We start from the raw sequence: 40613 nt of genomic DNA on the forward strand, positions 1-40613 counted from the left end.
CTCCCGTAGGAGTCTGGGCCGTGTCTCAGTCCCAGTGTGGCCGATCACCCTCTCAGGTCGGCTACGCATCGTGGCCTTGGTGAGCTCTTACCTCACCAACTAACTAATGCGCCGCGGGCCCATCTGTAAGTGCGCAGCTTATGCCGCCTTTCAACTCCCGGCCATGCAGCCGGAAGTGTTATCCGGTATTAGCTCGCGTTTCCACGAGTTATCCCAGTCTTACAGGCAGGTTGCCCACGTGTTACTCACCCGTCCGCCGCTCGCTCCACAGGCGCACGCCCCGAAGAGCGTTTGTCTGCTTCCCGCGCTCGACTTGCATGTATTAGGCACGCCGCCAGCGTTCGTCCTGAGCCAAGATCAAACTCTCCAAAAAGAAGTTTGTCAAGAGATTGACACCGATCAATCTCTTGTATGGCTTAGCTAAAAATTGATTCAGGGTTTTATTGGTCTTCCATCAAAATCAAATTTTGACTTCCGACCTCTTACCTCTGACATCTGTTTGTCATACTGGTTGTTTTGTTCAGTTTTCAAGGAGCAAAATGGGCCTGGGTGGACTCGAACCACCGACCTCACGCTTATCAGGCGTGCGCTCTGACCAACTGAGCTACAGGCCCTTAATTGGAGCGGGTGATGGGAATCGAACCCACGACATCAGCTTGGAAGGCTGAGGTTTTACCACTAAACTACACCCGCAACAACATAAGATAGATAGTTTATTGAAATTTTCGATGGTCGGGAAGACAGGATTTGAACCTGCGACCCCCTGGTCCCAAACCAGGTGCTCTACCAAGCTGAGCTACTTCCCGTTAATATGGTGCGCCCGAGAGGAGTCGAACCCCTAGCCTTCTGATCCGTAGTCAGACGCTCTATCCAATTGAGCTACGGGCGCTTTGAAGCAACATTCTTCATTGTAACAAGAAAACAAAGCTTTGTCAACAGTTTCAAATGCGGCCGAGAGGACTTGAACCTCCACGGGATTAACTCCCACTAGGCCCTCAACCTAGCGCGTCTGCCATTCCGCCACGACCGCGTATTTAAACAAAAATAAAATGCCGTGAAATCCACAGCAATATAAAACAAATAAAAGTGCGGATGAAGGGACTCGAACCCCCACGTCATAAAGACACTAGATCCTGGGTCTAGCGCGTCTGCCAATTCCGCCACATCCGCGAGTAGTGGTGAGCCATGGAGGATTCGAACCTCCGACCCTCTGATTAAAAGTCAGATGCTCTGCCAACTGAGCTAATGGCTCATGCTATATTATAAAAACATTTGAATTTACAGTGATACGTTGTTCCATCTTATTGCATTGATGATCGTCTGCTAAAAGCAACCGACGCATTTCTGTAAATGGCAGACTGTTAGATACCTTGAGTAACTTGCAGCCCATCTTACAATGAAAAAACTGCACTCGCTTGTCCTTTATGAATAAAGTGTTTCTCTGATAAAATCATTCAGAATCATACGTTTTGACATTAAAAGAAAGTGGCTGGGCTAGCTGGATTCGAACCAGCGAATCACGGGATCAAAACCCGATGCCTTACCGCTTGGCTATAGCCCAAAGAATGGCGGTCCGGACGGGACTCGAACCCGCGACCTCCTGCGTGACAGGCAGGCATTCTAACCAGCTGAACTACCGGACCCAACCGCTTTAGCTTAAAAAACATATAGTGACCCGTACGGGACTCGAACCCGTGTTACCGCCGTGAAAGGGCGGTGTCTTAACCGCTTGACCAACGGGCCATAACATGGCGGAGAAGGAGGGATTTGAACCCTCGCGCCGTTTACACGACCTACACCCTTAGCAGGGGCGCCTCTTCAGCCACTTGAGTACTTCTCCATATAATGGCTCCACAGGCAGGATTCGAACCTGCGACCGATCGGTTAACAGCCGATTGCTCTACCACTGAGCTACTGTGGAATAATCTAAAACTGTTTATCAAAGTAATCAAAAGCAGCATGTTGCGCTCATTGTACTATACGTTACATCAACAACATCAGACTTCGCCACAGAAATAAACATAAATGTTGATTCAGTCATCAACACCGTCAGATACTCTGAAATATGTAAAAAACATTCCATTCACCTAACGACGCGACGAAAAATATCTTACAATACATGAAACTAAATGTCAATATCTTTTCCGAAGGTTTTTTTAACCGGCAAATCTACTTATGAATAAATGGGATTTTAAGGCTTGTTTAATTTAACATGCATAACGGATTTCGTCAACAATACAATAGAACAATTTGTCGTTTTGACGAGCATGGATTCACTCCCCCCGGGCGGTTCAGAGTGGAATGGAGCGCTTGTCCAAGTACCGGGCGCTCCTATTAAATGGACCACATCGTCGTTAACCTCCCCACTTCAAGCTGAGATGAGTGAAGGTTATCCAATTGTCCAAACTCCTTTCATTCCCCGTTGTTCGCCAGAGCCAGTTTTCCTCCGCATTTTCCACATCTATATTTATTAAGGTTAATCCGCTGCAATCGTTTATAAATATGATGACATTTCTGGCATTTATACATATACTTCGGGCGTTTCTCGGCTGATGGCAAAGGCGAGCAATGTCTTGGCGAGCCTGTCTGCTTTAAAAGGTTCTTAAAATCCTGATCACCATGTTTATAGCCCTTCCCTTCTATATGAAGATGATAATGGCAAAGTTCATGTTTAAGGATTCCGGCAACCTCTTTTTCATCACACTCAAAAACGTATTTGGGATTCAATTCGATCGTTCGTTTTGCCGGAAGATATCTCCCGCCGGTTGTTCTGAGCCGATCGTTGAATCTTACACCATCCATAAAAGGTTTATGGAAATATTGACGGGAAAGACGATCAACCCATTCATATAAATTATTCTCATTTAGAATAGTCACTTGCAAAAACCTTCCTTATCATCAGCCACGATACAGGGCTTACTCTCGTTTAGCTTCCGACGGGATTACAGCCACTCGGAATTGCTAATCCATACTATTTACAGAAGACATTATGACAAGTGAAATTTATTATCAACACGTTGCCTGAATGTCGTACTGAAAAATACTATTTAAAATTATTATGATTAAATATTGATTTTTAATCAATTTATATTATAATAGGACACAGGTGTTGAGAATGATTATTCAAAGTTGCGAAGTCAGAATTCCAAGGTGCCACTAACATACTAAATGGGCCTCACATTTATCAATATTTCCATCCGAATAGATATCGGTAAGAAAACCATTATAGGATTTTATAATGTTCGTTTATCACCCTGCTGGTTCAATAGTAACTACACCATAGCAAACGGTTCTTTTTTCCGCAATTTTGTGATTCTGATCACCTAATCTATCAGTCTATTTCATAGTATTATTATAATCACTATGTTATTATAATAATTGTAAAAAATACAGGAGGGAATATATTCATGAGTGAACATGAAAATAAGAAGAAACTGACAACGGCATTTGGTGCTCCAGTTCCTAACGATGACGATTCCAAAACTGCCGGCAAACGCGGGCCACTGTTAATGGAAGATTACTGGTTCCTGGAAAAAATGGCGCATTTCGACAGAGAAGTCATTCCTGAACGCCGCATGCACGCAAGAGGAGCCGGTGCATATGGTACATTTACCGTAACACATGATATTACAAAATATACAAAAGCAGCTATATTCTCTGAAATTGGCAAGAAGACGGATATGTTCATCCGTTTCTCAACTGTTGCCGGTGAACGCGGAGCTCCGGAAGCAGAACGTGACATCCGCGGGACAGCCATGAAATACTACACAGAAGAAGGCAACTGGGATCTTGTTGGTAATAACACACCTGTATTCTTCATGCGGGATCCTAAAAGATTCACAGATTTAAACCACGTTGTAAAGCGTAATCCTAAAACAAACTTAAAAGATGCAAATGCTAAATACGACTTCTGGTCTTTACTGCCCGAATCCCTTCACCAGGTTACCGTTGTGAATAGTAACCGGGGCATTCCAGCAAGCTTCAGGAACATGCATTTATTCAGCAGTCATGCGTATAGTATGATTAATGCTGAGAATGAACGTGTATGGGTCAAATTCCATTTCCGCACACAGCAGGGCATTAAAAACCTGAAAGATGATGAAGCGGGAACACTAAGAGGAAGTGAACCTGACAGCCATACAAAAGATCTGTATAATGCTATCGCAAACGGCTACTATCCAAAATGGACATTATATATTCAGGTCATGACCGAAGAGGAAGCCGAAAACATGCCATACAACCCATTTGACTTGACGAAAGTCTGGTATAAAGAGGACTTCCCGCTAATTGAAGTCGGCGAGCTGGAGCTTAACCGCAATCCGGAAAACTACTTTACTGAAGTAGAACAGGCTGCATTTGCACCGACAAACATTGTGCCTGGCATTGGCTTCTCGCCGGACAAAATGTTGCAGGGCCGTATCTTCTCTTATAGCGATACACAGCGTTATCGTTTAGGGGTCAATCATTGGCAAATCCCGGTTAACTACCCTAAAAATGCGAAGAATTTCCATCCATACCATCGTGATGGTGCGATGCGCGTTTTGAATGGAGATGAAGGTGGACAGGTTTCTTACTCACCTAACAGTTATGGTGAGTGGGAAGACCAAAAAGACCTTACAGAACCGGCTCTTGAAATAAACGGTCCGGCCGATTATCACAACTTCCGTGAAGATGATGATAATTATTACGAGCAGCCAGGAAAACTGTTCCGTCTCCTGAGTCCGGAAGAACAAGAAGATTTGTTCTACAATACGGCGAATGACATGGAAGGTGCAACCAAAGAAGTTAAACTGCGGCATATCACAAACTGCTACAAAGCTGACCCTGCCTATGGTGAAGGTGTAGCCAAAGCTGCCGGTATCTCACTGAGCGAAGTGGAAGCAGCTGTCAGTAAAGAAGACTGAAGTTAAATAAAAAGACTGTCCTAACGGGGCAGTCTTTTTTTATACATATTTCAAATCCTTCAAGCGCAGACTACTTGTCATGTCCGACCATCGACAAAGCGATACGACCTTTATCGATATCGACATTTTCGACCCACACCGTCACGACATCGCCTACTGATGCAATGTCCATCGGGTGCTTAACAAATTGCCTGGCCATTTTGGAGATATGGACTAATCCATCCTGTTTAACCCCAATATCAACAAACACACCAAAGTCTACAACATTGCGGACGGTACCCTGCATTTCCATGCCTGGCTGCAGATCATCCATCGAAAGGACATTCTGTTTCAATAATGGTTTCGGCAAGTCATCGCGCGGGTCACGTTCCGGCCGGCCGAGTGCATTGATGATATCCTGTAAGGTCGGTACACCAACTTCTAACTCATCCGCTACCGCTTTGACATCAATCGTGTTCAATTGATCACGCAATGTCCTGGTTCCGATATCGTCCATCTCGCAGTCAACCATTTTTAAAAGTCGTTCGGCCTGGTCGTAGCTCTCAGGATGAATCGGTGTCCGGTCGAGTGCGTTTTCACCCTCCAGCACGCGCAGAAAACCGATTCCCTGCTCATATGTTTTCGCCCCAAGGCGCGGAATCTTTTTAAGCTGGCTTCGGTTAATGAACTTCCCATCCTCATCACGTTTTTTCACAATATTATTGGCGACTGTTTTGCTTAAACCTGCGACATATTGCAACAACGAGGATGAAGCCGTATTAACATTGACACCAACCTGGTTGACCGCTGTTTCGACCACAAATGTCAGGGATTCATTCAGCGCTTTTTGGCTGACATCATGCTGGTACTGCCCAACACCGATTGATTTCGGGTCAATTTTTACAAGCTCAGCCAGCGGATCCTGGACTCTTCTGGCAATCGATGCAGCACTGCGCTCTTCTACCTGCAGATCCGGAAACTCCTCCCGTGCCAGTTTAGATGCAGAATACACACTAGCTCCTGCTTCATTGGCGATGATATACGGAATATCCAGTGAATGCTTGCCAATCACATCGGAAATAAACTGCTCTGTCTCTCTGGAGGCTGTCCCATTTCCGATGGCAATCAATTCAACGTTAAACTGATGGATATAATCCATAACAACCCGCTCTGCACCAGCTGTGTCATGCTTTGGTGCCGTTGGGTAGATCACATCCACTTGATGAACCTTGCCTGTTTCATTAACGACAGCCAGTTTGCAGCCTGTCCGATATGCCGGGTCAACACCGAGCACCATTTTCCCTTTTAAAGGCGGCTGAAGCAAGAGATTTTTCAAGTTTTTGGAAAATACATCAATCGCCTGTTCTTCTGCCTTTTCCGTCAGGCTATTTCGGACTTCCCGTTCAACAGCAGGATGAATCAGACGTTTGAAACTGTCTTCAATCGCCTCCTGGAGTATGCCGTCTGTCTCCTGATTGGCTTTATTGGTAATCACTTTGCGATGCAAATAGTCCAGTATACGTTCTGTCGGCGGTTCAACCGATACTTTCAGCACACCCTCTTTTTCACCGCGGTTTAACGCTAAACTGCGATGTGGGACCATAGAACGAACCGTCTCATCATACGCGTAGTACATTTCGTAGACGCCTTTTTCATCCTTTGCGGTATCTTTGGATTCCGCATGAATGGCACCGCGCTTGAATGTTTCACTGCGGATGTATTCACGGTATTCTGGCTCATCTGAAATCCATTCAGCTATGATATCATTAACACCTTTTAGTACATCTTCAATCGTCTGCAATTCATGTTCATCTGATAAGAATTCCGCTGCCTCACTGGCGACATCATTTAATTCCTGTTCCCAAACACGTATTGCAAGTGGCTCAAGTCCTTTTTCCTTTGCCTTTGCGGCCCTTGTACGGCGTTTTTGCTTGTATGGCCGGTACAGGTCCTCCACCCGCTGTAGTTGTGTAGCCTGTGTGATGTCACGCTTTAATTCTTCGGTCAGCTTTCCCTGTTCATCAATCAGCCGAATGACTTCCTCTTTCCGTTCAGACAGATTCACGGCGTATTGCCACTTATCCTGAATCAGTTTAATCTGAACCTCATCCAACCCATCCGTTGCCTCTTTTCGGTAACGCGCAATAAAGGGTACCGTGTTCCCTTCATTCATTAAATCAATGACTTTTTTGACAGTAGCCGTCTTGACGTCTACTTCGTTTGCTACCCATTGTTCCAATTCCATAGACACTTATGTTCCTCCTCGTTCGGTCCTCCACGATACAGGTCACAACCGCAATAGGGATAGTCTCCTCTGCACTTTAGTCGTTGGCCCACTTGATCAATCGAGAGACACGCTACACCTTATTCTATCAAAAAAATCTCCAAATGAAAAAAGACCGACCCATTGAAGCCGATCCTAGGAGCCTTGGACAAAAGTAGCTTTATTAAGGAAAGATCCGAACTAGTTGGAGCATATAACCCGCTCCGGAAATATACTTCGCTTTCCGCGGGCGGCTGGTGAGCCTCCTTGTGCTTCGCACTGCGGGGTCTCACCGAGGCCTTTCCTCCCGCAGGAGTCTACGTATATTTCCTCCGCTATAGCAATGTATTGTTCGTTTTTAGTTTTATACATCTTAGTTCTGTCCAAGATTCCTATCTCTCGTATCGTATGGCAATTAACGTGGTATCATCCGCTCTAACGTCCTCATCCACATAACCGGCAAACGATTGAACAACCTGGTGGACATCCTTGTTCAACAAAAAACGCTGCGATAAATCCTTATCTGTAACGCCATCCGAAAATAAAATGAACCGTGTTTGTTGATCAAGCTTATCTGTTACCACTTTAAACGACCTGTGATATCCAGCCAGATAACCGGCATTGGGAATACTCCGCTTCCTCTTACCGTCCTCAGTCATCGTCACAACGCCAATATTCCCAATGGATGAAAAGGAATATTGGTGTATCCGGAAATCGATCCGCAAAATCCCGATAACCGCCCCGCGTTTTCCTGACAGCTGTTGATTACACTTTTTAATCAGTTGTTCAACCGTTACATTAGTGTTTTCCCTTATGATGCTAATCACAATTTCAGAGGACTCCTTGGCAAACTCGCCGCTCCCTAAACCATCTGCCAATGCACAGACATATTCATCATCTGTTTCTATATAAAAATAGCTGTCACCGCAATAATATTGGTTCTTTTTTGCTTTTTGAAAGACAGCTGTTTCCACTCTGTTGAATCTACTGCTCAATCCCGAATCTCCACACTTTCACTCTGCAGTGCTTCGCGGAGTTTTCGTAATGAGCGGCGTTGCAGTCGTGATACATGCATCTGGGATATCCCAAGTCTTTCACCAGTTTCTTTCTGACTCATATGCTCAAAATAGGTACAGCGCAAAATCTCCTGTTCACGTTCAGACAGGACGGGCAGTATTTTTTCCAGCAGCATGCGCTGGTCAACGTTGTCAAAGCCGCTGTCACGATTCCCGATCAAATCCAATATGGCAACGGTACTGCCTTCAGAATCGGCTTCGATTTTCCTGTCAACGGAAAGGGCCTTATAGCTTTTACCCATCTCCATCGTTTCCAGCACTTCTTCTTCCGAGACATTTAAATAATCCGCAATTTCCGGAACAGTCGGCGAGTTCTGGTTCTCGGTCGTTAATTCATCCGCAGCCTTTCGAATTTTTGGACCCAATTCCTTAATTCGGCGGGGAACATGTACACTCCACGTCTTATCACGAATAAACCGTTTAATCTCACCGATAATCGTCGGAATGGCGAAAGACTCAAACGATTTGCCGAACGAAGCATCATACCGTCTGACCGCCGCGATCAAACCGATCATGCCTACTTGTGTCAGGTCTTCATGGATACTACTGTTTTTGGAATACTTTCTGGCAATGGATTCAACCAGATCCGTGTAAGTCAGGACAATCGTTTCTTGCAATGGCTCATTTTCCGGGTCTTTCTGGAGGTCTTCGATACATTGATAAATGTCGTCTCGATTTTTATTGGGTTGTTGAGATTTGGTCGTCATCAAGACCCACCTCTGCTTCATGAAGGTACTTTGTCATTAAAACAATAACACCATAGTTGTTATTGATCTCCACTTTATCCATCAATGCATCAATCAGGAAAAGACCAAAGCCGCCTTCACGCAAATTTTCGACAGATTCCGAAGCCTGTTGCGGACCAATCCCCCCTCTAATTTCGCTCAAGTCAAAGCTGACACCATGATCAGCTACCATAACCTCCAGACGGTCATCGTGCACACCAAATCCGATTGTTACTTCGCAGTCACCCTCTTCATAATAGGCATGATCGATGACATTTGTAATCGCCTCGGAAACAGCCACCTTCAGATCCTCAATAGCCTCATATGCAAAACCCTGCCGACTCGCAATCCCGGAGACACTCAGGCGTACAACTCCCACATATTCTGCTCTGGCAGGAACCTTCATTTCAATAAAATCAAACTTTTCCATTAGTCATTTCCACCTCGAATCGGCGTATCAATTGTTATAATGTCATCAAGACCTGTAATCTGAAACAGTCTTAACACGCGATCCTGCAAATCAACCAGTCTCATGTCACTGTTGTTTTCGTTCGTTGATTTCAACGCGCTAACAAAAACTCCCAAGCCTGTACTGTCCATATAATGAACATCTTCCAAATTAACTTCTGTCTGATGCCCTTCTTTTTTCGTCAGCGGTAGTAATTTTTCTTTCAGTTGAGGCGCAGTGTAGGCGTCAATTTCGCCTGAAAGCCTTATAACAGATTTCTCATTTCCCTCTGCAATATCAATTTGCAAATTCATCAGTTACCTCCTATACGAAAATGTTACCCATCAACCGTAACATGTATCATGGTTCTATTCCCTACACATATACACGCTAAACTTCTTTTCGCAAAACAATCAGCGTGAAATCATCCCGCAATTGAAAGTCTTGCATCCGTTCAAAATGTTTGTAGGCTTTGTTCACCATTTCCTGGGCAGGCAAATCGGCATATTGTGCAATAACTTCCAATACTTCTTCTGTTTCAATAAACCGATCGCCCTGCCGGCATTCCGTGACCCCATCCGTCAGCAGAATAACCATATCGCCTTTCTGAATTGTGCGCTCATACTCCCAGTAGTCCACGTCAGGAGACACCCCAAGAACAAGCCCTTTTGTTTTCATTTCCTCAAATGTTTCTGTTTCGGCATGATAATGAAAACCAGGTTCATGCCCGGCGGATGCGTAACAGATCTTGCTTTCGGATGGGAGATATTGTGCATAAAACATCGTGATAAACATGCTTGCATCAACATTTCTTTCGACAACCCGGTTCAAATTTTTCAATATGGTTTTGGGACTCACATTAGCTTTCGGCAGGCTGTCCATGGAGTATTTAATCATTGACATGCATAATGCTGCAGGGATACCTTTTCCAATCACATCGGCGACAGCAATTCCGAATGAATCATCCTCACCCGTAAGGAAATGGTAATAGTCACCACTCATTTGATGGGCCGGTACACTGACAACACCAATGTCCAAACCGGCTACATCAGGTTTCGTCGTCGTCAGCAGCGTATCCTGCATATTCGACGCAACCGCGATTTCCGACATCAGTTCCGATTGCTGCTCTCTCAATGAATGGTTCTCCTGGTGGGCCACGCCATATGAGATCATGATTTCCAATAAAAAATTCATGGAATGCTGAAAATGTTCCGGTATATCCGGGTATAACTCTGACAATGACTGAATATGCAGGTTTATAATCTCTTCCGGCGGGACATTATTTTTAATGAATGCTTTACTGATTTGCTCGGCACCATAAAGGGACTCTTCATCTCGTATTTCAATGTAGTGCTTTAATAATTGCCGATAGTGACGGATATCTGTATCAATGGTCGCCATACTTCTTGCCTCCCTATGGGTGAATGAAATTGATGAAGCAGAATGTTTTGACCGCTGTTATGAAAAAAATTGGTCATGAGGCTCTTACATGCATGGTAAAAAAACAGCAAAAGGGGCCAGTGCCAACCCGCGTCCCCCTTTTGCTGCTCATGGTTTAACCCGCCTTAACGGGCAGTGAAATCCCTACTAAATGTTATTTTACTTTATCTTATCTTAGTTTTCTCAGCCATTTCATCACTCTGATTTCGGTGCCTTGACCTTCTTCAGATTGAATGTCGAACTGGTCAACTAAGCGTTTCACGCCAGGAAGCCCTGCCCCCAGGCCACCGGATGTGGAATAACCGTCTTCCATCACCTGACTGATATTTTTTATCCCGGGGCCTGTATCAAGTGATCGAACACCCAGCCCGTTCTGCCCCATCTCCTCAACCACTTCAAAACATATCTTTCCGCTGCCGGCATATAAATAGATATTTCGGGCTAGCTCCGATATTGCCGTTGCGATACGGGCTTGATCGACGGTGCCAAACCCGATGTCGCGTGCCCTGTCCCTCCCAAGCTGACGCGCTTTAACGATATCCCACTCTTGTTCAATCGTCACACAGAAAGTAGGGTCCATGCTCATTCCCCCAATTCCTGATACAGTTTAATCAATCCCCGTTCTAAGTCCAATGCAGTCGGAACATCTTTCAAATGTACACCTAAGTCAATTAAGGTGACCGCAACTGCAGGCTGAATTCCGGTCAATACCAACTTGGCCCCCATAAGATCTGACATAGTGACGACATCGCCGAGGACCTTTGCTATAAAAGAATCAATGATTTCCACTGATGTCAGATCAATGACAACCCCGGATGCGCCGGTTTGATGAATTTTGTCCAATAAATCTTCCTGAAACTGTATAGCCGTATTATCATCGATTTCTGTCTGAATCGAAATCAACAGATAATCGTGTAATTTTAAAATTGGTATCCGCATTCTATCACTCTCCACCAAGCGAGTCGATCATTTGCTCAACCGCATTGTTCGGCGGCTTCGTATCAACAATTTTGCGATTCGTCATCTCAAGTGCTTTAATAAACCCTTTTCGCAGTGAACTTTTGGTAGGGAATTTACTCAAGTCAATTCCCAGGTTCACGATCGTCTGAGCAATTTCAGGGCGTATACCGACAAGGATACATGTTGCTCCGACCAGACGGACGGCTTCCGCTGCTTGGATAATGTGATGTGCTACCATGGTATCCACAACCGGTACACCGGTGATATCAATTAATACGACCTCTGAATTGTGCTTCATGACTCCTTCAAGCAGGTTTTCCATGATTAATTTGGCCCGCTCGGTATCAATCGTGCCAACCAGCGGCATAACTGTAATATTATCCATCACCGGGATGAGCGGGGCTGATAATTCTTGAAGCGCGACACGCTGCAGGGATAAAATATTTTCCCAGTTCCCTGAATACTCATTGACCAGCTGTCTAATCAGCGGCTCAACCCATTCATCAACACTCTGCTGCAAGTCGGAAATATAGCTTGTGTCAATTTTATCAGATTGCTGCAGAATAAAATTAATCGTCACCCGTCTGAAAACCTGCAGGCCATCTGTTATGTAACTGACTTTCCAACCAAGGTTGATCAACTTTTCGGAAAATTCCTTCAGCTGCTTTGTATCACCCTCATGTTTAATACTGCTGAAAATAATATTGACAAATTCCCGATTGGTGCTTTCCAATAATTCATCTGAAACACTATCCGTATAATTAAAGCCTTTCAGTATATCAATTTCATCGATCCATTTCTGGACAATAACATCACTGTTGTCCAATACAATCTTTCTAAACTCCCTGTCCATAGTTTCCTCCCACTATTTACCCCTGATAATAAAGTGAAACCTCATTCAGTTGGGGTCCCCTCCCCCGCTTAGCTTTTGTGTCTCACCTCCAATTCGGAAGTGGGGGTCTTACTGCCCGTTAAGGAGGGGATGAATAGTTTTTTATAAATTATTTTTATCTTGTTAGTTCTACATTTTATCATAAAATACGCTAAAGTTCTCACTTTGAACATAAAAATACCCCTGTTCTTAGGTTAGAAAAGGGGCACCATCTACTGATCATACATTTCTTTCAATCCAAGACTGATTTCCAAAGCTTTATCAATTCTGTCCATCATCTGTTTATCCAGCTTTGTAATCTTATCGGTCAACCGCTGCTTATCCAACGTTCTGATTTGTTCCAGCAATATAACCGAGTTACGGTCAAAACCGTACCGTTTCGCGTTTATCTCCACATGTGTCGGGAGTTTGGCCTTCTGAATCTGAGCAGTTATTGCAGCAACAATAACCGTTGGGCTGAACCGGTTACCGATATCATTTTGCAGGATCAGTACCGGGCGAATACCCCCTTGTTCCGATCCCACGACAGGGGATAAGTCGGCGAAATAAACTTCGCCTCTTTGAACGATCACGTGTCCTACACCCCGATCACGGTTCGCTGTAAATTGTTTTTCTCAGCTTCTTCTTCGGCCTGAAAAGCTTCTGAAGCGATTGTCAGATTAATATTAGCCATTTCCATATAACCTTGCTGCATCGATTCACGATACTGCTGGACATGCTCTTCTTTTTTGTGTTCCAGATAATTTCTCGTTGCCTGACAAATGAAATCGCTCAAATCACTATTTTCATACTCCATGAGTCCATCCACCTCGTTTAACAGGTTTTTAGGTAATCGTACTGAAATTTCCTGTAAGCTCTCTGACAACACCATGCACCTCCGACAACTTGTAAAACGATCGATAGTAGAGCGAGTTCAAAAAGGAGGATCAAAAGGACTTTTTGAACAAGCGCTATTAAATTCTTTTTCAATGATACCATTGTATCGGACGGTTTGCAAAGGCTTATCAGGATAATTAAAAAAAACCTGCCTGAAAGATTGTCTTTTAGTGCGTGTTCAAAAAGGCCCTCTGTCGACGTGTCATTTTTACCGAACTTTTTGATCAACCTTTTCTAAACATAATTCACATAATCGGACGCTATTATTCACCACACTCCATCATGTTTCACCCTGGAAATAGGCTCCTGATATTAGTTTATTGCCTGTATGCTTTATTATGCCAACAAATTTCGGGAATGCCCGCGACTTATTTTATCAGCTGCCCTGTTTATAAAGCCTTGGGACACGATCGGAGATCATGCATGGTATTTCATAATTGATGGTTTCAAGTTTTGCCGCGATTTCATCTGCTTCAATTTGGTCAGTTCCCTGCCTGCCAATTAAGGTTACCATTGTTCCTACGGGATATTCTTTATCAAGCCTGATCATCGTCTGATCCATCGTTATCCGGCCGACAATCGGCATTCTTTTTCCATCGACGAGAACGTCCATCCCCTGCAGTTTGCGGATCCAGCCATCAGCGTAGCCAATCGGAATTGTGCCGATATATTCCTGCTCTCTTGTTGTATAGGTGGCACCATAGCTGATAGATTCTCCTTGATCGACTTTCTTCACATGAATTAGTCTGCTGTGCAATGAAAAGGCCGGTTGCAGGTTAATCATACCTTCATCTTTTAAAACATCTGACGGATACAGCCCATACATGGCTATCCCGAACCGCATATAATTATACATTCGTTCAGGAAAGCGGATGGATGCGGCGCTGTTGCCGATATGAACAGCGACAGGGTCATGCGTTATCGACTCAAAAGTATGAAGCAAATCCTCAAAACGGTGTTGCTGCAAGTCAAAATAAGTCAAATCCGCTTCATCGGCCGTTGCAAAATGTGTATAAACACCAGTTAATTGAATGGTCGGACTGTTTGCCATCCACGCTGTCGTCTCTCTCAATTCATTTTCAGTCCGCAGCCCGACACGTCCCATGCCAGTATCCCACTTCATATGCACCTTCACAGGAGACGGAAGCGAAAGCCTGTTCACTTCACGGATCCAATCCGTTTGAAAGCATGTCAGCGTAATGTCGTGTTCTACAGCTGTCGGGACATCTTCCGGGTTCACCCGTCCGAATACGAGAATTGGCGCTGCCATATGAGCTTCCCTTAGTATCAGCGCTTCTTCCAGCAGGGCCACGGCAAGCATTTTTGCACCTGAGTCCAGTGCTTTTTCAGCAACTTCCACCGCTCCATGACCATATGCATCGGCTTTGACCACTGCCATAACAGCACAATGATCAGGAAGTCGGTTACGCATTTCTTTGATATTGTGACCGATTGCTCCAAGATCCACTTCCGCCCACGTACTCCGATACAGGTTGTTGTGCACAGAACCCCCTCCTTTGCCATCTGCCTTATATTTTATCGAAAAAAAGCAAAAATAAAAAGCAGACCCCCTCTCTGATGAGTCTGCTTGCTACGATTCATTTACTTCACTTCTTTGCCTTTTACAGATTGTGCCACTTCAATTAATTCTTCCTTGGTTAATTCCTCACTTGCGAGGACAAAATTATTTCCATTACTGGTCCACTCAATGGTATTTTCGGATAGGGCGCCGATTGCGTGGCCTATGTTCACAATTTGGCCGTTCACCATTTGGGGAGCGGACATAGTTGGTACCACGTCCTGAGTCTCCTGAACCAGCGTGAAATTCTTTTCACCGGAGAATGTCATAATCACCCGTTCGCCATTTTCCGTTTCAACTTCTGATTCCTCAACCAGTTCAGAGCCTAACATATTCTGCGGATAAACAACGGTAAATGCATCCGCCTCACCTTCACCTGAGACTGACGCGTCAGCCGTTCCGCTAGTCATATTCTTCTCCATCGCAAAATCGTCATCTTCAAACTTGGGATCTTGTTTAAAATCAGAAAAATTGACTTGTACCAAAGCATTCCGGTCTTTATCAAGTACTTTTACCATCTCCGGTGTATACGATTTTTTATCAAAGTAAACCTCCTGGAATGGTAAATTGTTGTTGCTTTGATAGTTTGTTTTAGTCTCAAAAACGTAATGGTCCTCGGTTGTATTGAATTCAGCTTCCTTATCTTTCAGGATATCGTTGACAAGTGATTGATACAGATATGGCTGGCTGCCGTTTTCCGGCCACTCTTCCTGAAATTTGAAGCTTTTATTCAACGCAGGAGAAAGAACAAACACCCCGTCCTCATTTTTCAAAATGATTTGGCTGCCTTCTTTATCCTGTTCATTGTTGAGTGCAACACGGTACAGATCTTTTTTCTTATGCCAAATATCAATATTGTACTTCTGGTCTTCCTGGCCGGTGTTCATCGTCATTTCGGCCTTTGCTTTATAGCCATCCATGGATTCGAGATTCGACTCCAATTTCTCCACTACATCTTCCTGAGACTGTTCACCGCAGGCGGAAAGCAAAAAGATGGAACCGACAATAACTACAACCCACATACTTAACTTTTTTTTCATGGACATGTCTCCCTTGTCGCATTCAAACATTTTGCGGGCTTTTCGAACTGACAAAGGGAGGGAAGTCATTGTCACCGTGTTGCCAGAAGCGTACGATATACATTCGTAATGCCGGCACTGATATCAGAAGCTATTAAGTCATAAACGGAATGGACTTCTTCAGTGAGCCATTCAGCAGCCTTTCCATGCACGAAACAGGCATTGCCTAGCGCTTCAGTAACAGTCTGCCGCTGCATAATCATGGCCAAAATGATCCCGGATAATACATCCCCGCTGCCGCCTTTCGCAAGCCCCTGATTCCCGGCGGTGCTGACGGTCTGTGCGCCTTCCGGGGTCGTAATGATTGTAAACGTCCCTTTAAGAATGACATATACCTGATATTTTTCCGCAAACATTTTGGTATAGGCAAAAGGAGACTGTAACAGCTCAGGAACTGACACATCCAACAGCATCGCCATCTCCCCCGGGTGTGGTGTCAGGACAACTGGACCTGTCCGATGGTTAAGACGGTTCAAAAGCGAACGCACATGATACAGGCCATCCGCATCCACAATCAGCGGTCCCTCCGCTTCTACTGCCTGTTGCACCAGTCCGGCTGCTTCTTGATGACGACCCAGTCCCATACCAATTACAGCTGCATCATATTGGTCAAAAGGTACGGCAGTCCTGGCGTTCAAAAAACCGTTCGTGTCATCCAACGTCAGATAGGTTGCTTCCATACAGTTTGACGCAATTGTCGGGATCACACTTTTTGCTGTGGCAACTGTCATCAGACCGGCGCCTGTTCGCAAGGCAGCGACTGCGGACATCGCGATGGAACCCGGCATTTCCGCACTGCCGCCGATAATCAGCCCACGGCCGTGGTTGCCTTTATGCGCGTTCGCTTTCCGTTCCGGCATCGTCTCTTTAAAATCTGCTTCCGTCCAGACCTTCCTCTGCGCCCGATTCTTCGTAACAGGCTTCGGGAGCCCGAATGAAACCGTCGTCCACTCGCCGTAATAAGGAAATGTCGATTCCAGAAACGCGCTCATTTTCGGGAACCCAGCGATAATTGTTTCGTTGGCTTGTACCGCTTGAAAGTCCCGCGCCCCCTCATTAGCAGGCAATCCTGATGGAATGTCTGCCGAAATCACATGAGCTTCTGACTCATTAATGGTTGCGACAACCGTGCTGATCGGTTTACGGAGCATCCCTTTTGTCCCGATCCCCAACATGGCATCGACAACGATATCCGCTTCCTTTACGATCCCCCCGATTTCGGAAGGTTGACACGTTACACGCACCTCCCCGCCGCATCGGATAAACAAATTTTTGTGAAAAAGGGCGTCACCGGCTATTTTATGATCCGGTACAACCTGAACAACGACTATATCGTACCCGTTGTTCAGCAATGTTCTGGCAATCACAAACCCATCGCCGCCGTTGTTTCCGCTCCCAGCCAAAAGCAGGATTTGGTCTGTATCATCAACGCTCGCTTCAATGCGTGCTGACATCGCCCTCCCTGCGTTTTCCATTAACAGTCTGCCATCAATGCCTATTTGATGAATGGCCTCATGATCCATATCGTACATTTCTTCTGCGGTGACAATATGCACACTATTCCCTCCTGCCCGCACTAGAATATATGAGACAACCTTTCCGATTATGCAAAAGTACCCGTCAGTTCTTTTCCTCGATGACAACCTGTGCCACTGCGTACTCCCTGCTATGTGTGATGGATATAAAAATGTTCCAGTCTTCATATCCGCAAACGTCCATCACAGGGGCGCCATACGTATCGGTTGTCACCTCGATATTTTTAAAGCTCAGTTTCCCAATACCGCGGCCGGCAGCCTTCGAAAATGCCTCTTTGGCAGCAAATCGCCCTGCAAGATATTCGGCCTGCCTCTGACTCGTTGTTAAAGCAGCAAACATTTTTTTCTCCGTATCGGTCAAAATCCGGTCAGCAAACCGGCTGTTTTGTTGTACATTATGTTGTATTCGATCCAGTTCAATTATGTCAACGCCAATACCTTTTATCATAAAAACGGTGTTCCTTTCTTTTGTGAACTGCATATCATTATGATTTACCAGCATATTCTAGTAAGATAATATTGGTCATACTATAGAATATAATACTATCATTATAATACCCCCGAGTCCCGTATATAAAACCGGATTCTTATAGGGCAATACATTTTTCAGTAAAGGAGGGAGAACTTCTATGTTTGTACGAAATGAACGCAGTATAAAAGAATTCATGCAATTATACCCGGCTGTCGCCTGGCTGATCATAATCCAGCTTGCGCTTTGGCTTTTGACCGGTTTTCTGCAGACCCCGATCGGCAACCTGATCAGAGATTGGGGAATGGGCATCAACTTTTCCATTAGTCAGGGAGAATACTGGCGATTAATCACATCCATTTTTCTTCATGCTGGCCTCATGCATGTCCTGTTCAATTCGTTTGCCCTCGCGTTGTTCGGACCCGCTCTGGAGCAGATGCTCGGTAAACTGAAATTCCTCGCCATCTATCTTGGCGCAGGGCTGATTGGCAACTTAGCGACCTTTCTGCTCGGGCCTCCGCTGTACTCCCATGTAGGTGCATCAGGGGCTATTTACGGGCTGTTCGGCCTTTATGTATTCATGGTTGCGTTTCGTAAACATTTAATTGACCAGTCAAGTGCCCAAATTGTCACCATCATTTTAGTCATCGGCCTGGTCATGACATTTTTACGCTCGGGTATTAACGTTTATGCCCATATATTCGGATTCATCGGCGGCTTTGCACTAGCTCCGCTCGTCTTAAATCATGTCCGTCCTTACAACCCATGGGCACGGCCGCAGCGTACAGATGACGGCTCCATCGGGTTTGACCCTAACCGTTGGCAGAAAAAGCAACGGAACAAAACGCTTTTCAAAAACGGGCTCTGGATCCTTCTAGGGATTCTTATCATACTCGGACTCTTCAGCAGAATATTTTAAAAGGGGCTGGGACAAAACTCAACTATTTAAACCAAAAACGATTGATCAATCGTTCTTAGTTTAAAGTTAGGATGTGCTAACCATCGCTCCGGAGAAATACTCCGCTATTTGAAGCGCCTATCTCTATATATAAAAATCCGAACAGATTATAAATTTCTCTAAAGAATTTTACATCATTGTTCGGATTTTTATATTCCCTACTGACTTCTATGCGAATACCAGTCCGATAGCTCGTCGGTATGTGATTCCTCAAGATCCTTCATGGTAAAATGCGTCCCTGCTCCCATTGTTCCGACAATCGAAAGTCTCATCGTCTCAAGCCTTTGCAGTTTCTGCACTTTATGCTGTTTTTCCTCAAATGCCTGTATGCGTTTATGAAATATCATGATTGTATTTCGGCTAAAGAGACGATGCCGTATTGTTAACCGCCTCCCCTGCACACGAAAACCGCCGTCCTTATGCCGCAGCCAGCCAAGGAACACACTGCCTGCAAGTAGCACTAACGGGGCCCAGATAAATGATGGGAAGAAGATTCCTACTGCCACTGTCGCCAGCAGGAACAGTATGGAAGATCGCATGATGTAAAACTTCCGTGCCCGTTTTGGCAATGGCCTCAGTTCACGCTGCAACCCGGCATACGCTGGCAAAAATGTTTGCAGGAAGTCTTCCACTTCATCACGCTTCATAATCGGAAACAGAATCGATGAAAAGTCTTCCCCCTTACGCATGGATCCACCGGCAACCTCCGCATATACAGTGACGAAACCAAGCGGTTGCCGAATAATACTTTCCTGAATACCGACTGCCTGAATGCGTTTTAAAGGTATGGTTACTTGTTTTTTCTCAAGCAGACCACGGGTAATAAACAATTCATGTTCATTACCGGTAATCGTAAAATTCCCGTACTTGATAATTGTGCCGGCTATGCCAAATAGCCACAACAGCAGCAAACCCACTATCGTCATCACAGCGATAATGATTATACCAAGCCCAATGAGCCATTGCACAGAGCTCTCATAAAACTGCTCCGGAATAAACTGTTCCACCTGAGAAAAAGCAGTCGCCGCCAGGGCCATAATGACTCCAATACTGCCTGAAGTCGTTCCTGCTAAAAACAATCGTTTAAAACGAATAGTAGAAGATGGGTTTGACGTTTCTGCTGTTTCATCAGCGAACTCGTCATCCCCTGCGGATTCCAGGCTGCGCGATTTCAATTCCTGACGCAACGCTTCCCCTTCTGCCAATTTCACCGCACTGAGCGACGCTTCCGCATCTGTTCCGGACCCTGCCGTTTCAATCTGTACCTTCGTCAATTTAAAAATCCGGTGAATAACCCCCGATGTCAAGTCAATCGATTGAATACGGTTCTTGGATATGTAACGTTTCTTCCGGATAAAAACCCCATATTCAATACGCAATTCATCATCCTCTACCCGATACGTGTAGCGATACCATGTCAGCACACTTGACGTAATAAAAATGACCACCAAACCTGCTAAAATCAGAATAAAATACAGCAATGATTCGTCTCTGAACGTAATAAACCCAAGAATAATAGCAAATAGAAATTCGCGTATCGTTTTAATCAAATTAAAAATAATCGCTGCCGGGTGTAATCGTTTTGCTTCAGACATCATCTTCATCCACCCTTGCCAAAGCCGAGATTCTATCCCGCAGTTCCGATGCGTCTTCCTCAAGCAGCGCAGGAATCTCATGGGTTGTGGCTGCCGTTGAAATTTCCACACTTGCCAAGTTATATTTCTTCAAAATCGGCCCCTGTTTTGTATCAACATGCTGCACACGGATCATCGGTACAAGTGTCCGCGAGACAATCAATATCCCATGTTGAATATAAATCTCCTGTTCAAATACTTCATAACGCCATCGCCTCCAGCGCAGTTTCGGCAGTAAAAAGACAAAGAATAAAGTCGTCATTCCGCTGATTAAAACGGCTACTGCACCAAACCAATAGGAAAATTCAAATATAAATGCTACTACAAAAAGAGCAATCGTTATGAGCCAGAGCATTCCTTCAGCGATTGCAGCCGAAATTTTCCACGCTTTGATGGCATCCGGCGCAATCCGGTTAATCGGTGGCTGTCGCATAATTTCACTTCCTTCATCACAATAGATTCGTCTATTACTTATACGGATTCATACTACCAAAGTTTCGACATTTTTAACAGATAATGACCGCTGCAGAACTTTTACACCGCTTGCAAAGGATGATAGAGCATTGTGAACCCTTCTATCCGGCCTTTTGAGGTGTATTTACAGGATTTTTAGACACCGGGATTTTTCCGGACGTCGTGACAGATGTATAAAAACAAAACAAAAAGACTCGGATTATCAACCAAGTCTTTCGATTTAAAACTATTTAGGTTTTCTTCCTAAACTGAACCCATTACTTTTTATAAGGCCCTTCAGCTGTTCGAGTTGTAGTTACGGCGCTTCTGGTAGTTTCCTTTACGATTATGTCCGCCCTGGTTGCGGCCTCCTTGCTTGCGTCCGCCTTGGCCGCGTTTTCCGTAATACTTCTTATTTTGCGGTCTGCCTTTATTGTTCTTGCCCCGCGTTGCTTTTTTCACGCTGATTGGCTGAACAGATGAAATGTTGACGGGGGCATTACGCCGCTCTTTCGTCATCATTTTAAGGGCAGCAGCCACAACCGTCATGGAGTCGTGCTCTTCAAGCAGCTCGCTGGCGGTTTCCTGATAGTCCTGCAAATCCTGCTGAGCAATCTTTTTCCGCAGTTTGTCCGCTGCTGCCTGCTGTTGGCCGCGTTTTGCTTCCTGATAAGTTGGAGGCGCCATCCGTTTCATTTTGCTCTTGGTCACTTTTTCAATCAAATTCAAATGCGCGATTTCCCGTGGTGTGACAAATGAAATGGCTTCCCCGGTACGACCTGCTCGTCCGGTACGGCCAATCCGGTGCACGTAGCCTTCCGGGTCCTGTGGTATGTCAAAATTATACACATGAGTCACACCTGATATATCAAGTCCTCGTGCTGCTACATCTGTCGCTACTAGTACATCAACACGATTTTTTTTAAATTTGTTCAGAACTGACATCCGCTTCCCTTGTGTCAGATCACCATGAATGCCTTCTGCACGGAACCCGCGTGCCTGCAGCCCGTCGGTAATTTCATCCACCCGCTTTTTCGTCCGGCTGAAGACAATCGCAAGCTTCGGTGCATAATAATCCAGATGGTTGGTCAACGTATCAAATTTCTGTTTCTCGGGAATCTCGATAAAATACTGGTCGATGTTTTCAACCGTCATTTCTTTTGCTTTCACTTTGACTTCTTTCGGATCTTTCATCAGGTTCGTCGCAATACTCCGGATTTCTTTTGGCACCGTTGCGGAAAATAGCAATGTCTGCCGTTCTGACGGAATGTTTTTCAATATATCACGAATGTCATCAATGAAACCCATATTCAGCATTTCATCGGCTTCGTCCAGAACGACTGTTTGGATGTCGCCTGTCCGGATGGTCTTGCGTCGCATGTGATCAAGCAGTCTTCCCGGTGTTGCGACGACAATGCTCGGGCCGTCTTTTAACGCACGTATTTGCCGCTCCATATGCTGCCCGCCATAAACTGAAATGGCACGTACACCTTTAATTTTACCAAGCCGATTCAGTTCCTCGGCTACTTGAATGGCCAATTCTCTTGTCGGCGCTACAACCAGCCCTTGAATTTTCCGTTGTTTCAGATCGATGTGTTCAATCATCGGGATTCCGAAAGCCGCAGTTTTTCCCGTTCCTGTCTGTGCTTGTCCAATCACGTCATTTCCTTGCATGGCAAGCGGGATTGTTTCCGCTTGAATAGGTGTTGATTCTTCAAAGCCCATTTTCTGTAAAGCTTTCATAATGGGATCTGAAATGTTTAGCTCATTGAATGTTGTCACTGTATAACTCTTCTCCTTTTTTGTTTAAATATATGATTCAATTAATGAAGGCTGTAAAAAGAGGCTTTTCCCAGTCATGGAAAAAGGCCTCATCCGCGAACGCTCATCCAAAAATAACAGTCATTTTATATTAACACAGTCACTCGGATAATATCCACTACTTCCTATATGATTTTTTACGTGTGGCATGATAAACTATACAGGGTTCTATAAAGAAGCAATCAAACAAGGAGGTTATTTATGCGAATCCCTCCGTTTAATCCATACATAGCGATTGTCATTGGCGTTATCGCCGTGTCCACATCAGCCATTCTGGTTAAACTTGCGGATCAAGCCCCTGCAGCCATCATTGCCAATTACCGTCTACTTCTTGCTGTTCTAATTATGGCACCATACGTCCTGCTGAAAAACCGGCACGAGTTTCGTTTGATTCAAAAAAATGATTGGATCTTCTCTGCCCTTGCCGGTATTTTCCTGGCATTCCACTTTATTGTCTGGTTCGAATCCCTGAATTACACGTCCGTGGCTAGTTCCGTCGTGCTCGTCACACTGCAGCCGATATTCGCCTTTTTGGGGACTTATTTCTTTTTCAAAGAACGTTTTTCATACGGCGCCGTCATTAGTATGCTGATTGCCCTTTTGGGAAGTGTCATCATCAGCTGGGGCGACTTTCAGATTAGTGGCGTCGCACTGTTTGGCGACATTTTGGCACTCATCGGAGCGATGCTGGTAACAGCCTATTTCCTAATGGGGCAGCAGGTCAGAAAGCGCCTGTCGCTAATGACGTATACATTCATCGCTTATGGCATCAGCTCCCTTACGCTCATCGTGTACAACCTGATTGCCGGTAATGCCTTTTTCGGGTATCCTGCCGATAATTGGCTTGTATTCCTGGCATTGGCGATTTTCCCGACTTTCTTCGGGCACACGTTATTCAATTGGGCACTGAAATGGCTGAGCACCGCAACCATCTCGATGGGGATCGTCTTTGAACCGGTCGGCGCTTCCATCCTGGCTTACTTCATATTGGGCGAAACGATTACGTGGTCACAGTGGCTGGGCGGAACAATCGTCCTGTTCGGGCTGTTTTTGTTCATCATGAGCACAACAAAGAAGCGCAAAGTCACTATCTCACAGCGCAAGTGACATCGGAGGCTCGACCGGACCGCGCTATGTTGAGCAAAAACGCCCGCCAGGTTGAGCTCTTGTTTGACGTTTTTGCCCAAAATTTTGGCGTTTTTACGCTTTACGGCCCTAAAAACTGATATAATAAAGGCAATACAAAATCGAATTGGGTGAAATCATGCATATACAATTAATGACCGACGGAGGGGCAGACGTTCCGAAGCGTTTGCACGATGCATTGGATATAAAGGTTGTACCACTCTATTTACATTTCGGGAATGAAGAATACAAAGCCGGTGTAACGATTGATCTCGAAACGTTCTATCAAAAAATGGCCGAAGCCGATGAACTACCGCGCTCCTCAGCACCAAATCCGAATGACTTTTATGAAGCCTATAAGCAAGTCGATCCGGAAAAGCCGATTATCATGCTGAGCTTATCAAAAGGCTTAAGCGTTACCTATGACAATGCCGTTCTGGGCAAGAATATGCTGCTTGAAGAAGAGCCAGATAGAAAAATCGAAGTCATCAACTCCAAAACTGCTTCATGCGGGCTTGCACTATTACTGCACGAAGCGAAAACAAAAATGGACGAAAATTATACGTATGAAAGCCTCGTTGACCATTTGTATGAACGCATTGATCAAACGAATTCGCTGTTTGTCCTGAAAACACTGGAGAACCTGATACGTGGTGGACGACTTGATCGTGTGAAAGGCACCATCGCCAAAACATTAAATATAAAACCACTCATGCGTGGTAGTGATGAAGGTACCATTGAAGTAACTGAAAAAGTGCGTGGGAATAAAAAATCGCTCAGACGATTTGTTGAACAAATTGGTGAATACAGCAGGAACTTCGAGAATAAAGTCATTACCATGACACATTGTAATGCCGAAAACCGTGCCAAAAAAGTACTCGCGAGCATCAGAGATAAGTACCCGTTTAAAGATGCCTATTTGACGGATATGGGGCCGTTGATTGCCAATTATGCTGGAGAAGGCGGCCTGGTTATTTCGTTTTTCAAATCATAGAACTGCGCAGAAGATAAGAGGAGGATGCTCACGTGACCACGTCCTCCTCTTTTTCATTGATCAAAAAATCATACACCATTTTATTCAATGCATCGTGGTCGTCACCCAGACAGATGAGATGTCTGGATCGTTCAAAAAATACGACTTCCTTCCGTTCCGAAGTAATTTCCTTATCAAGATAATAGCCTGTTTTATAAGGCACCATCATGTCCTGCTGCCCATGCGCGATTAGTACAGGCGAGGTTACCTTATTTAAGTATTGGCGGGTAAACCTGACCAGTCTGAGGAATTCGATATTTGCCTTAAATGGCACTGTACCCCATTTTCGTTTGTAGTGGAGATAAAGGTTGTTTTGTTTGAGCTTCCCTTTAAATCCGTCGGTAACAGCACCTGTGAAGTCCCTTATCATTTGCCGGAATGACAAATATTTTCCTGAGGGGGCAAGCAATACCAGCTTATCAATATTATGTTTAGATGCCAGATAAGCGGCAATCATCCCGCCCATTGAAAAGCCGATCAGGTATATTTTATCCGATTTCGTCTTTAATTGTTTTAACGAATTTTCTGCTGCGACGAGCCAGCTTTTATATGAGACATTTTCCAAAGCAAGTTCGCTGCCATGCCCCGGCAATGTTGGTACGTCTATACGCCAATCTGTATGTTCTCTCAGATATTCCGCCAACGGCCCGACTTCATACGGACTGCCTGTATAGCCATGTATGATGAGACATCCAGTCATGTCAATTCTCCTTATCGATCGTGTTCAAAAAGACCGGCAGGCTAAGTTCCCGGACCACAATCACGGACGCCTGCACTAGCACGTCCTGTGCGTCAAAGTTCCAGGCGGCGCGAGTTCCCGAGCACGGGCTTCTCGCGTGTTGTGGTGACTTCAGCGTGCCTCAGGACGGGGGCGTTCCTGGCAGAAGATCCCCTATCGATACCTGACTTTTTGAACAACCTCTTATCATTCGGTCTATTTTCATTTTCCCTTACCTGTGCTTATTCATCCGCGGCAAAATAATCCGGTAATGCCAGCGAGTTGCACGTTTTTAACAAGCTGCTCCGTGTGTGGCAGTGATTCAAAAACATGGCGCGTTGGACACGCACGTTACATATAATCCGTTCGATTGAAAAGATTCCCGACTTCTTTAACAACGGGCGAAATCTGCTGAACCGTATCAGCTACTTGTCCGGCCGCTGTCAACATTTTATCAAGGTCAAATTCACCGTTAGGATCCTGAAAATAATACAACAGATTGCTTGGCTTTGGCGGTTGGGAAAATGTAGTGTCCGTATAGGGATCAGTTTTCCAGTTTATCGGCTGCTTCGGTTTCGAATACACGTCAAAAGCTGTAGGATAATGTGCTATAGAACCCGTATTGATTGAATGAGGTCTCTCGAGGTTAACATTGGCTGGACTGCTGCGATACGATGGCCGAAAAGAATAGCGCGTTCTCGACATAAACACACACCTCTTTTGGATGGTCTTTCGTTATCCTATGCAAGACACCTCAACATGTGTGAAATACCCATTCCATCCCTCATGACCAATCAAATGAGGTGTGCGAATGGTAATGATTCGATATACCCAGTGCGTGTTTAATTTTATTAATTTGTGTGCCCAAAACAACTTTTTTATCCACGAATGTCGCAGGTGTGCCAAATATCCCCTCTTCCTGAAGTTCATCTAAATATTTCCGATGCTTTGTCACATTACGCTCACTGTAGTTAATATCGGATTGATTTAATTGCTCCAGCAGTTTCTCACACTGCAGACTGTTTTCGCTAGTGTATACGATCACTTCTTGTTCGTTCAATCTTGATCTCCCCCCTCATTCTACCTGCACATGATTAATCAGGCTGTTGACATATACCCGCTATGTAACAACTTAAACACGTTTTTTACAAAACCATTACATAAAATTTTTCCAGCAATCGCTACTAAGAAAAGCGCGGGGCGCCTTGCTCCCCCCCGAAAAGCTTAAGCAAGAATTTGCAGTGGCGGGTTTGGCCACGTAAAATGATTGCTTAAGACCTCGAGGGGGGGTAGGCGCTGGCCGGCTAAGTTCGGCACGTCCTGTGCCAACGCCGGCACTAGTACGTCCTGTACGTCGAAGCTGGGTATGGCTATTACTGCCAAAGAGCTTAATATAGCCGAAATTTTTTCCATTCTTATCTTTGAACAAAAAAAGCAAACCTTCCTTGCAACAAAAGGTTTGCTTTTTGTTCGTATTCTCCAAAGGGCAGAGATCATCACACGTTCGGAGATGTTTTCACCATTCGGATATGTTTCGGTAAAATGGTTATGTCAGACGGGGTGGTTCCATCGACTTCTCCATCCATATCAACAGCTTTTTCATCGACAGTCGATACCTTTACCGATGCTGCTTGAAAATGGGTCAATTCGGTTAACTGTTGTGGATTGGTATCGGGCCTGTTCATCGACAGCAATTCTCGAAATGAGGCCAAAGTGGAATTCTTGATGACAAGCACATCAAGTTTTCCGTCATTCGCGGCGACTGTCGGCAGGGGCAGTTCCCGTGTTCCGATAAATCGTCCATTGAGTACAAGAATTAAAACGCCTTCTCCATCATACCGTTCACCATCAGCAACAATTTCATAGGTAAAAGGTGCTGCCTGATTAACCGTTCGCAATGTACTCATAAAATAACTTAGAACACCCAGGCTTTTCTTTTGTTCCTCGTCAATATTTAATGATGTTTCCGACACAAGGCCAATACCCCAAAAATTCAAGAAATATTTACCCTGCGCTCGGCCGAGGTCCACATCAACCACTTCACCTGTTGCAATTGCCTGTGCTGCCTGGTACAAGTTCTGCGGTATGTTTAATAATCTGCTGAAATCATTACACGTGCCTCCCGGTAAAACGGCAATCACCGGCCGCTGGTCTAACGGTGCAATGCTATTGATGCATTCATGGAGCGTACCGTCTCCTCCAAGAATAATCATGATATCGACGTGTGCAGCGTATTTCGTGACAGTGTTTTTGGCGTCATAGATGGACGCTGTCTGAACAACCGTCAGCTGTTTAATCACCGTTGCAAGAACCGGTAATGTTTGGGAAAGCTTTTGTTCGATATTTTCGTTCCCGGCAGTGCCGTTATATATAAACAATCCATTCTCATATTTCAATTGAATCACCCTCTGATAGCACTACCCATTTTTATACCCCATTTTAAACACAATGGAACATGGTTAAAAAAGGAAACCGTATTATAAAATAACCCCCTCAGGGGCAGTGTGAACTGCACAGTTTGAGGGGGAATGTCAGCAAACCGGTCGATTATTTTTCGTCATCTTTATCGTCGTCGCTGTCGTCCTGGTCATGGTCATTTTCGTCTTCATTCTCGTTGTCATCATGATTATCATCGTCGTTATCACTGTCGATCTCCATCACCAGAATATCACCGGTATAGGCATCAATTTCGATGTCGGCTTCTTTGTTTTTGGATATCATCCCGATTTCATAATATAAACGATTGTCATCCTCATCCAATTCCATTTCCACAATCGTGCCGGAAAACGCACCCTGTGCGATCTTTTCTGCCTCTCCCGTACTGATGACAGCCGACTTTGATGGCTTGTTATGAGCACTGTTTCCACTTTGGTTTAATTCCATCTGGTCCGTATTGTCTTTATTGGAATCACTTTTGTCCCCACCATCAGCATCGTTGCGCGCTTTTTTGTCGTCATTTTGCTTGGTATCATTTTTGTTGGCGTCCGTTTCACCGGACTTTTTCTGGTCCTCTACACTGTTCTGTTCATTGTTATGTTTGCCGGAAAATTTCTTTTCCAATTCTAAAACCTCACCTGTATCCCCATCCATTTTTATCTCGTATTCTGTTCCATTATCGTGGATTTCTGCCTCGTATACAGCCCGGTTTCCGCTTTGTTCCAACTCCAGCTCGGTAATGTCACCCGGATACTGCGATGTCATTAATTCCCTGATTTCCTGTTCGCCCAGTTTGGGTGACACCTCGGATGCACTTGACTGTAACATCCCCAACCCCATCGCAGAAATACTAAGAATGACAGCTAATACGATACCGACTTTTCTTTTCATTTTGAGTGCCTCCTCGTTCGATTTCTGATCCTATCGTAACTTGCGCATATGAAAAGACACTGTGAAGCCCATTAGAATTTGATGAGAAAGCCATTAACTTTCATGAGACACCGGAAGCGTCAGCGTAAAGGTGGATCCTGCTCCCTTTTCGCTTGAAACAGTAAGTGTGCCGTTGTGCACCCTGACGATTGTTTTGGCAATGGACAGCCCGAGCCCGGTGCCGCCTGTTTCCCTGCTTCTTGATTGGTCAATCCGGTAGAAACGGTCGAAAATCTTTTCTTGTTCTGATTCAGGGATTCCCGGTCCCTTGTCCTGGACAGCGACCTCAACATACCCGCCATCACGCTTAACAGACAGTTTCACAGTGTTCTGGCTGTATTTGACCGCATTATCCATCAAGATATAGACAACCTGCTGCAATTGGTCATCACTTCCATTGACTTGAACGTTATCCGCAGTTGCATTGAAGACAATATCCCTGTGATAGGCTCCTTCAAATGTTTCTGCTGCTGATCGGCATAGTTCAACGATATTAAATGGTTTATAGTCTTCCCCGTCCTTAAGTTTGGCCAGCAGCAGCATTTGTTCCACAAGTTTCTGCATTCGGTCTGCCTGTGATTCAATGGCTTCCGTTGATTCTTCCAATAACTCCGGGTTATCGGCCCCACGGCGTTTCATCAGCTGAGAATAGCTTTTGACAATCGATATCGGTGTTTTCAATTCATGAGAAGCGTCTGACACAAACATCTCCTGTTTTTCAAAATTCTCCCGTAAATAATCGATCATCCGGTTAAATGTGATTTTCATTTCATACAATTCATCGTTTGACGCATCAGCCTCACTGATTTTTTTCCAATTGCCATAGGCGGTATTTTCCTTCATGGCCGCAGTTAGTTCCTTGACGGGTCTTGTTATGAACCGGGATAAAAAGACACCCGCCGCAATGGTTGGAATCAACATAATCAGTGACGCGACAACCAAAACATAAACAAGCGTTTCCATGGTTGACGCATGACCTGTCAGGTGTTTATAAACCTGCAGTGTCACAACATTGCCGTCCTCCCAGATAATTGGTTTGGCTACGGTTGCAAAGTCAGGCTGGTCCTTCATGTTGATAATAGAACGTGTTTCCGACGTCACATAGTTTGCCGGAAGATCTGTATAATCCGCCTTCATCACTTGCGCGGAGAACGAGCCACTTTCGCCAATGACCCGGATCATGCCTTCTGTTGGCAAAAAGGCTTCGAGCAATTCTCTCTTCGGAATATCCGGGTTGCGGTTCAGCGTCTCAGCGATTTCATTTGTTTGCGTGCTCAAATCAGCCAATTCCCTGTCCAATGATATCGTATGAAACAAATAATAGATGGATGTATTCACAAGCAAAATCAGCACAAGCATGAATAGACTGGAAAATAGGCGAATTTTTACAGAAAGCTTCATGAAGCATGTTCCTTTATCGTATAGCCAACGCCACGGACGGTTTGAATGTAAGGCTGATCAAATGGCTTATCGACCTTCTGGCGTAAATACCGGATATAGACATCAACCACATTGGTGTCCCCGAAGTAGTCAAATCCCCAGACATGTTCTATCAGCTGATCCCTGGTTAGCACGAGATTTTTATTTTGCAACAGATAGACAAGCAGATCGAATTCCCGCGGCGTCAGCTCAATTGGCTGGGAGGCACGGCGCACTTCCCGGGCTTCAACATCAACGGCCAAATCACCGACCCCCAATTCTTCATGCTCGTCTGACGTTTTACGCGGCTGGCGAAGATGAACCCTGACCCTGGCGAGCAATTCCTCAATTTGAAACGGCTTCGTAATGTAGTCATTGGCACCCTGATCAAGACCATTCACTTTATCATAAACCTCGTCCCGTGCTGTCAGTAAAATGATCGGTGTAGACTCGTCAAATCGCCTCACCCGACGCAGAACTTCCATCCCACTCAGTTCCGGCAGCATAATATCCAGAAGTACCAAATCCCATGTTTGATCGGTCAGAAGATCCAATGCGGTTCTCCCATTATCAGCCACAGTTGTCCGGTAATTTTCATAATCCAGTTCGAGCTGCAGCACCCGACTTAGTTTTTGTTCATCCTCGACAACCAGTATATCCGGTTTTTTCATGGTCACATCACCCGTTCCTTAAACTTTTGTAGTTACTATACCAGATATTGATTGAAAAGTGGATGGATTGACCGATTCAAGTCAGCGAAATTGTGACAGTTTGGGCGGAAAAACTGTGAGCTTGGGCCGATTTTGTGACAACTTGGGCCAAATTACTGTGAGCTTGGGCCGACTTTGTGACAACTTAAGCCAAACCGATGTCAAACAAGTGCAAATACTTCCCATAACGTCTATTTAAAAGTAAGATGGCGGTAGGAGGAGATCATATGCTTGCTATTGATCATATTGTCATTGCCGCCAAAGATCCGGAACAAGCGGCAAGGGATTTCGGAAAAGAATATGATATACAAATTACGGAAGGAGGCAGGCACGCCAACTGGGGTACATACAACTACCTTGCCTATTTCCGCAATGACTGCTATATCGAATGGCTTGGCATTTTTGACGAAACAACCGCAGCCAGATCCGATAATCCGTTAATTCATCTGCTCTTCCGGGAACTCGCGGAAGGTCATGAAGGGGCGATCCAATTTGCACTAAGGACTAACCAGATGGATGATGCGATTCAACATCTGCGGAAACTTGATATGCCATTCACCGGCCCTGTACGGGGTAGTCGCCAACTTCCGGATGGCAGCCTGTTAGAATGGCGAATGCTTTTCCCGGAAACGAATTGGGAGGTGCTGCCCTTTATGATTGAATGGAACAAAGGGAAAAATACACCACAGGACCCTAATCTGATTAATGACAAGACGATTTCACTGACTACGCACCTTACAGACCCTGGCATGCTTTCATCCATTTATCAATTGAATGTGAATGACGGGATAGTTCGGCTCGATAATGCAGAGTTGACCCTTTCAGGTGAATTGAACGTTTCGGTTGAATAGGACTCAAAAACAACGCGGCAAAGCACTCCGGGATGAACCATGGTCCGAAAGTAAACGTGCCATCAATAAACTACATGACCTTGGCATCAAACAAACATTCATGCTAATACAGATGACCACGAGCAAACAGCCAAAGCCTTAAAAGATGACTTGAAGTTGACGGATGTTAAAGCAGGGCTGCTCCCGAAAGATAAATTGCAGTTCATTAAAGCACAGGACAATGGCAACATTGCCATGATCGGGGACGGTATCAATGATACACCCGCTTTAGCCGCTTCCAAAGTTGGGATTGCCATGGGCTCTGCCGGAACAGATAGCGCATTGGAAACCGCCGACGTTGCCTTAATGGGAGATGACTTGAACAACTGCCGTATACTGTCAGGCTAAGCCGTAAAGCATTGCGTATCATCAAACAAAATATTAGTTTTGCAATCGGCATAAAAATCCTGGCGCTTCTGCTCGTCATTCCCGGCTGCTGACCCTCTGGATTGCCGTCTTTGCCGAGATGGGGGCGACACTGCTGGTGACATTGAACGCATTGCGGCTGATGAAGGCAAAATAAGAGCGTGTTCCAAACGGAGGCGCTCTTACGTTCATGAGAGCATCGAGTAAATAACATCGAAATGAACATCTTACAGGCACCACATTCTAAATGTCTTTAAGTGCGTGTTCAAAAAGGAGGATGAAAAGGACCAGGAAGTTCGAGGCAGCGCAGCTTTGAGCAACGGAATGTATGCCTTTAGATACATGAGTAGCGGAAAAGCAAGCTAACGAAGAAATTCGATGTGTCATTTTCACCGGACTTTTTGAACAACCTCTTTAAGAAGTTTTGGACAAAGGTTTCAGCTTATTGTTCTGACTTTTTGTAATGCGGTTCATGATGATTAACAGAAGAATACCCGAAACAATTGTCATCGGTTCAGAGATCATGACAACAACTGCATCCACTTGATAATCACGGACCGTTTCAAATGAAGACGATGCATTCGTGCTTGAAATGATATTCCCAAGTATAAATAGCACCCACCAAATTGGCAATAACCGGGGAGGCTTTTGCCCTTTCCAATTTGGTGTATCTGCATAAATCGAAGCCAGATAGGTTTCTTTCATAACCACATACGGTTTAACTAAGTTTGCAAACGGTATAAAGTACCAGCCGACTGTCCATCCCGGCGAATGCATCAGACCTTGGATATCCGCAGCAAGCATGTTTTTGTACGAACGATTCAACCACATGAGAAAAGCAATTACAAACCCGATAAAAGCCAGGACCCATAACATATTAGCCATGCTCTGAAACAGAACAACAAGTGCTGTCGCATCTGTCATGACTGAGTAAGGGGCATTGCCCTCAAGACCAGCAAGCATTGAGGATTGAATAATGCTGCTGATGAACGAGACTGTCGACATGGCCAGAAGAGTAATCATGAAAACAATGGCAGTCGTTTTTCTTGGCCCCGCTGTTTGGTAATTTTGCATTAGCAACCATCTCCTTTCAAAATTACAAATTAAGGATATTATGCCAAATATCCGACTGTAATCCCTTTATTTGAAACCCCTTTTAAATATGAATATTCTGATTAATTAGTTGGTTTCTCTGCGACGATAGAGTAAATTTTGAGAAAAAATAAAGGAATCACCCTCAAAAATAAGGGTGACTAAATGTTATTATGCCAATTGTTGATGCAGAAATTCGCTGACTGATTCGGGTGTCTTCGTATCGGCACTGTGCTGATGGGCGAGTTTTTCCCCATCCTTAAAAATCAGGATGCTTGGAATGCCCATTACCTCATATTTCCGGGCAATCCCTTCCACTTCATCGCTGTTGATTTCGTACCATTCGTAGTTTTCAAATTCATCCATGACATCCCCGATAAACATATCCATGCGTTTGCAGTCCGGGCACCAATCAGCAAAAAACTTCACGATAACCGGCTCATCTGACTGGATGATGTCGTTGAATTGTCCTTCTGTATCAATATGCTTCATTGTGAATCCCCCCTTTAGTTCAACTGCCTTCATTGTAACTGTTCCACAGCTCCATGTCTTTTAGTTTGTTTATCCCCTGATAACGAACTGTGGTCGCCAATACGGTGATGGACTGGTTCTAAGTCCGTTGCTGTTTAACGAATAGTCACCCGACTAAACCACTCCCGCTTCATGAAGTATCGCTTTACTTATATTCGACTTTTCCAAGTAAATAAGCCGCAGCCAACCCCAGTGCAAATGTAACAATACTTAACAGTACCAGTGAGCCTTCCACTGGCCAACCCGGAAACACGACAAAAACAGAGCCGATCACCATTCCGATAATAACCGCAAACGTTCCCGTATAATAGTTATTTAAAAAGAAATGAACGATTTTACTCATCACGACAATACCAATCACAATTCCTACACCAGTGATGGCAATAATATCAAGCTGCAAATCACTAACCGCAGTCATGACGGTCTGATAAACACCAAGGATCAGCAACATAAACGAGCCGCTGATACCCGGCAGCACCAACGCACTGCTGGCGATAATCCCTGAAAAAAACAGCAGGATGTAAGTGGAGGTCGTCACATTTTCAATGACTGCCCCTTCACTGGCCTGAAGGAATCCCAAAGAGCCTACAAGTGCAGCACCTATTAATAGCATCAAAATATGTTTAGCCTGGAACTTACTTTTCGCATCAGCTTTATGGAACAAATAAGGCAACACACCTAGGATAAGTCCCAAAAAGAAAAATTTTGTCGGTCCCGGATAATGTTCAAACAGCCACTTAATCACATTTGCCAGTAAAAAGATTGACGTTACGATTCCGATCCCAAGCGGTATTAAAAATCCCAATTGTTTTTTCCAATCCTTACTCATAAGGCCATTAATGGCAGCAATCAGCCGGTCATAAATCCCGAGCAGAACAGCAATGGTCCCTCCGCTAACGCCCGGAATGACATCGCTCGCTCCCATTACCAAACCACGATAAATATTTTTCCATTCCATTATTCGAAATCTCCCTTGTCCAGCCTCTGTACAATCATAAGAACATCATATCAAAATTATGCTTGCAAATCACTTGTGAATTTTATATACTGCAGTTAGGCTATTTTGTTATACAAGATAGCTATCATAAGATTTGGTATCTTGCATGACAAGGCAGGTTGAAAAGATGACACTTCGAAGTCAGTTACTGAAGGGTATTCTCGAGGGCTGTATTTTATCCATCATCAGCCGGCAGCCAACTTACGGCTATGAGCTTTCCGTCAAACTACAGGAATTCGGACTGAACGATGTCAGTGAAGGATCCATCTACCCGATTTTGTTGCGGCTACAGAAGGAAAATCTAATTCAGGGGGAAATGAAAAAATCCGATACCGGACCCAAACGAAAATATTATGCGTTAACCAACGAAGGACACGAAGCACTGAAGCAATTCATTTATCATTGGCGAACGATCAAAGCGCCGGTGGACACGATTATCGGGGAAGGAGGTAATATACGATGAACACAAAAGATCTGATCCAGCTTAACAATGAAAAGCGTGAGCAATTAACCGGGACGAATAAGGAATACTATGGCGATATGCTTGTGTATATACGGACAAACTTTAATAAATCCGAACGCTATACGGAAGAAGTGCTGCTTGAGTTACTGGAGCACTTACTTCAGGCACAGGCGGAGGGACGAACGGCCAGGGACGTATTTGGCGATGATCCAAAGGCATATTGTCAGGAAGTCATTGGAGAAATCCCTTCAGAGAAAAAAACCAACCGCCTCTCATTTATTTTATATATTGTGATGAATCTTATTGGCCACGTCAGTTTAACAGTCGGCATTGTCGGGTTAGCCTTATATTACTTTTTTAACCTCGGAAACGGGAACATCTCATTTCCCCTTGGTTCCGGAATAGTGATTATACTTATCGACCTATTCCTGTTAGCGTTATTTGTTTTGATAATTTTCAAGAGGATCAAAAGCTCCACATTCAAGAATAAGCAGCCAAAAAAGTGGATTGAATTTCTGCAGCTATGGGTATTGTGTACATTGTTCATCGGTCTGACACTGCTTGCCCCGTGGTTCATGCCGGATTTCGGAGCTAACATGCATATTTCCTTTCCAGTTTTCATCCTGGCCGGTGCTGTCTTTTACATCGTTTCCTTTGTCATGAATAAGAAGATGCGGCTGATCAATTAAGAAAAGCGCAGGGCGCCTTGTTCACCCCGAAAAGCTTAAGCTGTAGTGGCGGGTCTTGCCATGTAAAATGATTGCTTAAGGCCTCGAGGGGGTAGGCGCTGGCCGGCTAAGTTCGGCACGTCCTGTGCCAACGCCGGCACTAGTACGTCCTGTACGTCGAAGCTGGACATGGCTATTGCTGACAAAGAGCTTCATATAGCCAAAAATTTTATACTTCTTATTTTTTAAAAATACCCCACCCAGCATTTATTGCAGGGTGGGCCGCCATTTCTCCTACTTCTCAATAAACTCCAATTCCGGCATCCACTGTGACATGTGATCTTTCATTTCCTGGTAATGCTTTCGGGAATCTGCCAGTTCATCGTCCGTTAATTGATACATCGGAGCAACTTCATAATTTGCCGAGTTCCGGAATTTCACAAATGTTGGCATGAATTTTGGCGCCTTCACTTCGATCGTTTCCTCTGCCCCTTCAGTTGATTTTTCAATCGTAAATTTAAAGATCCCGCCGATCCGTCGATAAAACTCATCCTGGCCGGACAGAAAATTTCCGAGCGAATAAGCAACAAGTGTCTGATGTCCATCTTTTCCGCGAACCCAGTCTATCGGCTGCAGAACATGCGGGTGATGGCCTAATACAACGTCTACACCTTTATCCGCCGCAAATTGGACAAGGTCTTTTTGTTCTGTACTTGGCATGCGCTCATACTGATTGCCGTAATGCAGACTTAAAATGACCGCATCTGCCTGCTGTTTGGCCTCCTTAATCCGTTCACCCATGATTTCCCGATCAATCAAATTCACCAAATAATCTTTTCCACCCGGAACCGGGATACCATTTGTTCCATAGGTATACGCCAAAAACGCTACCGAGATGCCTTCATCCGTGTGATAAACACGTAATTGATTTCTGTCTTTCTTGCTCTTATAAGCTCCTGTATACATCATATCAATGTTTTCCCAGTGATCAATGGCGCTCATGATGGCTTCTTCTCCACCATCCAATGTATGGTTATTAGCAAGTGACACCACGTCTACCCCGGCGTCTTTTAAAGCATCTCCCACGGCATATGGGCTGTTGAAGGCCGGATAGGTAGACAAGCCCAGCTCTTCGCCACCGATCATCGTTTCCTGATTGGCAATCGTAATGGTCGTATCATTCAAATACGGCTTCACCCGCTCCAGCATCGGCATGAAATTAAATCCGCCATCAGCGGTACGCGCATCTTCATAGACCCTCTTATGTATCAGCATGTCACCAATGGCGGAAAGGGTAATCTCCTGTTCCGTCACTTCAGGATCCTGCCGTTCCTCTTTGTTTTCAGATTCTGTCGCTTCTTGCTGATCCGTTTCTTTATCCGGTTTTGACGGCTGTTTCGGTTCATCACTGGTACAAGCTGCCATAACGGCAATAACACTAAATGTCAGCAATAACCGGACGAATTGGTCCCGTTTCATACATCTTGCTCCTTAGTCATTTTTTCCTATCGTAACATGACAGCGAGCAAAAAACGACGAAAAATGAAGTGCTGGTATTTTCCTCTACAACTATAATCGAAGCCAAAGTCCAAAAAGGGACACAGGAAATTTTAAAATTGATGCCCCTTTTTTCGGACTCCATACGATTATAGTTATGAAGGATGGTGAAAAAATTCAATGTTCAGGATTTTGTAATGGTTCATGTTTAACACGATTCAGGCAGGGAAAAGACTAATAGATTCTATTAATAGAAAGGACATCTTACTATGCCAAAAACACAATATCAGCCGACAAAGGACAAACAGCTGACAGACGCCCAGGAAGTCCATTTTACAAAAGATTTTAAGCAGGCGGACATTGCCGGCGGATACCGGGGGCCAAAAGTCAGAGACGCAAAACGTGATAACCCTGAACTGAAAAAATAAATATATGATTCGGATTTACCGAATGTGCGGCCGCTTGCAAATTTGTCAGAGCGGTTTCCTTTCCACGACAGAAGAAAAGCTGCCGCCAGCGAGTTGCGCTCATATAGAAAAATAATCCACCAAAGCTGCTAATTATCAAGGGTGGATTTTTTTTGCTTAGCGGATCCTCACAGACATAGTCAGCCTCTATTTCTCAACGCTAATATTCCCGTTATCAGTTGTTAATTTTATTCGATTATCCCCGTTTCCAACGACAGTGTTCCAGTTAGAACTTCCAAAAACAGTCGCACTGCCATTATCCGTATTTATGTCAAAAATTGCATTTGTCGGTTCCTTTTCCGTTTCAATTTTAATGTTTCCATTATTGGATTTCAATGTTATTGGGCGATCCAGATTATTTGTTTTAAGATAAATTTTCCCGTTGTTTACTTCCCCATTAATTTTACCCTCTACATTTTCAAGAGAAATTTTTCCATTATCCCCCTTGGCATTTATTGTGGTTGCAGTTATATTTTTCATTTCAATCAGCCCATTATCCAGATCCGTTTCGATATGCTTAATGTTTAATTGTTCTGCATGGGCACTTCCATTATCCATATCAATCTCTAATGATTCGTATACTTTTTCGGGCAAATAGACGCTTAATGTTAAGGATGTTCCAATGAAATCAAAAAAGTTGAACAACTTTTGATGCTCATCCACTAATTCGATGGACAATATACCCTCTTCAACCTCAACATTCATCCGTGTTTTTATATTCCCGTTCCTTCTGCCCGATAATTCCACTTTTGCTTTATCTTCATCTGATGAAATAAGCTCTACTCCCTGGTTATCTGCACTAATTTCAATATCAGTAATAGCTTTATTATCAATGACTTTCTCTTCCGAAACAGGGACAGTATCATTTATATTAAATGTAAAAAAACTCCCGATAACGCCAACTAATAGAAGAACAAATGCAGCAATGGATAATTTCTTGATACTACTCATGCTTTAAGCCTCCCTTCACGAGTGAAACGTTGTATTTTAAATAGCGTACAAATTGTTTTGTCAATGCTTTTGTTGCGAAAAACATACCAATTGCAATAAACAGTCCAATACCACAAAGCAGGGATGAAAAAAAGAAATCAAACCATTCGAATGTTGCCGGATATATGACCACATTGACTAGAACCATTAATGGCGATGCAATAAATGCAACTCCAATAACCCATCCCGCAAATACCATGGCCAGTAACGCTACAAATGGCCCAAACACGATTACAAAATTAAAGAATCCCAACCCAATTACAGCCCAGACTGCACGGAATATATCCCCCGTCGACTTCGTTGCCTTCACTTTTTCAATGTGATAATTAGCCAGTAATTCTTTTGCAATCTGCTTAGGTGACCCAAGTGAATCAGCGATTTGTTCTTCTGTTTTCCCCTCTGCCAGACCAATGGAAAAATGCTCCTGAAAATCCTGTATGATATCTTCTTGTTCTTGTTGAGAGAGTTTTTTCAATCCATTTTCCAGGCTCTTCAGGAATTGCTCTTTATGCATGGTCAACACCTTCCTTTATGATTTGATTCACGCCATTTGAAAATTGCTTCCACTCATCGTGAAGGACGTGAAGGTAATCGCTGCCTTTATCCGTGAGCCTGTAATATTTTCGTGAAGGGCCCTCTTTTGACTCCTGCAAATAGGTTGTTAAGTACGCCTCTTTTTTCAATCTCCTGAGCAGCGGATAGACAGATCCTTCAGAAATGACGATCTGATCCGAGACTTTTTGAACAATTTCATATCCGTAACGATCCTGCTTATTCAGTAATGCAAGGACACATAGCTCTAAAGCACCTTTTTTAAACTGTATGTTCATTCGGTTGTACACCTCATTTTCACTACTGTTCATTAAACAGTACTATAATAGAAAAGTACCTTGCAGTAAGTAATGTATCATATACTACTGTTCATTGCAAGGTACTGTATAGTTTTGTATGTGTCAATCTTTTCTCGATGTGGTTGTCACACCAATATATTTGGCACTCTATTTTTGTACACGTTTTCCGGCTACCGCGCTGTCGCTTGGTGGCCTGCATGTTTTCGTCACGTTCCAAAACCCGGAACCTGACAAAAACATGCAGGGTATTACCTAAAACTCTTCATCAAGTTTCCTATCGCTGATGAATGGGCTGTATATAAACTGATGGAACCTTCTTTTGCGCCAATCGATGGGCGT

General features: G+C 44.4%; 41 protein-coding genes, 12 tRNA genes, 1 rRNA gene and 1 pseudogene. 9 read left to right on the forward strand and 46 right to left on the reverse strand.

The window, feature by feature from the left end:
- From E4U82_RS14185 to E4U82_RS14250, 14 genes are all read right to left on the reverse strand, one after another.
- Window positions 1-373 (reverse strand): 16S ribosomal RNA (locus E4U82_RS14185); the annotation flags it as partial.
- Window positions 374-540: 167 nt separating this feature from the next.
- A tRNA-Ile gene (locus tag E4U82_RS14190) sits at window positions 541-614 on the reverse strand.
- A gap of 5 nt (window positions 615-619) precedes the next feature.
- A tRNA-Gly gene (locus E4U82_RS14195) sits at window positions 620-693 on the reverse strand.
- Between the two features lie 36 nt (window positions 694-729).
- Window positions 730-806: transfer RNA gene (locus tag E4U82_RS14200), tRNA-Pro, on the reverse strand.
- Between the two features lie 6 nt (window positions 807-812).
- Window positions 813-889 (reverse strand) — tRNA-Arg (locus tag E4U82_RS14205).
- Window positions 890-946: 57 nt separating this feature from the next.
- Window positions 947-1030 (reverse strand) — tRNA-Leu (locus E4U82_RS14210).
- A gap of 57 nt (window positions 1031-1087) precedes the next feature.
- A tRNA-Leu gene (locus E4U82_RS14215) sits at window positions 1088-1170 on the reverse strand.
- 6 nt (window positions 1171-1176) lie between these two features.
- Window positions 1177-1252 (reverse strand) — tRNA-Lys (locus E4U82_RS14220).
- Between the two features lie 234 nt (window positions 1253-1486).
- A tRNA-Gln gene (locus E4U82_RS14225) sits at window positions 1487-1561 on the reverse strand.
- A 5-nt stretch (window positions 1562-1566) separates the two neighbouring features.
- Window positions 1567-1643 (reverse strand) — tRNA-Asp (locus tag E4U82_RS14230).
- A 28-nt stretch (window positions 1644-1671) separates the two neighbouring features.
- Window positions 1672-1743, reverse strand: a tRNA-Glu gene (locus E4U82_RS14235).
- Between the two features lie 6 nt (window positions 1744-1749).
- Window positions 1750-1840, reverse strand: a tRNA-Ser gene (locus E4U82_RS14240).
- Between the two features lie 6 nt (window positions 1841-1846).
- A tRNA-Asn gene (locus E4U82_RS14245) sits at window positions 1847-1921 on the reverse strand.
- 491 nt (window positions 1922-2412) lie between these two features.
- On the reverse strand, window positions 2413-2877 hold the full coding sequence (locus E4U82_RS14250) for a SprT family protein (protein ID WP_135110830.1): 465 nt from the start codon (window positions 2875-2877) through the stop codon (window positions 2413-2415).
- A gap of 530 nt (window positions 2878-3407) precedes the next feature.
- On the opposite strand from E4U82_RS14250, the gene E4U82_RS14255 reads away from it, so the two are divergent.
- The gene (locus E4U82_RS14255; protein WP_135110831.1) at window positions 3408-4904 is read left to right on the forward strand and encodes a catalase; all 1497 of its coding nucleotides are present in this window, start codon (window positions 3408-3410) and stop codon (window positions 4902-4904) included.
- Between the two features lie 70 nt (window positions 4905-4974).
- On the opposite strand, the gene E4U82_RS14260 is transcribed toward E4U82_RS14255, so the two are convergent.
- The 15 genes from E4U82_RS14260 to acpS all read right to left on the reverse strand — a co-directional run bounded on the left by E4U82_RS14260 (window position 4975) and on the right by acpS (window position 18204).
- Window positions 4975-7128: a Tex family protein gene (locus tag E4U82_RS14260; RefSeq protein WP_135110870.1), complete on the reverse strand. Its 2154-nt coding sequence runs from the start codon at window positions 7126-7128 to the stop codon at window positions 4975-4977.
- Window positions 7129-7538: 410 nt separating this feature from the next.
- On the reverse strand, window positions 7539-8141 hold the full coding sequence (locus E4U82_RS14270) for a SpoIIE family protein phosphatase (protein ID WP_245183595.1): 603 nt from the start codon (window positions 8139-8141) through the stop codon (window positions 7539-7541).
- Window positions 8138-8929, reverse strand: a complete 792-nt coding sequence (gene sigB, locus E4U82_RS14275; protein ID WP_135110833.1) for an RNA polymerase sigma factor SigB — start codon at window positions 8927-8929, stop codon at window positions 8138-8140. The genes E4U82_RS14270 and sigB overlap by 4 nt, the downstream gene beginning before the upstream one ends.
- Window positions 8901-9377, reverse strand: a complete 477-nt coding sequence (gene rsbW, locus E4U82_RS14280) for an anti-sigma B factor RsbW (protein ID WP_135110834.1) — start codon at window positions 9375-9377, stop codon at window positions 8901-8903. The genes sigB and rsbW overlap by 29 nt, the downstream gene beginning before the upstream one ends.
- Window positions 9377-9709: an anti-sigma factor antagonist gene (locus tag E4U82_RS14285; RefSeq protein ID WP_135110835.1), complete on the reverse strand. Its 333-nt coding sequence runs from the start codon at window positions 9707-9709 to the stop codon at window positions 9377-9379. Before E4U82_RS14285 ends, rsbW begins: the two co-directional genes overlap by 1 nt.
- Window positions 9710-9785: 76 nt before the next feature.
- The gene (locus E4U82_RS14290) at window positions 9786-10796 is read right to left on the reverse strand and encodes a PP2C family protein-serine/threonine phosphatase (protein ID WP_135110836.1); all 1011 of its coding nucleotides are present in this window, start codon (window positions 10794-10796) and stop codon (window positions 9786-9788) included.
- Window positions 10797-11004: 208 nt separating this feature from the next.
- The gene (locus E4U82_RS14295) at window positions 11005-11415 is read right to left on the reverse strand and encodes an anti-sigma regulatory factor (protein ID WP_135110837.1); all 411 of its coding nucleotides are present in this window, start codon (window positions 11413-11415) and stop codon (window positions 11005-11007) included.
- Between the two features lie 2 nt (window positions 11416-11417).
- Entirely contained in the window at window positions 11418-11774 is a 357-nt protein-coding gene (locus E4U82_RS14300; RefSeq protein ID WP_135110838.1) for an STAS domain-containing protein, read from the reverse strand.
- 4 nt (window positions 11775-11778) lie between these two features.
- The gene (locus E4U82_RS14305; RefSeq protein WP_135110839.1) at window positions 11779-12648 is read right to left on the reverse strand and encodes an RsbT co-antagonist protein RsbRA; all 870 of its coding nucleotides are present in this window, start codon (window positions 12646-12648) and stop codon (window positions 11779-11781) included.
- Between the two features lie 251 nt (window positions 12649-12899).
- Window positions 12900-13259 carry a type II toxin-antitoxin system PemK/MazF family toxin gene (locus tag E4U82_RS14310; protein ID WP_135110840.1) on the reverse strand — a complete coding sequence of 120 codons (360 nt, stop codon included), beginning with the start codon at window positions 13257-13259 and terminating at the stop codon, window positions 12900-12902.
- A 5-nt stretch (window positions 13260-13264) separates the two neighbouring features.
- Window positions 13265-13552 (reverse strand): CopG family ribbon-helix-helix protein, encoded by a 288-nt coding sequence (locus E4U82_RS14315; RefSeq protein WP_209300587.1) that lies wholly within the window; start codon window positions 13550-13552, stop codon window positions 13265-13267.
- A gap of 387 nt (window positions 13553-13939) precedes the next feature.
- Window positions 13940-15067 (reverse strand): alanine racemase, encoded by a 1128-nt coding sequence (alr, locus tag E4U82_RS14320; RefSeq protein WP_135110842.1) that lies wholly within the window; start codon window positions 15065-15067, stop codon window positions 13940-13942.
- Between the two features lie 98 nt (window positions 15068-15165).
- The gene (locus tag E4U82_RS14325; protein ID WP_135110843.1) at window positions 15166-16182 is read right to left on the reverse strand and encodes a LolA family protein; all 1017 of its coding nucleotides are present in this window, start codon (window positions 16180-16182) and stop codon (window positions 15166-15168) included.
- Window positions 16183-16253: 71 nt separating this feature from the next.
- Complete coding sequence (locus tag E4U82_RS14330) at window positions 16254-17777, reverse strand: NAD(P)H-hydrate dehydratase (RefSeq protein ID WP_135110844.1); 1524 nt, start codon at window positions 17775-17777, stop codon at window positions 16254-16256.
- 64 nt (window positions 17778-17841) lie between these two features.
- Window positions 17842-18204 carry a holo-ACP synthase gene (gene acpS / locus E4U82_RS14335; RefSeq protein WP_135110845.1) on the reverse strand — a complete coding sequence of 121 codons (363 nt, stop codon included), beginning with the start codon at window positions 18202-18204 and terminating at the stop codon, window positions 17842-17844.
- 181 nt (window positions 18205-18385) lie between these two features.
- Between acpS and E4U82_RS14340 the strand changes: the two genes are divergently transcribed.
- Window positions 18386-19144 carry a rhomboid family intramembrane serine protease gene (locus tag E4U82_RS14340; RefSeq protein WP_135110846.1) on the forward strand — a complete coding sequence of 253 codons (759 nt, stop codon included), beginning with the start codon at window positions 18386-18388 and terminating at the stop codon, window positions 19142-19144.
- A gap of 197 nt (window positions 19145-19341) precedes the next feature.
- On the opposite strand, the gene E4U82_RS14345 is transcribed toward E4U82_RS14340, so the two are convergent.
- From E4U82_RS14345 to cshA, 3 genes are all read right to left on the reverse strand, one after another.
- Complete coding sequence (locus E4U82_RS14345) at window positions 19342-20778, reverse strand: PH domain-containing protein (protein WP_135110847.1); 1437 nt, start codon at window positions 20776-20778, stop codon at window positions 19342-19344.
- Window positions 20771-21250, reverse strand: a complete 480-nt coding sequence (locus E4U82_RS14350) for a PH domain-containing protein (protein WP_135110848.1) — start codon at window positions 21248-21250, stop codon at window positions 20771-20773. Before E4U82_RS14350 ends, E4U82_RS14345 begins: the two co-directional genes overlap by 8 nt.
- Window positions 21251-21567: 317 nt before the next feature.
- Window positions 21568-23052 carry a degradosome RNA helicase CshA gene (gene cshA / locus E4U82_RS14355; RefSeq protein ID WP_135110849.1) on the reverse strand — a complete coding sequence of 495 codons (1485 nt, stop codon included), beginning with the start codon at window positions 23050-23052 and terminating at the stop codon, window positions 21568-21570.
- Between the two features lie 240 nt (window positions 23053-23292).
- Here cshA and E4U82_RS14360 point away from each other — a divergent pair, with 240 nt between their 5' ends.
- Window positions 23293-24198: a DMT family transporter gene (locus E4U82_RS14360; RefSeq protein WP_135110850.1), complete on the forward strand. Its 906-nt coding sequence runs from the start codon at window positions 23293-23295 to the stop codon at window positions 24196-24198.
- 157 nt (window positions 24199-24355) lie between these two features.
- Entirely contained in the window at window positions 24356-25210 is an 855-nt protein-coding gene (locus E4U82_RS14365) for a DegV family protein (protein WP_135110851.1), read from the forward strand.
- A gap of 28 nt (window positions 25211-25238) precedes the next feature.
- On the opposite strand, the gene E4U82_RS14370 is transcribed toward E4U82_RS14365, so the two are convergent.
- The 7 genes from E4U82_RS14370 to E4U82_RS14400 all read right to left on the reverse strand — a co-directional run bounded on the left by E4U82_RS14370 (window position 25239) and on the right by E4U82_RS14400 (window position 31423).
- On the reverse strand, window positions 25239-25949 hold the full coding sequence (locus E4U82_RS14370; RefSeq protein ID WP_135110852.1) for an alpha/beta hydrolase: 711 nt from the start codon (window positions 25947-25949) through the stop codon (window positions 25239-25241).
- Window positions 25950-26318: 369 nt separating this feature from the next.
- The gene (locus E4U82_RS14375; protein WP_135110853.1) at window positions 26319-26672 is read right to left on the reverse strand and encodes a YppG family protein; all 354 of its coding nucleotides are present in this window, start codon (window positions 26670-26672) and stop codon (window positions 26319-26321) included.
- A gap of 79 nt (window positions 26673-26751) precedes the next feature.
- Window positions 26752-27027, reverse strand: coding sequence for a glutaredoxin family protein (locus E4U82_RS14380; protein WP_135110854.1), 276 nt, complete (start codon window positions 27025-27027; stop codon window positions 26752-26754).
- Between the two features lie 436 nt (window positions 27028-27463).
- Complete coding sequence (locus tag E4U82_RS14385) at window positions 27464-28363, reverse strand: YegS/Rv2252/BmrU family lipid kinase (protein WP_135110855.1); 900 nt, start codon at window positions 28361-28363, stop codon at window positions 27464-27466.
- 151 nt (window positions 28364-28514) lie between these two features.
- Entirely contained in the window at window positions 28515-29294 is a 780-nt protein-coding gene (locus E4U82_RS14390) for a PepSY domain-containing protein (RefSeq protein ID WP_135110856.1), read from the reverse strand.
- 93 nt (window positions 29295-29387) lie between these two features.
- Entirely contained in the window at window positions 29388-30734 is a 1347-nt protein-coding gene (locus E4U82_RS14395) for a HAMP domain-containing sensor histidine kinase (protein WP_135110857.1), read from the reverse strand.
- Window positions 30731-31423: a response regulator transcription factor gene (locus tag E4U82_RS14400; RefSeq protein WP_135110858.1), complete on the reverse strand. Its 693-nt coding sequence runs from the start codon at window positions 31421-31423 to the stop codon at window positions 30731-30733. Before E4U82_RS14400 ends, E4U82_RS14395 begins: the two co-directional genes overlap by 4 nt.
- A 266-nt stretch (window positions 31424-31689) precedes the next feature.
- On the opposite strand from E4U82_RS14400, the gene E4U82_RS14405 reads away from it, so the two are divergent.
- Both E4U82_RS14405 and E4U82_RS14410 read left to right on the forward strand, forming a co-directional pair.
- Entirely contained in the window at window positions 31690-32313 is a 624-nt protein-coding gene (locus E4U82_RS14405) for a VOC family protein (RefSeq protein WP_167751437.1), read from the forward strand.
- Between the two features lie 22 nt (window positions 32314-32335).
- Window positions 32336-32875 (forward strand): annotated as a pseudogene (locus tag E4U82_RS14410) (HAD-IC family P-type ATPase); the annotation flags it as partial.
- Window positions 32876-33132: 257 nt separating this feature from the next.
- On the opposite strand, the gene E4U82_RS14415 reads toward E4U82_RS14410, so the two are convergent.
- From E4U82_RS14415 to E4U82_RS14425, 3 genes are all read right to left on the reverse strand, one after another.
- Window positions 33133-33792 carry a DUF4328 domain-containing protein gene (locus E4U82_RS14415; protein WP_135110860.1) on the reverse strand — a complete coding sequence of 220 codons (660 nt, stop codon included), beginning with the start codon at window positions 33790-33792 and terminating at the stop codon, window positions 33133-33135.
- A gap of 189 nt (window positions 33793-33981) precedes the next feature.
- Window positions 33982-34302, reverse strand: coding sequence for a thioredoxin family protein (locus E4U82_RS14420; RefSeq protein WP_135110861.1), 321 nt, complete (start codon window positions 34300-34302; stop codon window positions 33982-33984).
- A gap of 184 nt (window positions 34303-34486) precedes the next feature.
- Window positions 34487-35299, reverse strand: coding sequence for a DUF368 domain-containing protein (locus E4U82_RS14425; RefSeq protein WP_135110862.1), 813 nt, complete (start codon window positions 35297-35299; stop codon window positions 34487-34489).
- 166 nt (window positions 35300-35465) lie between these two features.
- Here E4U82_RS14425 and E4U82_RS14430 point away from each other — a divergent pair, with 166 nt between their 5' ends.
- A complete protein-coding gene (locus E4U82_RS14430) occupies window positions 35466-35801 on the forward strand; it encodes a PadR family transcriptional regulator (RefSeq protein ID WP_135110863.1) in 336 nt (111 codons plus the stop codon).
- A complete protein-coding gene (locus E4U82_RS14435; protein WP_135110864.1) occupies window positions 35798-36490 on the forward strand; it encodes a DUF1129 family protein in 693 nt (230 codons plus the stop codon). Before E4U82_RS14430 ends, E4U82_RS14435 begins: the two co-directional genes overlap by 4 nt.
- 273 nt (window positions 36491-36763) lie before the next feature.
- Here the strand turns inward: E4U82_RS14435 and E4U82_RS14440 are convergent, their stop codons facing one another.
- Window positions 36764-37948: a CapA family protein gene (locus tag E4U82_RS14440; RefSeq protein ID WP_135110865.1), complete on the reverse strand. Its 1185-nt coding sequence runs from the start codon at window positions 37946-37948 to the stop codon at window positions 36764-36766.
- Window positions 37949-38235: 287 nt separating this feature from the next.
- Between E4U82_RS14440 and E4U82_RS14445 the strand changes: the two genes are divergently transcribed.
- On the forward strand, window positions 38236-38394 hold the full coding sequence (locus E4U82_RS14445; protein WP_135110866.1) for a YfhE family protein: 159 nt from the start codon (window positions 38236-38238) through the stop codon (window positions 38392-38394).
- 186 nt (window positions 38395-38580) lie between these two features.
- Here the strand turns inward: E4U82_RS14445 and E4U82_RS14450 are convergent, their stop codons facing one another.
- Genes E4U82_RS14450 through E4U82_RS14460 form a run of 3 tightly spaced genes read right to left on the reverse strand, consistent with a single transcriptional unit; the run spans window position 38581 to window position 40253 of the window.
- Window positions 38581-39384 carry a DUF4097 family beta strand repeat-containing protein gene (locus tag E4U82_RS14450; RefSeq protein WP_135110867.1) on the reverse strand — a complete coding sequence of 268 codons (804 nt, stop codon included), beginning with the start codon at window positions 39382-39384 and terminating at the stop codon, window positions 38581-38583.
- The gene (locus E4U82_RS14455) at window positions 39377-39937 is read right to left on the reverse strand and encodes a DUF1700 domain-containing protein (RefSeq protein ID WP_135110868.1); all 561 of its coding nucleotides are present in this window, start codon (window positions 39935-39937) and stop codon (window positions 39377-39379) included. Before E4U82_RS14455 ends, E4U82_RS14450 begins: the two co-directional genes overlap by 8 nt.
- Window positions 39930-40253 carry a PadR family transcriptional regulator gene (locus tag E4U82_RS14460; RefSeq protein ID WP_135110869.1) on the reverse strand — a complete coding sequence of 108 codons (324 nt, stop codon included), beginning with the start codon at window positions 40251-40253 and terminating at the stop codon, window positions 39930-39932. Before E4U82_RS14460 ends, E4U82_RS14455 begins: the two co-directional genes overlap by 8 nt.
- Between the last annotated feature and the right edge of the window lie 360 nt (window positions 40254-40613).

It is taken from the genome of Lentibacillus salicampi (assembly GCF_004565465.1).
GTDB classification, from domain to species: domain Bacteria; phylum Bacillota; class Bacilli; order Bacillales; family Amphibacillaceae; genus Lentibacillus; species Lentibacillus salicampi.

Excerpts from the sequence above, each read along its gene's own strand:
- E4U82_RS14415 (WP_135110860.1), bottom strand. The coding sequence starts at position 33,792 with ATGCAAAATTACCAAACAGCGGGGCCAAGAAAAACGACTGCCATTGTT.
- E4U82_RS14360 (WP_135110850.1), top strand. The coding sequence starts at position 23,293 with ATGCGAATCCCTCCGTTTAATCCATACATAGCGATTGTCATTGGCGTT.
- E4U82_RS14435 (WP_135110864.1), top strand. The coding sequence starts at position 35,798 with ATGAACACAAAAGATCTGATCCAGCTTAACAATGAAAAGCGTGAGCAA.
- E4U82_RS14290 (WP_135110836.1), bottom strand. The coding sequence starts at position 10,796 with ATGGCGACCATTGATACAGATATCCGTCACTATCGGCAATTATTAAAG.
- E4U82_RS14325 (WP_135110843.1), bottom strand. The coding sequence starts at position 16,182 with ATGAAAAAAAAGTTAAGTATGTGGGTTGTAGTTATTGTCGGTTCCATC.
- E4U82_RS14305 (WP_135110839.1), bottom strand. The coding sequence starts at position 12,648 with ATGGACAGGGAGTTTAGAAAGATTGTATTGGACAACAGTGATGTTATT.
- E4U82_RS14425 (WP_135110862.1), bottom strand. The coding sequence starts at position 35,299 with ATGGAATGGAAAAATATTTATCGTGGTTTGGTAATGGGAGCGAGCGAT.
- E4U82_RS14445 (WP_135110866.1), top strand. The coding sequence starts at position 38,236 with ATGCCAAAAACACAATATCAGCCGACAAAGGACAAACAGCTGACAGAC.
- E4U82_RS14375 (WP_135110853.1), bottom strand. The coding sequence starts at position 26,672 with ATGTCGAGAACGCGCTATTCTTTTCGGCCATCGTATCGCAGCAGTCCA.
- E4U82_RS14450 (WP_135110867.1), bottom strand. The coding sequence starts at position 39,384 with ATGAGTAGTATCAAGAAATTATCCATTGCTGCATTTGTTCTTCTATTA.
- E4U82_RS14455 (WP_135110868.1), bottom strand. The coding sequence starts at position 39,937 with ATGCATAAAGAGCAATTCCTGAAGAGCCTGGAAAATGGATTGAAAAAA.
- E4U82_RS14295 (WP_135110837.1), bottom strand. The coding sequence starts at position 11,415 with ATGGACCCTACTTTCTGTGTGACGATTGAACAAGAGTGGGATATCGTT.
- E4U82_RS14345 (WP_135110847.1), bottom strand. The coding sequence starts at position 20,778 with ATGTCTGAAGCAAAACGATTACACCCGGCAGCGATTATTTTTAATTTG.
- E4U82_RS14390 (WP_135110856.1), bottom strand. The coding sequence starts at position 29,294 with ATGAAAAGAAAAGTCGGTATCGTATTAGCTGTCATTCTTAGTATTTCT.
- E4U82_RS14285 (WP_135110835.1), bottom strand. The coding sequence starts at position 9,709 with ATGAATTTGCAAATTGATATTGCAGAGGGAAATGAGAAATCTGTTATA.
- acpS (WP_135110845.1), bottom strand. The coding sequence starts at position 18,204 with ATGATAAAAGGTATTGGCGTTGACATAATTGAACTGGATCGAATACAA.
- E4U82_RS14460 (WP_135110869.1), bottom strand. The coding sequence starts at position 40,253 with ATGAACATACAGTTTAAAAAAGGTGCTTTAGAGCTATGTGTCCTTGCA.
- E4U82_RS14400 (WP_135110858.1), bottom strand. The coding sequence starts at position 31,423 with ATGAAAAAACCGGATATACTGGTTGTCGAGGATGAACAAAAACTAAGT.
- E4U82_RS14365 (WP_135110851.1), top strand. The coding sequence starts at position 24,356 with ATGCATATACAATTAATGACCGACGGAGGGGCAGACGTTCCGAAGCGT.
- sigB (WP_135110833.1), bottom strand. The coding sequence starts at position 8,929 with ATGACGACCAAATCTCAACAACCCAATAAAAATCGAGACGACATTTAT.
- E4U82_RS14430 (WP_135110863.1), top strand. The coding sequence starts at position 35,466 with ATGACACTTCGAAGTCAGTTACTGAAGGGTATTCTCGAGGGCTGTATT.
- E4U82_RS14420 (WP_135110861.1), bottom strand. The coding sequence starts at position 34,302 with ATGAAGCATATTGATACAGAAGGACAATTCAACGACATCATCCAGTCA.
- E4U82_RS14395 (WP_135110857.1), bottom strand. The coding sequence starts at position 30,734 with ATGAAGCTTTCTGTAAAAATTCGCCTATTTTCCAGTCTATTCATGCTT.
- E4U82_RS14350 (WP_135110848.1), bottom strand. The coding sequence starts at position 21,250 with ATGCGACAGCCACCGATTAACCGGATTGCGCCGGATGCCATCAAAGCG.
- E4U82_RS14340 (WP_135110846.1), top strand. The coding sequence starts at position 18,386 with ATGTTTGTACGAAATGAACGCAGTATAAAAGAATTCATGCAATTATAC.
- rsbW (WP_135110834.1), bottom strand. The coding sequence starts at position 9,377 with ATGGAAAAGTTTGATTTTATTGAAATGAAGGTTCCTGCCAGAGCAGAA.
- E4U82_RS14260 (WP_135110870.1), bottom strand. The coding sequence starts at position 7,128 with ATGGAATTGGAACAATGGGTAGCAAACGAAGTAGACGTCAAGACGGCT.
- E4U82_RS14370 (WP_135110852.1), bottom strand. The coding sequence starts at position 25,949 with ATGACTGGATGTCTCATCATACATGGCTATACAGGCAGTCCGTATGAA.
- E4U82_RS14405 (WP_167751437.1), top strand. The coding sequence starts at position 31,690 with ATGCTTGCTATTGATCATATTGTCATTGCCGCCAAAGATCCGGAACAA.
- E4U82_RS14255 (WP_135110831.1), top strand. The coding sequence starts at position 3,408 with ATGAGTGAACATGAAAATAAGAAGAAACTGACAACGGCATTTGGTGCT.
- E4U82_RS14440 (WP_135110865.1), bottom strand. The coding sequence starts at position 37,948 with ATGAAACGGGACCAATTCGTCCGGTTATTGCTGACATTTAGTGTTATT.
- E4U82_RS14300 (WP_135110838.1), bottom strand. The coding sequence starts at position 11,774 with ATGCGGATACCAATTTTAAAATTACACGATTATCTGTTGATTTCGATT.